The organism is Pseudomonas sp. UYIF39 (assembly GCF_029963765.1).
Classification (GTDB): Bacteria; Pseudomonadota; Gammaproteobacteria; order Pseudomonadales; family Pseudomonadaceae; genus Aquipseudomonas.
The window spans coordinates 285,255-342,925 of the sequence record NZ_JALBYU010000003.1 but is presented as its reverse complement, the minus strand read 5'-3'; the positions used below and the strand labels follow the sequence as shown (position 1 = coordinate 342,925).

The 57,671-nt window shown below is 59.4% G+C and carries 54 protein-coding genes (2 of these 54 cut by a window edge); 53 read left to right on the top strand and 1 reads right to left on the bottom strand.

Annotated features, from left to right (window positions below):
• The 50 genes from MO767_RS06455 to flhB form a co-directional block, all read left to right on the top strand.
• On the top strand, positions 1-92 hold the final stretch of the coding sequence (locus MO767_RS06455; RefSeq protein ID WP_282479851.1) for a flagellar basal body rod protein FlgF. Its footprint begins 649 nt before the window's first position; 92 of the gene's 741 nt are visible here — the last part of the coding sequence; its start codon lies off the left edge, out of view; it ends in the stop codon at positions 90-92.
• Between the two features lie 45 nt (positions 93-137).
• Complete coding sequence (gene flgG / locus MO767_RS06450; RefSeq protein ID WP_056742138.1) at positions 138-923, top strand: flagellar basal-body rod protein FlgG; 786 nt, start codon at positions 138-140, stop codon at positions 921-923.
• Positions 924-975: 52 nt separating this feature from the next.
• Positions 976-1,671 (top strand): flagellar basal body L-ring protein FlgH, encoded by a 696-nt coding sequence (gene flgH / locus MO767_RS06445; RefSeq protein ID WP_282479850.1) that lies wholly within the window; start codon positions 976-978, stop codon positions 1,669-1,671.
• A gap of 27 nt (positions 1,672-1,698) precedes the next feature.
• On the top strand, positions 1,699-2,787 hold the full coding sequence (locus tag MO767_RS06440) for a flagellar basal body P-ring protein FlgI (protein ID WP_282479868.1): 1,089 nt from the start codon (positions 1,699-1,701) through the stop codon (positions 2,785-2,787).
• An 11-nt stretch (positions 2,788-2,798) separates the two neighbouring features.
• Positions 2,799-4,100, top strand: coding sequence for a flagellar assembly peptidoglycan hydrolase FlgJ (gene flgJ / locus MO767_RS06435; protein WP_282479849.1), 1,302 nt, complete (start codon positions 2,799-2,801; stop codon positions 4,098-4,100).
• Positions 4,101-4,123: 23 nt separating this feature from the next.
• A complete protein-coding gene (flgK, locus tag MO767_RS06430; protein WP_282479848.1) occupies positions 4,124-6,190 on the top strand; it encodes a flagellar hook-associated protein FlgK in 2,067 nt (688 codons plus the stop codon).
• 13 nt (positions 6,191-6,203) lie between these two features.
• Complete coding sequence (locus MO767_RS06425) at positions 6,204-7,769, top strand: flagellar hook-associated protein 3 (RefSeq protein WP_282479847.1); 1,566 nt, start codon at positions 6,204-6,206, stop codon at positions 7,767-7,769.
• 95 nt (positions 7,770-7,864) lie between these two features.
• Complete coding sequence (locus MO767_RS06420) at positions 7,865-11,437, top strand: glycosyltransferase (RefSeq protein WP_282479846.1); 3,573 nt, start codon at positions 7,865-7,867, stop codon at positions 11,435-11,437.
• 227 nt (positions 11,438-11,664) lie between these two features.
• Positions 11,665-12,438, top strand: coding sequence for a glucose-1-phosphate cytidylyltransferase (rfbF, locus tag MO767_RS06415; RefSeq protein ID WP_282479845.1), 774 nt, complete (start codon positions 11,665-11,667; stop codon positions 12,436-12,438).
• Positions 12,420-13,502 carry a CDP-glucose 4,6-dehydratase gene (gene rfbG / locus MO767_RS06410; RefSeq protein WP_282479844.1) on the top strand — a complete coding sequence of 361 codons (1,083 nt, stop codon included), beginning with the start codon at positions 12,420-12,422 and terminating at the stop codon, positions 13,500-13,502. Before rfbF ends, rfbG begins: the two co-directional genes overlap by 19 nt.
• Complete coding sequence (gene rfbC / locus MO767_RS06405; protein ID WP_282479843.1) at positions 13,499-14,059, top strand: dTDP-4-dehydrorhamnose 3,5-epimerase; 561 nt, start codon at positions 13,499-13,501, stop codon at positions 14,057-14,059. Before rfbG ends, rfbC begins: the two co-directional genes overlap by 4 nt.
• Positions 14,056-15,282, top strand: a complete 1,227-nt coding sequence (locus MO767_RS06400; RefSeq protein ID WP_282479842.1) for a class I SAM-dependent methyltransferase — start codon at positions 14,056-14,058, stop codon at positions 15,280-15,282. The genes rfbC and MO767_RS06400 overlap by 4 nt, the downstream gene beginning before the upstream one ends.
• Positions 15,279-16,136: an NAD(P)-dependent oxidoreductase gene (locus MO767_RS06395; protein WP_282479841.1), complete on the top strand. Its 858-nt coding sequence runs from the start codon at positions 15,279-15,281 to the stop codon at positions 16,134-16,136. The genes MO767_RS06400 and MO767_RS06395 overlap by 4 nt, the downstream gene beginning before the upstream one ends.
• A complete protein-coding gene (locus MO767_RS06390; RefSeq protein WP_282479840.1) occupies positions 16,126-17,196 on the top strand; it encodes a class I SAM-dependent methyltransferase in 1,071 nt (356 codons plus the stop codon). Before MO767_RS06395 ends, MO767_RS06390 begins: the two co-directional genes overlap by 11 nt.
• A 17-nt stretch (positions 17,197-17,213) precedes the next feature.
• A complete protein-coding gene (locus MO767_RS06385; protein ID WP_282479839.1) occupies positions 17,214-17,951 on the top strand; it encodes a cephalosporin hydroxylase family protein in 738 nt (245 codons plus the stop codon).
• Positions 17,952-18,003: 52 nt separating this feature from the next.
• Entirely contained in the window at positions 18,004-20,937 is a 2,934-nt protein-coding gene (locus MO767_RS06380) for a TIGR00180 family glycosyltransferase (protein ID WP_282479838.1), read from the top strand.
• A 30-nt stretch (positions 20,938-20,967) separates the two neighbouring features.
• A complete protein-coding gene (pseB, locus tag MO767_RS06375; protein WP_282479837.1) occupies positions 20,968-21,969 on the top strand; it encodes a UDP-N-acetylglucosamine 4,6-dehydratase (inverting) in 1,002 nt (333 codons plus the stop codon).
• Positions 21,966-23,132, top strand: a complete 1,167-nt coding sequence (pseC, locus tag MO767_RS06370) for a UDP-4-amino-4,6-dideoxy-N-acetyl-beta-L-altrosamine transaminase (RefSeq protein WP_282479836.1) — start codon at positions 21,966-21,968, stop codon at positions 23,130-23,132. The genes pseB and pseC overlap by 4 nt, the downstream gene beginning before the upstream one ends.
• Before the next feature lie 3 nt (positions 23,133-23,135).
• Entirely contained in the window at positions 23,136-23,831 is a 696-nt protein-coding gene (gene pseF, locus MO767_RS06365) for a pseudaminic acid cytidylyltransferase (protein WP_282479835.1), read from the top strand.
• Positions 23,828-25,333 carry a UDP-2,4-diacetamido-2,4,6-trideoxy-beta-L-altropyranose hydrolase gene (gene pseG / locus MO767_RS06360; protein WP_282479834.1) on the top strand — a complete coding sequence of 502 codons (1,506 nt, stop codon included), beginning with the start codon at positions 23,828-23,830 and terminating at the stop codon, positions 25,331-25,333. Before pseF ends, pseG begins: the two co-directional genes overlap by 4 nt.
• Positions 25,326-26,378 carry a pseudaminic acid synthase gene (gene pseI, locus MO767_RS06355; protein WP_282479833.1) on the top strand — a complete coding sequence of 351 codons (1,053 nt, stop codon included), beginning with the start codon at positions 25,326-25,328 and terminating at the stop codon, positions 26,376-26,378. Before pseG ends, pseI begins: the two co-directional genes overlap by 8 nt.
• Positions 26,379-26,607: 229 nt before the next feature.
• Positions 26,608-27,534, top strand: a complete 927-nt coding sequence (locus MO767_RS06350) for a ketoacyl-ACP synthase III (protein WP_282479832.1) — start codon at positions 26,608-26,610, stop codon at positions 27,532-27,534.
• 97 nt (positions 27,535-27,631) lie between these two features.
• Complete coding sequence (locus tag MO767_RS06345) at positions 27,632-28,924, top strand: 6-hydroxymethylpterin diphosphokinase MptE-like protein (protein WP_282479831.1); 1,293 nt, start codon at positions 27,632-27,634, stop codon at positions 28,922-28,924.
• Entirely contained in the window at positions 28,921-29,190 is a 270-nt protein-coding gene (locus tag MO767_RS06340; RefSeq protein WP_282479830.1) for a hypothetical protein, read from the top strand. Before MO767_RS06345 ends, MO767_RS06340 begins: the two co-directional genes overlap by 4 nt.
• Positions 29,191-29,444: 254 nt before the next feature.
• Positions 29,445-30,296 (top strand): flagellin domain-containing protein, encoded by an 852-nt coding sequence (locus tag MO767_RS06335; protein WP_282479829.1) that lies wholly within the window; start codon positions 29,445-29,447, stop codon positions 30,294-30,296.
• A gap of 71 nt (positions 30,297-30,367) precedes the next feature.
• Complete coding sequence (locus tag MO767_RS06330; RefSeq protein ID WP_282479828.1) at positions 30,368-30,733, top strand: flagellar protein FlaG; 366 nt, start codon at positions 30,368-30,370, stop codon at positions 30,731-30,733.
• A gap of 82 nt (positions 30,734-30,815) precedes the next feature.
• Complete coding sequence (fliD, locus tag MO767_RS06325) at positions 30,816-32,237, top strand: flagellar filament capping protein FliD (RefSeq protein WP_282479827.1); 1,422 nt, start codon at positions 30,816-30,818, stop codon at positions 32,235-32,237.
• Between the two features lie 131 nt (positions 32,238-32,368).
• Entirely contained in the window at positions 32,369-32,764 is a 396-nt protein-coding gene (gene fliS, locus MO767_RS06320; protein ID WP_123364543.1) for a flagellar export chaperone FliS, read from the top strand.
• 10 nt (positions 32,765-32,774) lie between these two features.
• Positions 32,775-33,071 (top strand): hypothetical protein, encoded by a 297-nt coding sequence (locus MO767_RS06315; protein ID WP_008151048.1) that lies wholly within the window; start codon positions 32,775-32,777, stop codon positions 33,069-33,071.
• A 172-nt stretch (positions 33,072-33,243) separates the two neighbouring features.
• Positions 33,244-34,719 (top strand): sigma-54 dependent transcriptional regulator, encoded by a 1,476-nt coding sequence (locus MO767_RS06310; RefSeq protein WP_282479826.1) that lies wholly within the window; start codon positions 33,244-33,246, stop codon positions 34,717-34,719.
• A gap of 128 nt (positions 34,720-34,847) precedes the next feature.
• A complete protein-coding gene (locus tag MO767_RS06305) occupies positions 34,848-36,053 on the top strand; it encodes an ATP-binding protein (protein ID WP_282479825.1) in 1,206 nt (401 codons plus the stop codon).
• Positions 36,054-36,058: 5 nt separating this feature from the next.
• On the top strand, positions 36,059-37,444 hold the full coding sequence (locus MO767_RS06300) for a sigma-54 dependent transcriptional regulator (protein WP_282479824.1): 1,386 nt from the start codon (positions 36,059-36,061) through the stop codon (positions 37,442-37,444).
• Positions 37,445-37,589: 145 nt separating this feature from the next.
• A complete protein-coding gene (gene fliE / locus MO767_RS06295; RefSeq protein ID WP_046054276.1) occupies positions 37,590-37,919 on the top strand; it encodes a flagellar hook-basal body complex protein FliE in 330 nt (109 codons plus the stop codon).
• 14 nt (positions 37,920-37,933) lie between these two features.
• Complete coding sequence (gene fliF / locus MO767_RS06290; protein WP_046054277.1) at positions 37,934-39,721, top strand: flagellar basal-body MS-ring/collar protein FliF; 1,788 nt, start codon at positions 37,934-37,936, stop codon at positions 39,719-39,721.
• Complete coding sequence (fliG, locus tag MO767_RS06285) at positions 39,714-40,733, top strand: flagellar motor switch protein FliG (RefSeq protein ID WP_007894195.1); 1,020 nt, start codon at positions 39,714-39,716, stop codon at positions 40,731-40,733. The genes fliF and fliG overlap by 8 nt, the downstream gene beginning before the upstream one ends.
• Positions 40,734-40,740: 7 nt before the next feature.
• Positions 40,741-41,550 carry a flagellar assembly protein FliH gene (gene fliH, locus MO767_RS06280; RefSeq protein ID WP_282479823.1) on the top strand — a complete coding sequence of 270 codons (810 nt, stop codon included), beginning with the start codon at positions 40,741-40,743 and terminating at the stop codon, positions 41,548-41,550.
• Positions 41,540-42,898, top strand: a complete 1,359-nt coding sequence (gene fliI, locus MO767_RS06275) for a flagellar protein export ATPase FliI (RefSeq protein WP_282479822.1) — start codon at positions 41,540-41,542, stop codon at positions 42,896-42,898. Before fliH ends, fliI begins: the two co-directional genes overlap by 11 nt.
• 6 nt (positions 42,899-42,904) lie before the next feature.
• Positions 42,905-43,354: a flagellar export protein FliJ gene (gene fliJ / locus MO767_RS06270; RefSeq protein ID WP_033055981.1), complete on the top strand. Its 450-nt coding sequence runs from the start codon at positions 42,905-42,907 to the stop codon at positions 43,352-43,354.
• Between the two features lie 96 nt (positions 43,355-43,450).
• Positions 43,451-43,756 carry an STAS domain-containing protein gene (locus tag MO767_RS06265; RefSeq protein WP_282479821.1) on the top strand — a complete coding sequence of 102 codons (306 nt, stop codon included), beginning with the start codon at positions 43,451-43,453 and terminating at the stop codon, positions 43,754-43,756.
• A 5-nt stretch (positions 43,757-43,761) separates the two neighbouring features.
• On the top strand, positions 43,762-45,468 hold the full coding sequence (locus tag MO767_RS06260) for a fused response regulator/phosphatase (protein ID WP_282479820.1): 1,707 nt from the start codon (positions 43,762-43,764) through the stop codon (positions 45,466-45,468).
• Between the two features lie 30 nt (positions 45,469-45,498).
• The gene (locus MO767_RS06255; protein WP_282479819.1) at positions 45,499-45,867 is read left to right on the top strand and encodes an Hpt domain-containing protein; all 369 of its coding nucleotides are present in this window, start codon (positions 45,499-45,501) and stop codon (positions 45,865-45,867) included.
• A gap of 83 nt (positions 45,868-45,950) precedes the next feature.
• Positions 45,951-47,306: a flagellar hook-length control protein FliK gene (locus tag MO767_RS06250; RefSeq protein WP_282479818.1), complete on the top strand. Its 1,356-nt coding sequence runs from the start codon at positions 45,951-45,953 to the stop codon at positions 47,304-47,306.
• Between the two features lie 234 nt (positions 47,307-47,540).
• The gene (gene fliL / locus MO767_RS06245; protein ID WP_282479817.1) at positions 47,541-48,041 is read left to right on the top strand and encodes a flagellar basal body-associated protein FliL; all 501 of its coding nucleotides are present in this window, start codon (positions 47,541-47,543) and stop codon (positions 48,039-48,041) included.
• Positions 48,042-48,050: 9 nt separating this feature from the next.
• A complete protein-coding gene (gene fliM, locus MO767_RS06240) occupies positions 48,051-49,019 on the top strand; it encodes a flagellar motor switch protein FliM (protein ID WP_008151077.1) in 969 nt (322 codons plus the stop codon).
• Between the two features lie 72 nt (positions 49,020-49,091).
• Entirely contained in the window at positions 49,092-49,550 is a 459-nt protein-coding gene (gene fliN / locus MO767_RS06235; RefSeq protein ID WP_129442187.1) for a flagellar motor switch protein FliN, read from the top strand.
• Positions 49,551-50,009 carry a flagellar biosynthetic protein FliO gene (gene fliO, locus MO767_RS06230; RefSeq protein WP_282479816.1) on the top strand — a complete coding sequence of 153 codons (459 nt, stop codon included), beginning with the start codon at positions 49,551-49,553 and terminating at the stop codon, positions 50,007-50,009. It abuts the gene before it with no gap.
• Complete coding sequence (fliP, locus tag MO767_RS06225; RefSeq protein ID WP_282479815.1) at positions 50,009-50,767, top strand: flagellar type III secretion system pore protein FliP; 759 nt, start codon at positions 50,009-50,011, stop codon at positions 50,765-50,767. The genes fliO and fliP overlap by 1 nt, the downstream gene beginning before the upstream one ends.
• Positions 50,764-51,033, top strand: coding sequence for a flagellar biosynthesis protein FliQ (gene fliQ, locus MO767_RS06220; protein WP_007948918.1), 270 nt, complete (start codon positions 50,764-50,766; stop codon positions 51,031-51,033). Before fliP ends, fliQ begins: the two co-directional genes overlap by 4 nt.
• Positions 51,034-51,036: 3 nt before the next feature.
• Positions 51,037-51,819, top strand: coding sequence for a flagellar biosynthetic protein FliR (gene fliR, locus MO767_RS06215; RefSeq protein WP_282479814.1), 783 nt, complete (start codon positions 51,037-51,039; stop codon positions 51,817-51,819).
• Between the two features lie 3 nt (positions 51,820-51,822).
• The gene (gene flhB / locus MO767_RS06210) at positions 51,823-52,962 is read left to right on the top strand and encodes a flagellar biosynthesis protein FlhB (RefSeq protein ID WP_282479813.1); all 1,140 of its coding nucleotides are present in this window, start codon (positions 51,823-51,825) and stop codon (positions 52,960-52,962) included.
• Positions 52,963-53,009: 47 nt separating this feature from the next.
• On the opposite strand, the gene MO767_RS06205 is transcribed toward flhB, so the two are convergent.
• Positions 53,010-54,122, bottom strand: coding sequence for a hypothetical protein (locus MO767_RS06205; RefSeq protein WP_282479812.1), 1,113 nt, complete (start codon positions 54,120-54,122; stop codon positions 53,010-53,012).
• Between the two features lie 295 nt (positions 54,123-54,417).
• On the opposite strand from MO767_RS06205, the gene MO767_RS06200 reads away from it, so the two are divergent.
• The 3 genes from MO767_RS06200 to flhF all read left to right on the top strand — a co-directional run.
• A complete protein-coding gene (locus tag MO767_RS06200; RefSeq protein ID WP_282479811.1) occupies positions 54,418-55,080 on the top strand; it encodes a hypothetical protein in 663 nt (220 codons plus the stop codon).
• 265 nt (positions 55,081-55,345) lie between these two features.
• Positions 55,346-57,475: a flagellar biosynthesis protein FlhA gene (flhA, locus tag MO767_RS06195; protein WP_282479810.1), complete on the top strand. Its 2,130-nt coding sequence runs from the start codon at positions 55,346-55,348 to the stop codon at positions 57,473-57,475.
• 11 nt (positions 57,476-57,486) lie between these two features.
• Positions 57,487-57,671: the start of a flagellar biosynthesis protein FlhF gene (flhF, locus tag MO767_RS06190; RefSeq protein ID WP_282479809.1), read on the top strand. Its footprint extends 1,144 nt past the window's final position; 185 of the gene's 1,329 nt are visible here — the first part of the coding sequence; it begins with the start codon at positions 57,487-57,489; its stop codon lies off the right edge, out of view.

Genomic DNA, 57,671 nt, shown 5'->3' with positions numbered 1-57,671 from the left:
CCCTGGCCAAGCAGTTCGAACTGCACATCAAGATGATGAACACCGCCAAAGAAGACGACCAGGCCATGGCTCGGGTCTTGCAGATCAGCTAATTATCAGAACGTCGCGCCGTAAAACAGGCGCACGAGGAGAATCGAATGCTTCCGGCTCTATGGGTTGCCAAAACAGGTCTGTCCGCCCAGGACACCAACCTGACGACCATTTCCAACAACCTGGCCAACGTGTCGACCACGGGTTTCAAACGTGACCGTGCCGAGTTCCAGGACTTGCTCTATCAGATCAAACGCCAGCCAGGCGCCCAGTCGACCCAGGACAGTGAACTGCCGTCGGGTCTGCAATTGGGTACCGGTGTGCGCATTGTTGGCACCCAGAAAAACTTCACCGCCGGCAGCCTGCAAACCACCGAGCAGCCGTTGGACATGGCCATCGACGGTCGCGGTTTCTTCCAGATTCTGCAGCCGGACGGCACGACGTCCTACACCCGTGACGGTACGTTCCACCTGGACTCCAACGGTCAGATCGTGAACGCCAGCGGCTTCGCCCTGGAACCGGCCATCGTCATCCCGAACGATGCCCAGACCTTCACCGTCGGTCGCGACGGCACCGTGTCCATCACCGTTGCCGGCAACCCGGCATCCCAGGTGATCGGCAACCTGCAAACCGCCGACTTCATCAACCCTGCCGGTCTGCAGGCCGTGGGCAACAACCTGTTCCTGGAGACCGCTGCCAGCGGCGCGCCGCAAGTCGGCACCCCGGGCCTGGCCGGTTTCGGCACCACGCTGCAGAACACTCTGGAAACCTCGAACGTCAGCACCGTTGAAGAGATGGTCAACATGATCACCACTCAGCGCGCTTACGAGATGAACTCCAAGGTGATCTCCACCGCCGACCAGATGCTCTCGTTCGTAACGCAGAATCTGTAATCAAGTCTATGAGGCGGCCATCAGGTCGCCTGCAATACCGTGAGGTAGGGTCATGAATCGCTTCGTATCTGTTCTGGCACTGAGTGGGATCGCCGCGCTTTCGGGTTGCGTCGGTCCGACGCCCAAGCCCAATGACCCTTACTACGCCCCGGTGTTACCACGCACGCCGTTGCCGGCTGCGGCCAACAACGGCTCGATCTACCAGGCCGGTTTCGAACAGAACCTGTACAGCGACCGCAAGGCGTTCCGGGTCGGCGACATCATCACCATCACCCTGAACGAGCGCACCCAGGCCAGCAAGAACGCCAATTCCCAGGTGGGCAAGACCAGCAAGACCAGCATTGGCCTGTCCTCATTGTTCGGCAGTACACCCAACATAAATAACCCGCTCGGCAACGGCGACCTGACTCTGGATGCCGGCTACAGCGGCGACCGCGCGACCAAGGGCGACAGCAAGGCCGGGCAGGGCAACAGCCTGACCGGTTCGATCACCGTGACTGTCGCTGACGTGTTGCCCAACGGCATCATCGCCGTGCGCGGCGAGAAGTGGATGACGCTCAATACCGGTGACGAGCTGGTGCGGATTGCCGGGCTCGTTCGCGCTGACGATATCTCGACGGACAACACCGTTTCGTCGACCCGTATCGCCGATGCACGCATCACCTATTCGGGCACCGGTTCGTTTGCCGATGCGAGTCAGCCAGGCTGGTTCGACCGTTTCTTCCTCAGCCCGCTGTTCCCTTTCTAGGTGGCTACGTTGAACTTCAAACACCTGATGGTGGCCACCCTGTTGCTGTCCGCAGCCTTCAACGCTCAAGCCGAGCGGCTGAAGGACATCGCCAGTATTTCCGGCGTGCGTACCAACCAATTGATCGGCTACGGCCTGGTGGTCGGGCTTAACGGCACCGGTGACCAGACGACGCAAACCCCGTTCACCCTGCAGACGTTCAACAACATGCTCTCGCAGTTCGGCATCAAGGTGCCGCCGGGTTCGGGCAACGTGCAGTTGAAGAACGTCGCGGCGGTGTCGATCAGTGCTGATTTGCCGGCGTTCGCCAAGCCAGGTCAACAGGTCGACATCACCGTAGCGTCCATCGGTAACTCCAAGAGTCTGCGCGGCGGCACCTTGCTGATGACGCCGCTCAAGGGCATCGACGGCAATGTCTATGCGATCGCTCAGGGCAACCTGGTGGTCGGCGGTTTCGACGCCGAAGGTCGTGACGGTTCGAAGATCACCGTCAACGTTCCATCGGCCGGTCGCATCCCGGGCGGTGCGTCGGTCGAGCGTTCGGTGCCGAGCGGTTTCAACCAGGGCAACAGCCTGACCCTGAACCTCAATCGTTCGGACTTCACCACCGCCAAGCGCATCGTCGACAAGATCAACGACATGCTCGGCCCTGGCGTTGCCCAGGCCCTCGACGGTGGTTCGATTCGCGTCAGTGCGCCACTTGATCCGAGTCAGCGCGTCGACTATTTGTCGATCATCGAGAACCTTGAAGTCGACCCGGGTCAGGCGGTGGCGAAAGTCATCATCAACTCGCGGACCGGCACCATCGTGATCGGCCAGAACGTCAAGGTTTCACCGGCCGCCGTGACCCACGGCAGCCTGACCGTGACCATCACCGAAGACCCGATCGTCAGCCAGCCCGGCCCTCTGTCCAATGGGCAGACGGCGGTCGTGCCGCGCTCGCGGGTCAACGCGCAGCAGGAAGCCAAGCCGATGTTCAAGTTCGGCCCGGGCACCACCCTCGACGAAATCGTGCGTGCGGTGAACCAGGTCGGCGCGGCACCGGGTGACTTGATGGCGATCCTCGAAGCACTGAAACAGGCCGGCGCGTTGCAAGCCGACCTGATCGTGATCTGAGGGCGGCGACCATGGATATGCGCAAGGGTGGATTGGGGGTCAGCAGCAACGATTCGGGTTCCTATTCGGACCTCAATCGCTTGAATCAGCTCAAGGTCGGCGACAAGGACAGTGACGCGAACATGCGCAAGGTTGCGCAGGAATTCGAGTCGCTGTTCCTCGGTGAAATGCTCAAGTCCATGCGCTCGGCCACTGAAACGCTGGGCCAGGACAATCCGCTCAACACGCCGGCCGCCAAGCAATATCAGGAAATGTACGACCAGCAGTTGGCCGTTTCCATGTCCCGTGAGGGGGGTGGTATTGGTCTGGCTGACGTGCTGATGCGTCAGATGTCGAAGAACAAACCGCTGGCCCCGGGCGAGGCCGCTGCCGCGTCAGCCGCCAAGCAAGCTGCCGCGAAAGCCGCCGTGGAAACACCGATTGCCGCCGGTACGGTCGCCACCAACGGGCCGTTGTCGCGCCTCAATGGCGAGCGTCCGTTGTGGGCTTCGCGCTCGGTCAAATCGCCAGCCAGCGCGGGCGAGGGCTCTCATCGCAATGACATGGCGCTGATCAATCAGCGGCGTCTGGCGCTACCGCCGAAACTGGCCGACCGCTTGCTCGCAGGGTTGGTGCCGTCGGCATCGACCACTGCTGCGACCGCCACGACGGCGCAGAACAACATCCAAATGCCGCAGAGCACCAAGACCGGTGCCGGTCCCCTGTACAACGGCGATTGGCTGGCTTCGCAAACGGATCCGACATCCAGCGGGCGCCTGCAGGTTTATGGCCGTGCCATGGCTCAAATACCCCTGGCACCGGCGAAGAAAGCGTTCAGTTCCGCCGACGAATTCGTCAACACCATGCTGCCGATGGCCAAAGAGGCCGCCGAACGCATTGGCGTCGATCCGCGTTACCTGGTGGCACAGGCCGCCCTGGAAACCGGTTGGGGCAAATCGGTCATGCGTGCTCAGGATGGCAGCAGCAGCCATAACCTGTTCGGCATCAAGGCCGGCAGCAATTGGAAAGGCGATTCGGCGCGGGCGATCACCAGCGAATTCAGGAACGGCGAGATGGTCAAGGAGACGGCTCAGTTCCGTTCCTATGACTCTTACAAGGACAGCTTCCATGACCTTGTGACGCTGCTGCAAACCAACAATCGCTATCAAGATGTTGTGAAGTCGGCCGATAACCCAGAACAGTTTGTGCGCGAGTTGCAAAAGGCCGGTTACGCAACCGACCCGGACTACGCAAGCAAGATTTCGCAGATAGCCAAGCAGATGACGAGTTACCAGAACTACGCTGCGGCGGGCGCTACCACCACGCCTCTATAGGCATTAGCTATAAGGTCTGAACCATGAGTTTGCTCAACATCGGGATGTCGGGGCTGTCAGCCAGCCAATCGTCGTTGATGACGACGGGTAACAACATCGCCAACGTCGATACCGCGGGCTACTCGCGTCAGCAGACCGTGCAGGGCACCAAAGCCTCGCAGCAGTTCGGCAATGTCTACATCGGTACCGGCACGACCCTGGCTGATGTACGTCGGGTGTACAACAGCTACCTTGATGCCCAACTGCAGACCACCACGTCGCTCAACAGCGATTCGGCCGCGTACCTGGGTCAGGTCACGCCGCTGGACAAACTGCTGTCGGACAGTGGCACTGGCCTGAACGGCGCACTGACCAAGTTCTTCGCCTCGGTGCAGAACGTCAACGCCAAGCCGGGTGACGACGCTTCACGCCAGCTGCTGCTCAGCGATGCCCAGGCCTTGAGCAACCGTTTCAATTCAGTGTCCAGCCAATTGAACGCGCAGAACGCAAACATCAATGGCAACCTGACGAACATGGCCGATCAGGTCAACAAACTGGCTGCCACCGTGGCGCAGTTGAACCAGAAGATTACCGAGATTTCCAGCTCTGGCGGCATGCCGAACGAGCTGCTCGACGCCCGTAACGAGACCGTACGCCAGCTTTCGACCTTTACCGGCGCGCAGATCGTCGAGCGTGAAGGTAACGTCGATATCTATCTGGGCAGCGGCCAGCCGCTGGTCATGGGCAACACCGTCAACAAACTCGAAGTCGTGCCGGGCAAAGACGACCCGAACCGCTTGGCGCTGCAACTCAATCGTGGTTCGAGCACCATCGATATCACGTCGATCATGACCGGTGGCGAAATCGGCGGTTTGCTGCGCTATCGCAGCACCGTGCTCGACCCGGCCATGAACGAACTCGGTCGCGTCGCTCTGGTCGTCGCCGATCAGATGAACAGCATCCAGGCTCAGGGCATCGACAAGAACGGCGACTTCGGTTCGAACCTGTTCAACAGCATCAACAGTGCCGCGCAGATGGCTCAGCGCAGCATCGCTTCCACCGGCAACAGTGTCGGTTCGGGCAACTTCGATGTGAGCATCGAAGACACCGGCAAGCTGACCATCAACGATTACAAGGTCACGTTTACCAGCGCCACCGACTACACCGTGCAGCGCCTGCCAGACAATTCGTCTATGGGCAGCTTCAGCACGCTGACCACGCCACCGCCGGTGATCGACGGTTTCTCGATGACGCTCGGCGGTGGCACTGCCGCCGCTGGCGATACCTTCAAGATCACCCCGACCCGTAACGCGGCCACCAACATCAAGACCGAGATGACCGACTCCAAACGTCTGGCCATCGCGGCACCGTTGGGTGCGGCTATTGCAGCGAGCGGCAGTGGCAGCGGCACCCTGACGATCCCGGCGAGCGGTCAACCAACCCTGACCACCCAGTTCGATATCTACGACGCGGCGACCACCACCGCGATGCAGAACGGCCTGAAAAACTCCACGCCGACCAAGGTGGTATTTGGTGCGGTGTCCGCCGACGGCACCAGCCAGACCTACCAGTTCCTGGATGCCAAGGGCGGGTTGATCAGCAGCGGCACCATCAAGCCAGGTGAGAGCAACACCCTGAACCTGAGCATTCCGCTCAAGGATGCCACGGGGGCGCCGATCCCGCCTGCGCCTGCCACTCAGTACACCGCGACCTTCAGCATGACCTTCGCCGGTGCCCCGAGCAACGGCGCGGCAATTAACGTCTCGCTCAGCCAACCGGGCAGCCTGGACAACCGTAACGGTACAACGCTGGCCGGTTTGCAGACCGCACAGACCGTGGACACCGCCTCCGCCAGCAAAGGCATTTCCCTGAGCGACGCCTACGGCAAACTGGTCGAAGGTGTTGGCTCCAAGGCCGCCCAGGGCAAGCTCGACAGCGCCGCGACCGAAGCCATCCTGGCGAACGCCAAAGGTGCGCGTGACTCGCTTTCGGGTGTCGACCTCGATGAGGAAACCGGCAACCTGGTCAAGTATCAGCAGTACTACACCGCCTCTTCGCAGATCATCAAGGCTGCGCAGGAAATCTTCAGCACACTGATCAACAGCATTTAAGGAGTCGTAGCTCATGCGCATTTCTACCGCCCAGTTTTACGAGTCCTCGGCTGCGAACTATCAGAAGAACTTTGCGAATGTGGTCAAGAGCAGCGAAGAGGCCAGCAGCCTGGTTCGCGTGAACACGGCCGCCGATGATCCGGTCGGCGCTTCGCGCTTGCTGCAGTTGGGGCAGCAGGCTTCGATGCTTGATCAGTATGCGACCAACACCAACACCCTCAAGGCGACCCTGGGTACGACCGAGGCGGTGATGACCAGCATCAACAACGTGCTGACCCGCGCCAAGGAATTGGCTGTCAGTGCCGGCAATGCCGGGTACACCGACGCCGATCGCCAGGCCACGGCTTCGGAGTTGGGTCAGATTGAAGAGCAACTGCTGAGTCTGATGAATACCAAGGATGAGAACGGCAAGTACATTTTCGCCGGCTCGAAGGGCGATACCGCGCCGTTCTCGCGCAACAACGACGGCACTTACAGCTACAACGGCGACCAGGTCACACTGGACCTGGCAATCGGCGACACCATGTCGATGGCGACCAACAGCACTGGATGGGATGCGTTCCAGCAGGCGATTAACACGAGCCGTAGCCAGGTCACCATGACGGCGCCAGCGGTGAACGACAATCGCGTAGTGTTGAGCGACGGCCAGGTTTCGTCGGACGTCTCCTACAACAGCAAATTCCGCAGCGGCGAGCCGTATACCGTGGATTTTGTCAGCGGCACCCAGTTGAAGATCACCGACTCGGCCGGCAACGATGTGACCTCTGAAGCCAGCCAGGGCGGCGCATTCGATCCAGCCAGCAAAATCGGGCAGGCCGTGAGTTTTCGCGGTGTAGAGCTGACACTGAACCTCAATCTGCAAACCGGTGATGTGCCGGGTACCGTGCTGCCAGGTCACACCTTCACACTGGCGGCCAAGCCTGATACGTTCACCGCGACCCGCAGTCCTGGCAACCCGTCGGCGGCGCAGGTGACCGGCAGCAGCATCACCAACGCGGCCGATTATCACGCCAGTTTCCCGAGTGGTTCGGCCATCGTGAAGTTCACCAGCGCTACCGCTTTTGACCTGTACGCAGCGCCTTTGACGGCTGACAGCAAGCCAGTGTCCAGCGGCACCATGGTTGGCAGCGTCGCCACTGCATCGGGTGTGAGTTTCACCCTGAGCGGTACGCCGGGTGCTGACGATCAGTTCAGTGTGGCGGTCAACACGCACGGAACCCAGAACATTCTGGATACCGTGAACCAGTTGAAAACGGCGTTGAATACACCCACCAACGGTAACCCGGTGGCAGTCCAGCAGCTGCAAGCATCCCTGGCAGCGGGCCTCGGTAACCTGGCCAGCGGCACTGACCAATTGTCCAGCGCGTTGAGTTCGGTGGGTGGTCGTGGCCAAGCCCTGGCCACCCAGAGCGATACCAACCAGAGCCTGACCCTGGCCAATGCCCAGACTCAATCGTCGATTCGTGATTCCGATCCGGCTGAAGTGATGACCCGTCTGACCTTGCAACAAACCATGTTGCAGGCTTCACAACTGGCCTTCAGCAAGATTGCTCAGTTGGGCTTGTTCAACAAGGTCTGAGTCAGTGCCTGTCGAGCTGCCAACCGTCTTTTCCTAAGCGGTTCCGTGGCCTCTGCCTGAAAGGGGGGAGGCCCGCCGCTCGAGAGTTTCCCGTCGTGAATCAACGCCCCCTCGTCAGTATCGTTATCCCTGCCTTCAACCCGCGCTTTTTCAGCCAGGCGCTGGAAAGTGCGCTCGCCCAGACCTACGAGCAGATCGAGATCGTCATCTGCGACGACTCCTCCAGCGACGAGATTCGCGACATCGTTGACAGCTTTGCCGAGCCGGCGCACCCGATTCGCTACCTGCGTAATCCACACCGTTTGGGCTTGCAAAAAAACGTGCTGCGTTGCGTAGAAGAAGCCCAGGGCGAGTTCATCAAAGTGCTGTGCGACGACGACCGTCTGTTTGCGCCGAGTATTGCCTTGCAGGCTCAGGTGTTGATCGACCATGCCAATGTCAATCTGGTGGTTGCCCTGCGCATGTTTAATGACGCCGGCAATTTTCTGCTGCCGCCACGGGTAGGCAACTGCCGCTTCGCGCCTAACGATGCGTTGCTCAAGGGCGACGATATGTTGGCGATCTTCGAGGGCACGCCCAAGAATTTCCTCGGTAACTTCAGTTCGACCCTGATGCGCCGCGCCGATGTGTTGGAGTTGTTGCCGACGCTGATTCAGGAAGGCGCCGGTTTCGTCGCCATGCTCGATTTCGCCCTGTTCGTGTGCCTGATGCGTCGCGGTAATCTGGTGTCGCTCAGCACGGTACTGAGTACCGAGCGACTGTATCCGGAACGCCTGAGCAAGACCCCGGAGATGGTCGCGGCAGCGGCAGTCGAGTGGAGCTGGCTGGCACAGATGCTGGCGGCGCGCAGCGGTGAATCGGCGCCGGCGTCGGGCTGGGTACGCTATATCGAACTGGCCAGAATCACTGACCAGCCCCATGCCTGGGAAGAGTTGTGCGTCGTGCGAATTCTGGGTAACCGCAATACCGTGATTGACGGTCGGGTGGGCGGGGAAAGCGAAAGTTACGCCGACTTCTATCGCGAGTGGCTGGCGATCCGCCGGTTCTCGGATGTCGAGAAGCAGCATATGCCGAAGCGTATCGACAGCTGGGCCTTGCGCCCGCAGATCGTGCCGATCGTGATCGACAGCGACGCTGACAGTGCTGCGCTGAATACGACGCTGCAGAGCATCAGTGCTCAGCTCTACGCCCCCCAGGCGGTGGTGGTGCTGTCCGATGCGTTCTGCGCAGCCGACGATCGCGTCGTGCAGTTGCCTTTCCAGGCAGATTGGGTGCAACAGCTCAACGCTGTGGTGCCGCAACTGGAGGGGGCCCACTGGTTTTATCTGTTGCGGGCCGGCGACACCTTGCGTGAGTCCGCTCTGCTGGTTCTGGCAGAACGCATAGCAGGTGTTGCGGGCATCCTCTGTGCCTACAGCGACGAGGGTGCACTGCTCGATGGAGAGTCGATCGACCCGGTGTTCAAACCCGATTTCAACCTCGACCTGATGCGCGCTTATCCCTACGTCGGGCGAACCCTGGCCTTTGAGCGTCAGCGCTTCATGGCGTTGGGCGGTTTTGATTCGGCTCACGGTGAGTTGGCGCCCCATGATCTGTTGTGGCAACTGGTGGAAGAGGCCGGGCCGCAGACCATTGAACACATTGCCGAAATCCAGGTGGAGTCCGGCCAGACCTTCGCCGAATGGTTGTCGTTACCCGAAGTGATCGAGCGCAACGCCGTGATGGTCGGCGCGCACTTGGATCGTATCGGTGTGGCACACGCTATCCGGCACGAAGAGCTGCCGCTGATCAACCGCATCGACTATCGGCATGGCGCGCGTCCGCTGGTGTCGATCATCATCCAGACAGGTGATTCGCTGTTCGCATTGCAGCGTTGCATCGAAGGTTTGATCGAGCGCACCGCTTACACCCAGTACGAAATCCTGATCGTTGATAGCGGCACTGACGATGCGGCGATGCTCGATTGGCTGGCCGCGATGGCGCAACTGGGCGTTGCCATGTTGCGGGTGCTGCGTTACGCGGGTGACGCCAACGACGCGGCGATCCGCAACTTCGCCGCGAGCCTGGCGCGCGGCGAGTACTTGCTGCTGCTCAGTCCTCAGGCGGTGATTTGCGATAGCGACTGGCTGGACGAATTGCTCAACCATGCCCAGCGTCCCGAAGTGGGGGTGGTGGGTGCCCGACTTCTCACTCCTCAGGGCTCGATCGTCAGCGCCGGGTTGATTCTCGGATTGGCCGGGCCGGTCGGTTCGCCATTTGCCGGTGAGGTCTCCAACTGTCGCGGTTACATGCAGCGTTTGCATGTGACCCAGAACTGGAGTGCGGTTCGCGACGATTGCCTGATGGTGCGCAAGGAGGTTTTCGATAGTCTGGGCGAACTCGATGAGGTGACGTTTACTCAGGGCCTCAGCGATGTCGACTTGTGCCTGCGAGCGAACAAGGACGGTTACCTGGTGGTCTGGACGCCGTATTCCAGTGTGGTGCTGGCCCCGGAAGACGAGTCGCCGGTGCAGCCTTCGACGTTGGCTGTGCGCGAGCTTGAACAAGAAACCTTTTATCGCAAATGGCTGCCGAAGATCGCCAAGGATCCGGCCTACAGCCCGGCGCTGAGCCTTGGGGTTTCCAGTTTCAGCCTGGAACCTTCGCTGCGCAATAACTGGAATCCGTTCTGCAGCCGCGCATTGCCATTGATCCTCGGTCTGCCGGTCAACAGCAGTGCGGTCGGCCACTACCGGGTGACCGCGCCGCTGGCGGAGCTCGAAGCGGCCGGGCGAGTGATCGCGCGAGTGGCTTACGAGTCGCCGTCGACCGTGGAGATCGAGCGTTTGTCGCCGGACACCATTGTTCTGCAGGGGCGTTACAGCGAAGGCGCCGCCGGCGACATTCTGCGGATAAAAAAATATTCCAGCGCCCTGCGGATCTTCGAACTCGACGACTACATCGTCAGCGCACCGAAGAAAAATACCCACGCCCGCAACAAGCCGCTCAACACCGAACAGATGCTGCGCGACGGCATTGCCCTGTGTGATCGGGTGGTGGTGACGACTCAGCCATTGGCCGATGCCTTGTCGAGCATGCACAGCGAAATTCGCGTGGTGCCGAACATGCTATCGCCGCACCCTTGGGCGACGCTGACCAGCCGCCGTCGAACCTCCAGCAAACCGCGCGTTGGCTGGGGTGGTGGCACCAGCCACTCCGGTGATCTGGAGATCATTGCTGAGGTAGTGCGAGAGTTGGCGAACGAAGTCGAGTGGGTATTCTTCGGCATGTGTCCGGAAGGGTTGCGGCCGTACGTCCACGAGTTCCACTCCACCATTGGCTTGCAGAGCTATCCGTTCAAACTGGCGAGCCTGAACCTCGACCTGGCGCTGGCGCCGCTGGAGTTCCACATCTTCAACGATTGCAAAAGCAATCTGCGGTTGCTGGAGTACGGTGCTTGCGGTTATCCAGTGATCTGCACCGACACCGAGGCCTATCGCGGCCACTTGCCGTGCACCAAGGTCTACAGCAACAGCACGGACGAATGGCTGCAAGCGATCCGCATGCACTTGGCCGATCCGGATGCGAGCTACCGCATGGGCGATGAACTACGAGAAGCGGTACATCGTGATTTCATGCTGCGTGGCGATAACCTCAACCACTGGTTGTGGGGCTGGCTGCCGGACTGACTCCGTCGCTGGCCATCAACCTTCAAGAAAACGTCCGAACGCAGCCCGCGTCCGGACGTTTTTTATGTCCTGTGCAATTGGCTCACTTCCTGCAAGTCACCTGTATATCGCCATAAAACCTTCACCCCAAGAGCGTGAACGGCCACTGGTTGCGGGCAAATGATGTGCATCTGACGGTTCGCCTACCCCTGTGGGGTAAGGGCCGCGCGAAGAGCAAGAGGACAGTGATGAAGGCAGTAATTCTGGCAGGTGGTCTCGGTACGCGGATCAGCGAAGAGTCGCACCTCAAGCCCAAGCCGATGATCGAGATCGGCGGCAAGCCAATTCTTTGGCACATCATGAAACAGTACTCGGCCCACGGGATTCATGACTTCGTGATCTGCCTTGGCTACAAGGGCTACGCGATCAAGGACTTCTTCGCCAACTACTTCCTGCACACTTCCGACGTCACCTTCGACATGCGCAACAACCGCATGGACGTGCACCAGAACTACAGCGAGCCGTGGAGCGTCACCCTCATCGACACCGGCGAGGAAACCATGACCGGTGGCCGCTTGCTGCGCGCCGGCCGTTACCTCAAGGATGAAGAGGCCTTCTGCTTTACCTACGGCGACGGCGTCTCCGATATCAATATCCGTCAACTGGTGGACTACCACACCGCCCACGGTCGTCTGGCGACCGTCACCGCGGTACAACCGCCGGGCCGTTACGGCGCCCTGGAGCGTCACGGCGATCAGGTGCTCGGTTTCACCGAGAAGCCTCGTGGTGATGGTGGCTGGATCAATGGCGGTTTCTTTGTGCTTTCACCGAAAGTGCTCTCGTACATCGGCGGTGATGACACCACCTGGGAAGCCGAGCCATTGGCCCGTCTGGCCCAGGACGAACAATTGAAGGCCTTCGAGCACGAAGGCTTCTGGCACCCGATGGACACTCTGCGCGACAAGAACTACCTCGAAGCGCTGTGGCAGAGCGGGGAGGCCCCATGGAAGCAATGGGGCTGAGTACCGAATTCTGGCGCGGCAAACGCGTTCTGCTGACCGGCCATACCGGTTTCAAAGGCAGTTGGCTGACCCTGTGGCTGCAAAGCCTCGGTGCCGAGGTCAGCGGATTTTCGCTTGATCCATCGACCGAACCGAGCCTCTTCGAGCTGGCCCGGGTGCACGAGGGCATCAACGATCAGCGCGGCGACCTGCGTGACCTCGGCGCCTTGCTGGAACTGATCACCGAAGCGCAGCCGGAAATCGTCCTGCACCTGGCGGCCCAGCCGCTGGTGCGCGAAGGCTATCGCGATCCGCTCGGCACCTACTCCAGCAACGTCATGGGCACGCTCAATCTGCTCGAAGCGATCCGTCAGGTCGGTGGCGTGCGCGCCTGCGTGTTGGTGACCACCGACAAGGTCTACGCCAACAAGGAATGGCTGTGGCCGTACCGCGAAGACGAAGCCCTCGGCGGACATGATCCTTACAGCAGCAGCAAGGCCTGCTGCGAGTTGCTGGCCCAGTCCTACGCCGCTTCGTTCTTCCCGGCCGAGCGCTATGCCGAACACGGTCTGGCGCTGGCCACTGCCCGGGCCGGCAACGTGCTGGGCGGTGGTGACTTCGCGCCGGAACGCTTGATCCCTGATGTGCTCAAGGCCTGGTCGGCGGATGAGCCGGTGACCCTGCGTTACCCGCAAGCCGTACGCCCGTGGCAGCACGCCCTGGAGCCATTGGCCGGTTATCTGCAATTGGCCGCCGGCCTCTATGAAAAAGGTCCCGAGTTTGCCGGCGCCTGGAACTTCGGCCCGAGCGAAGCCGACATGTGCAGCGTCGGCGAAGTGGTCGAACTGCTCGCCAACCGCTGGCCACAAGCACGCGGCTTGCGCATCGAACCGAGTGATCTGCACGAAGCCGGTCTGCTGCGTCTGGACAGCAGCCGCGCCCGTCAACGGTTGGCCTGGCAACCGCGCTGGTCGTTGCAGCAATGCCTGACCCATACCCTCGATTGGCACCTGGCGTGGCAAAACGGCGACGACATGCGCGCCATTACATTGGGCCAGTTGAACCTGTACCGAGGCGCGCTGTGAGCGAGTTTCTGTTGAAGTCATTGCCGCTGGCCGGACTGTTCAGCGTGCAGCACAAACGCTTCGAAGATGAGCGCGGGCACTTCGCACGGCTGTTCTGCGAAGGCAGCCTCAGCGCCTTCGGCCAGCCGTTTCATGTCCGCCAGATCAACCATTCCTGCACCCGTGAACGGGGCAGTGTGCGCGGTCTGCATTATCAGAACGCCAGCGCCCCGGAAGCCAAGCTGATCACCTGCTTGCGCGGTGAAGTCTGGGATGTGGCGGTGGATTTGCGCCCTGACTCCGAGACCTTCCTGCACTGGCACGCCGAACACCTGCGCGCCGGTGATGGCTGCAGCCTGTTGATCCCGGCCGGTTTTGCCCATGGTTTCCAGACCCTCACCGATGACGCCGAATTGCTTTACCTGCACAGCGCTGATTACACGCCTGCGCATGAGGGCGGTTTGTCGGTGAACGATCCACGGCTGGCGATTGCCTGGCCGTTGCCTGTCAATAATCTGTCGGCCAGGGATTCCAGCCATCCCGCGCTCGATGAACACTTCGCTGGAGTGCGTGTATGAACTGCCGTGGTTGCGGAACTCCGCTGGCTTTGCCGCTGATTGATCTGGGTACTTCGCCGCCGTCCAATGCCTACGTGCGCGCCGATCAGCTGGAACAATCCGAGCAATGGGTGCCGCTGAAGGTTGCGGTGTGTCAGCAGTGCTGGCTGGTGCAGACCGAGGATTACACCAGCGCCGACAGCCTGTTCGACGCCGAGTACGCCTACTTCAGTTCGTTTTCCAGCACCTGGCTGGCCCATGCCGAGCGTTATGTGGGCGAGATGGTCGAGCGTTTCGATCTGACGGCTGACAGCCGTGTGGTGGAAATCGCCGCCAACGACGGTTACCTGTTGCAGTACGTGGCCGGGCGCAGCATCCCTTGCCTGGGTGTCGAGCCGACCCGCAGCACCGCGCAAGCGGCACGGGAAAAAGGCCTGGAGATCCGCGAGCTGTTCTTCGGCCGCGACACCGCGTTGCAGCTGACAAATGAAGGCTGGGCAGCCGACCTGATGGCGGCCAACAACGTGCTGGCCCACGTGCCGGACATCAATGATTTCCTTGGTGGTTTCGCGACCTTGCTCAAGCCGACGGGCGTGGCGACGTTCGAGTTTCCGCAATTGCTGACGCTGATGGCCGGACAGCAATTCGACACGCTGTATCACGAGCACTATTCCTACCTGTCCCTGACTGCCGTGCAGACGCTGTGCGAGCGCAACGGTCTGGAAGTGTTCGATGTCAGTCAGCTATCGACCCACGGTGGTTCGCTGCGCGTGTTCGTTCAGCGCGTCGACGGTGTGCGCCGCGAAGTCCAGGCAGCGGTTCAACAGCAACTGCAAGCCGAGCTCGATGCCGGTGTGAAAACCCCCGAGTACTACGCAACCCTGGCGCCCGCCGCCGAACGCATCAAGCACGAACTGCTGCGCTTCCTGTTGCGGGCGAAAGCCGACGGCAAGCGTGTGGTCGGGTACGGCGCTGCCGCCAAGGGCAATACCTTGCTCAATTACGCCGGAGTCAAACCGGACCTGCTGGCCTGGGTCGCCGATGCCAACCCGCACAAGCAGGGCAAGTACCTGCCGGGCAGTCGCATCCCGATCGTTTCGCCGACGCAGATCGACATTGAGAAACCGGATTACGTGCTGGTACTGCCGTGGAACCTGCTGCACGAAGTCAGCCAGCAACTGGCCCAGGTGCGTCAGTGGGATGGCCGATTCGTGATCGCCGTGCCCGAGTTGACCGTCCTGTGAAAGTACTCGTGACCGGCGCCACCGGGTTTGTCGGCCGGCATCTGGTCGCTACCTTGCTCGCCCGAGGCTGTGAGGTCCGGGCGGTGGCGCGCAACGCCGAGACCGCTGCGCAACTACCGTGGATCAACGCCGTGGAGTTCGTGGCTGCGGATATTCATGCTGCCGATCTTGACTTCGCCGCGCTGACCGATGGCGTCGATGGCTTGGCACATCTCGCTTGGCCAGGGTTACCGAATTATCAGGCGCTGTTCCACTTCGAGCACAACCTGATGGCTGACTACCGGTTCATCAGGGGCGCGGTAGAGGCGGGCGTGGCGCAGGTGCTGGTCACCGGGACGTGTTTCGAATACGGCATGCAGAGTGGACCGCTCAGCGAGCAGACCGCGCCGCAGCCGAGCAATCCTTATGGATTGGCCAAAAACACCCTCCGTCTGTTCCTCGAAAACTTGCAGCGCGTGCAGCCATTCACTTTGCAATGGACGCGGCTGTTTTACCTGTACGGCGAGGGGCAAAACCCGAACAGTTTACTGGCGGCGCTGGACCGGGCGATCAATGCCGGCGACGAACGTTTCAACATGTCGGCCGGTGAGCAATTGCGCGATTACCTGGCCATCGAGACTGCCGCCGGTTATCTCGCGGCGATCCTGCAACAGCGGGACTTCAATGGCGTGATCAATTGTTCCAGTGGCCAGCCGATATCGGTCAGAGCACTGGTCGAGCAGCGGCTGCGTGAACGTGGCGCATCGATCAGTTTGAACCTAGGCCACTATCCATACCCGACCCATGAACCGATGGCGTTCTGGGGCGTGGCGGACCGCTTGCAACAGCTACTGGGAGCAGAGCATGAGGCATGAGTTGTATCGGGTCGCCGACCTGCCGGTGTTGCAGAATCGCACATTCGCCGACCCACAATCGGCCAGGGCTTCGGCCTCTGCCGACCTGGTGTTGGTACAGGATGAGCAGAGCGGGTTGATCTTCAACCAGGCCTTCGATGCCGACATGCTCAGCTACGACGCCGATTACCAGAACGAGCAGGCGCATTCGGGCCAGTTCCAGAAGCACCTGAGCGATGTCGAAGGGATCATTGCCCGGCACTTCAAGGGTCAGGAACTGATCGAAGTCGGTTGCGGCAAAGGCTACTTTCTCGAACTCCTGAAAGGTCAGGGTTATGCCATCACCGGCATCGACCCGGCCTACGAAGGCGACAACGCCGACGTGATCAAGGCCCCGTTCACGCGCGGGCTGGGTCTGGCGGCGGATGCCATCGTGCTGCGTCATGTGCTCGAACACATTCAGGATCCGGTGAGCTTTCTTGCCGAGATGGCCGAGGCCAATCAGGGCGGGCAGATCTACATCGAAGTGCCGTGCTTCGACTGGATTCTCGAGCACCGCGCCTGGTTCGACCTGTTCTACGAGCACGTCAATTACTTCCGCCTCGATGACCTGCGCCGGATGTTCGGCACCGTGCATGAGGCCGGTCACCTGTTCGGTGGCCAGTACCTGTACATCGTTGCGGACCTTTCGACCTTGCGTCTGACCCCGGAGCAACCGGTACCGCGCCTGGACCTGCCCGAAGGTTTCACCGCCAGCCTCGACCGCGCCGTTCAGATCATTCAGGCCGCACCCGAACAAGGTTCGGCGATCTGGGGCGCGTCGTCCAAAGGCGTGATCTATTCGCTGTTTCTGCAACGGGCCGGTGTGGCGGTGGATCGTGTGGTGGATATCAATCCGGCCAAGCAGGGCCGTTATCTGCCGCTGAGCGGCGTGCAGGTGTCCTCTCCACAAGAGGCCATGGATGCCCTGCCCGAAGGCGCCCATCTGTTTGTGATGAACTCCAACTACCTCGAAGAAATCAAGCGGATGACCGGTGGACGCTACGTCTATCACGCCGTCGACAGCGCTTCGTTCCACTGACCATTGAGAATTTTCAAATGACCGACAACAGCATCAACAAAGCCTTCGAAACCGAATGCCGGGAACAGATCGCCCAGCAAGGTGACGACCAGAAACTCACCGGCCTGGCCCGGGATTTCTTCAACGAATCGGCCAAGCACAAATACAGCTACCACTTCTCGTGGATGGGCCGTCCGATCATTCAGTTGCCGCAAGACATGATGGCGATGCAGGAAATCATCTGGCAGGTTAAACCGGACCTGGTGATCGAATGCGGTATTGCCCATGGCGGTTCGATCATCTACTACGCATCGCTGCTGGAGCTGCAAGGCCACGGCGAAGTGCTGGGCATCGACCTCGACATTCGCTCGCACAACCGCGAGGCCATCGAGAGCCACCCGATGAGCAAGCGTATCTCGATGATCGAGGGCTCGAGCATCGATCCTGCGATCGCCGCGCAAGTGCGTGCCGCTGCCGAAGACAAGAAAGTCATTCTGGTGCTGGATTCCAACCACACTCACGACCACGTGCTTGAAGAACTGCGCCTGTACGCGCCACTGGTATCGGTGGATAGCTACTGCGTGGTGATGGACACCGTGGTCGAAGACATGCCGGCCGACTTCTTTCCGGATCGTCCATGGGGCCCGGGTGACAACCCGAAGACTGCCGTATGGAAGTACCTGGAAGAAAACAAGGACTTTGAAATTGACCAGCAGATGCAAAACAAGCTGCTGATCACCGTGGCGCCGGACGGTTATCTGCGTCGCGTTCGTTAATCAAAAAACAGTTTCAGGTTCCAGGCGATTAGCCGGTTGTGGGGATAGAAAGATGCAGGTTCAAAACAGTGCTCAAAACGACGTTGTACCGCTGAACGAGCGGTTCACCGTGGTGGTAATTTCCCACAACCGGAACGCGTTCCTGCGGCGCACCTTGCAGTATTACAGCAGCTATCCCTGCACGATTCTGGTTCTGGATTCGTCCGTAGAGGGTGATGAAAACATGGCCCGGGACTTCCCGTCGGTCGACTATCGTCACTTGCCGCAATACACCTACAAGGGGTTGCAGGAAAAGCTCACCTACGGCGTCAATCAGGTCACCACGCCGTACATGGTGTTCGCCGCCGATGACGACTTCCTGCTGCACCGCGCACTCACCGAATCAGTAGAGTTTCTTGAAGCCAACCCTGACTATGGCCTGTGCCATGGCTACGGGATCATGTACCTGTCCCGGGCTACCGAGGTGAACTACTATCGCCGCGACCGCAAGGTCCACGAGGATTTCAACTCGGATCTGGCCGAAGATCGGGTCGTGCGCTTCATGGACAACTTCCTGCCGCCGTTTTATGCGGTGACCCGTACCGATCTGCTGCAGCAGTGGTACAGCCTGCTGCTACCGGACACCGGTTTCGAATGGCAGGAAATCGGCCATACCTTCTATCTGTTGGCCTGCGCCAAGGCGCGGATTCTGCCAATTCCGTTCGCCGTACGGGAAATAAACTACGGTGCCTCGGACCACAACACTAACGTGTTGACGGTGCTGACATTCAAGGATGCGAAAAGCGTGGCCGAGCGCGAGCACTTTGCCGAGTTCCTGGCCTCTATTCCGACACCACTCAGCGCCAAGGGCCCGGCCCAGGCCAAACAGATTGCCCTCGACAGCTTTACGGCCATGGCCGATTGCCTGCTTGAAGGTCGCTCGCTCAAGGGCACGATGATCATCCGCTCGGCCTGGCTTGAGGCGGGGGAAGAGCCGATTCGTAGCTTCGGCCCACAGCAGTTCGTTGAAATGCCGTTCTACAACAAACCGGTGTTCGACCTGCTGACCGAATTCGAATTCCTGCTGCACGCCATGCCCGCCGGCCGCCTGCAACTTAAGGAACTGGAAGGCATCCTGCTCAAGCAGCATGAGTTGATGCGCATTCACCCCAATGACACCGATCGCACAGTGCGTAGCCGCTTGTGGGAAGCCCTGAGCCTGAACGTATTCAACCGTGCCGTGGTCAAGCGCCTGGCGGAGTCGTTGAAGGACAGCGAAGAGCCGGAAGAGGGCCTCAAGCTGCAAGCCTGGGCCGAACGACTGAACACCCTGCCGGGTCAGCAAGACCGTCGGCTGTTCGAGAACATGCCGTCCGGCCGGTTGCTGAACTGGCTCGAGGCGCGCAACCCGGATACCGCGCAACTTAAGACGATCGCTGCGCATTTGGCCAAACACAACGGTGGTCCGCAGTTCGGCATTCTGTTGCTGGATCTGGATGCAGACATGTTCAAGTTGCAGGCGACCTTCGACAGCCTTGTCGGTGGCCACTGCAAGGCGTTCAACGTGGTGGTGTTCACCACCGGCGATTTACCGGCGACCACCACCGTGCGCGACACCGTGCACTTCGTCAAAGTCACCGCAACCAATTACGTCGAGCGCATCAACCAGATCGTCGCCCAGTCCACTGCCGACTGGCTGTTGCTGGCCGAGGCCGGTGATCAGTTCACTGCCAGCGGTCTGCTGCGTGCCAGCCTCGAGTTACAAGGTGCCGAGGGCTGTCGCGCGGTGGCCATGGATGAACTTCAGCGCAAGGCCGATGGCGCCCTGAGCGATGTATTCCGGCCGGGGGTCAACCTCGATCTGCTGCAAAGCGTGCCATCGCTGATGGCGCGTCACTGGTTGATCCGCCGTGACGTGCTGGCCCAGGCTCGCGGTTTCTCGGCCCAGTACACCCAGGCGCTGGAATTCGATCTGTTGCTGCGTCTGATCGAAGAAGGTGGCCTGGCGGGTCTGGCGCATCTGGCCGAGCCTTTGCTGATTTGCAATGCCCCGGTGGAGGAAGCCAACGCAGAGGAACAACAGGCGTTGACCCGATCTCTGGCGGCGCGGGGTTATCGCGCTCAGGTCAGTTCGGCACTGCCGCTGACCTACCAGATCGACTATCAGCACGCCGAGCGGCCGCTGGTGTCGATCATTCTCCAGAGTCAGGACAACCTTGAGGCACTGCAACGTGCGCTGGTCAGTGTGCTGCAACGCACTCGCTATCAGCGTCACGAAGTGCTGATCGCCGACAACCATAGCCAGTCCCAGGAATTGGCAACCTGGTTGAGCAGCCTGGAAGGCAAGGGTGATCGCATTCGCGTACTGCGCAGCGCCGAGCGCTTGAGCGCATCGGCACTGAACAACTTCGCGTGCGCCGAGGCCAAGGGTGACTACCTGGTACTGCTGTCGACCGAATCCGAGGTGGTCAACGCCAACTGGCTTGAAAGTCTGGTCAATCAGGCCCAGCGTCCGGAAGTCGGAATCGTCGGGGCCAAGCTGATGGACATCCGTGGTGTCACGACTCAAGCCGGATTGATCCTTGGTTTGAATGGCGCTCTTGGCTCGGCGTTTATCGGTGAGCGTAAAGACGCCAGGGGTTACATGAATGGCCACCAGGTGGAGCAGAACTATTCGGCGGTGTCCGGTGCGTGCCTGATGATTCGCAAGGACGTGTATGAAGCGGTCGGTGGCCTGGATGAGGAGCATTTCGATGACGCCTTTGGCGATGTCGACCTGTGTCTGAAAGTCGCCGATGCCGGCTATCTCATTGTCTGGACGCCTCAGGCACAGCTATTGCACCCGGGTGTGTTGTCTGAGTCACCCCAGGCCCGCGCGGCTCTGCAGGACAAGTGGAAGGCGCGATTCGCGCAGGATTCGTCCTACAACCAGAACCTGGCCCTGACCGGCAAGGGCTTTACTCTTGGCGACGCTTCCAGTGTCAACTGGGCGCAGTTGCTCGCATAAGCCTGGCTGACAGGTAAAAGGACTCACGGCATGTTTAACGGTAAATCGATTTTCATCTCTGGCGGCACCGGCTCGTTCGGGCGCAATTTCATCCGCCGGCTGCTGGAGCAATATCAGCCCAAGCGTGTGGTGGTGTTCTCGCGCGATGAGCTCAAACAGTACGAGATGCAGCAGACGTTCAACGCACCGTGCATGCGTTACTTCCTCGGCGATGTGCGTGATGCCGAGCGTTTGCGTCAGGCCATGCGTGGTATCGATTACGTGGTGCATGCTGCGGCACTGAAACAAGTGCCGGCGGCGGAGTACAACCCGACCGAATGCATCCGCACCAACGTCAACGGCGCGGAAAACATCATCGCCGCGGCCATCGACAACGGTGTGAAAAAAGTCGTCGCGCTGTCCACCGACAAGGCCGCCAGCCCGATCAACCTGTACGGCGCGACCAAGCTGCTGTCGGACAAATTGTTCGTCGCAGCGAACAACATTGCCGGGGATCAGAACACGCGTTTTTCGGTGGTTCGCTACGGCAACGTGGCTGGCTCTCGGGGGTCGGTGGTGCCTTTTTTCAGCAAGCTGATTGCCGAGGGTGCGCCAGAGTTACCGATCACCGATGAGCGCATGACCCGTTTCTGGATCACCCTCGATCACGGCGTGCAGTTTGTGCTCGACAGCTTTGCGCGCATGCACGGGGGTGAAGTGTTTGTGCCGAAGATCCCGTCGATTCGTATTGTCGATCTGGCGTTGGGCATGGCTGAACATTTGCCGCACAAGAACGTCGGCATTCGTCCGGGAGAAAAACTCCATGAGCTGATGGTGCCGCTGGACGACGCGCGCATGACCCTGGAGTTCGATGATCACTACACGATTCAGCCATCGATCCGCTTCACCAGCGTCGACGTGGATTTTGCCGTCGACAACCTGGGCGAACAGGGCCGGCCGGTCAGTGAAGACTTCGAGTACCGTTCCGACACCAATCCGCACTACCTGTCGGTCGGCCAGATTGCTGATCTGCACGCGAAGCTGTCGGCATGATTCCCTACGGTCGGCAGAGCCTCGATCAGGCAGACATTGATGCGGTGGTCGCCGTGTTGCAGTCCGACTGGCTGACACAAGGGCCGACCATTGAACGCTTCGAACAGGCCATGGCCGAGCGTTGTCAGGCCGACTTCGCGGTGGCGGTGTGCAATGCCACGGCGGCGCTGCACATTGCCTGTCTGGCGGCAGGGCTCGGTCCGGGTGATCGCTTGTGGACGACGCCGAACACTTTTCTGGCCTCGGCCAACTGCGGCCGTTACTGCGGCGCTGACGTCGACTTTGTGGATATCGATCCGCTGACCTGGAACCTCGACGCCTGCACCCTGGCGGCGAAGCTCGAAGCTGCCGAGCGCGACGGCACGCTGCCGAAGGTTCTGGTGGCCGTGGCGTTTTCGGGTCAAAGCTGCGACATGCGCATGATCGCCGGGTTGGCCGAACGCTATGGCTTTACGGTGATCGAGGATGCGTCCCACGCCGTCGGCGCATCCTATGCCGGGCGTCCGGTGGGCTGCGGCGAATTTGCGGCGATGACGGTGTTCAGTTTTCACCCGGTGAAGATCATCACCAGCGCCGAGGGCGGCATGGTCCTGACTAACCGCCCGGAACTGGCCGAGCGCTTGCAGCGCTTGCGCAGCCACGGCATGACCCGCGATCCGCAGCAGATGACCGAACCCAGTCACGGTCCCTGGTACTACCAGCAAGTGGAATTGGGCTTCAACTACCGGATCACTGATATGCAAGCGGCCCTCGGACTGTCACAGCTGAATAAGCTCGATGACTTCATCGCGCGCCGTCGTGAGCTGGCGGTGCGTTATGACCGATTGTTGGCGTACCTGCCGTTGACCTTGCCCAGCGCGCAACCAGACGCCGAGTCGGCGTGGCATCTGTACGTGGTGCGGTTGCAGACGGATCGGATCAATCTCAGCCATCGGCAGGTGTTCGAAGGGTTGCGGGCAGCCGGGATCGGGGTGAACCTGCACTATATTCCGCTGCATTTGCAGCCGTACTATCGTGATCTGGGGTTTGCCGAGGGAGACTTCCCGCAGGCCGAGCGTTATTACGCCGAGGCCATCAGCCTGCCGATGTTTCCTTTGCTGAGCGATGAACAGCAGGACTTCGTGGTCGAGCAACTGCGTCGGTTGGTTCTTGAGGAGGAGTGACACTTGAGCTGCGTTGCAATCATTCCGGCCCGCGGTGGCAGCAAGCGAATCCCGCGCAAGAACCTCAAACCGTTCGACGGTGTACCGATAATCGTCCGTTCGATCCGAACGGCGTTTGATTGCGGGTTGTTCGATCAAGTTGTCGTCAGCACGGATGACGAAGAAATTGCCGACATCGCCCGGGCTCATGGCGCTCAAGTGCCGTTCATGCGACCCACGGCGCTTGCCGACGATTTCACCGGGACCGCAGCGGTCATCGTGCATGCCTTGAAGCAATTGCCGCCGTTCGACTATGCCTGCTGCGTCTACGCGACGGCGCCGCTGTTGCAGGCGCGCTATCTGCGTCAGGGGCATGAATTACTGGTGCAGCATCCGGACAAGTCCTTCGCTTTTTCCGTGGCCGGTTTCGGCTTCCCGGTGCAACGTGCCTTGACCCTCGACGAGCAGGGAGCCTTGACGTCGCTCTATCCGGAGTTTCGCAACACCCGCTCCCAGGATTTGCCTGAAGCCTATCAAGATGCCGGCCAGTTCTATTGGGGGCGCACAGAGGCCTGGTTGCGCGGCGATGTGCTGTTTTCTCCGGCGAGTCTGCCGGTGATTCTGCCGCGGCATCTGGTGCAGGACATCGACACCCTTGAAGACTGGAAGCGCGCCGAATACCTCTATGCTGCATTGAAAGCTGGCGGAGAGCTGCAATGAGAGTGCTGATCCGCGCCGATGCGTCGCCGACCATTGGCAGCGGTCACATTGCTCGCTGTTTGACCCTGGCCAAAGTCTTGCGCAAGCAAGGCGCGCAGGTGGCCTTCGCTTGCCGCCTGTTGCCGGGCCATCGACTGGATGCACTGCAAGCCGAGGGCTTTGAAGTCTTCGCCCTGGCGGCTCGTTACCCTGAAGAAGACCCGCAGCAGGCGATCGAATCCTTGCTGCCGTGGCAGGCGGACATCGCCGCGCTTGGGCAGGCGCTGAGTAATCATCCGGGGTTCGATTGGGTCATCGTCGACCACTACGGCCTCGACCATTACTGGCAGACCGCAGCCCGCCGCTGGGCGCCAAGGATTGCCGCTGTGGACGACCTCGCCACGCGCACCTACAGCGTTGATTTGCTGCTCAACCAGAATTTGTCGGGCACGCCACAAGCCTATGCTTCGCTGCTGGCGCCCGGTTGCCAGACCTTGCTCGGCCCACGTTTTGCCTTGCTGCGCGATGAATTCTGCTGCCCGGCGATTCCGGTCAAGCCCCAGGCCAGGCGAGTGCTGGTGAATTTCGGTGGCTTCGATGCGGCGATGCAAACCCATCACGCGATGCTGGCAATGGCGGATTTGCATGAGCTTGAAGTCGATTTCGTCGCCGGTGCCAACAACCCGGCCTGGGCACAGATGCAGGCGCTTGCAGCCAATCGTCCGAATTGGCGCTTGCACAGTTTTGTCAGCGACTTCTATCGTTTGATGGCCGAGGCTGACCTGTTTGTCGGTGCCGGTGGCGGTACCAGTTGGGAGCGGGCGGCTATGGGGTTGCCGACGATCTGCATTGCGGTCTCGAACAATCAGCAAGCCAACGGCGAAATCATGGCGACTTCGGGATCCCATGTGTATCTGGGCACCCGTGAACACGTCAGCGTCGAGCAGTTGCGTCAAGCTATCGGTTTTGTCGCGGGCAATCAGGGATTACGCCAAAGCCTGGCCGAACGTTCGCGGCAGTTGGTCGATGGGCGGGGGGCACAGCGGGTTGCGGCAGCGCTCGCCGGTGCGGTTTTGCAGGTTCGGCAAGCGACCGTAGACGATGCGCAGTTGCTGTTCGAGGGGCGCAATGCCGAGTCGGTGCGGCGCTGGTCGCTGGATACGCAAGTCATCGATTGGCAACGGCATCAAGATTGGCTGACCGCGAGCCTGAGCAATCCCGGGCGATTACTGTTGATCGCCGAGGCGGACGCTGGCCCGGTCGGGGTACTGCGTTATGACCTGGACGGACTTGAAGCCGAAGTCTCGATTTACCTGCTTGATGGCCGCCTCGGTCTGGGGTGGGGCAGGGCGCTGCTGGCGCGGGGCGAAGCCTTCGTGACCACCCACTGGCCGCAACTGCAGGCCATCACCGCTCAAGTGTTGCCGGCGAATCAGTCGTCGCTGAAGCTGTTTCGCGAGGCAGGATTCACCCAGCGTGCTTGCGCGTTCACGCGCATATTGAAGGATCACCGCAATGACTAGCTTCAAGATTGGCAATCGCTCCATCGGTACCGATGCGCCGCCGTTCATCATTGCCGAGATGAGTGGCAACCATAACCAGTCGCTGGAGGTGGCGCTGCAGATCGTCGACGCCGCGGCCAAGGCCGGTGCCCATGCCTTGAAGCTGCAGACCTACACCGCCGAGACCATGACCCTGGACCTGTCCGAAGGTGAGTTCTTCATCAAGGACCCGAGTAGCCTCTGGGCCGGTTCTTCGCTGTACGCGTTGTACGAGAAGGCCCACACACCGTGGGAATGGCACGCGCCGATTTTCGCCAGGGCCAAAGAGCTGGGCATGCTCGCGTTCTCCACTCCGTTCGATGACACCGCAGTGGACTTCCTCGAAAGCCTCGACGTACCGGCCTACAAAATCGCCAGTTTCGAAAACACCGACCTGCCACTGATTCGGCGGGTTGCCGCCACAGGCAAGCCGCTGATCATTTCGACCGGCATGGCCAGCATCGCTGAACTTGACGAAACCGTGCGTGCCGCCCGAGAGGCTGGTTGCAAGGATCTGGTGTTGCTCAAATGCACCAGCACTTACCCTGCGACGCCCGCCAACAGCAACGTGCGGACGATTCCTCACTTGCGCGAATTGTTTGGCTGTGAAGTTGGCCTGTCCGATCACTCCATGGGTGTCGGAGTGTCCGTCGCCGCGGTGGCACTGGGGGCGACGGTGGTGGAAAAACATTTCACCCTCGACCGTTCCGCGGGTGGCGTGGATGCCAGTTTCTCTCTGGAGCCTGCCGAGCTGGCCAGTCTGGTGATCGAAACCGAGCGCGCCTGGCAGGCCATGGGCCATGTGCATTACGGCGTGACTGAAGCCGAGCGCAAGTCCTTGGTGTATCGCCGTTCGCTCTATGTGACTCAGGACATTGCTGCGGGCGAGTCCTTCAGCGCCGCCAATCTGCGGGCCATCCGTCCTGGCCTGGGGCTGGCGCCCAAACACGCTGAAACCCTTCTGGGCCGCCGTGCCCGCCAGGCCATCAAGCGTGGAACGCCGCTGGATTGGTCATTGGTCGAATAACGCCTTATCGGCCAGATTCGGCAAAATAGCGTGACCTGCGAGTCATAACGCGCATCTTCACTGTATTGTATTAATCGGGTAGGTGGCGCCTGGTGTCTTTTTGACCCAGTGATAGCCTTTTATTCTTCCCGTCTGTCGCTCCCTCGGGGCGACATTTTTCTCTGTTTGTCGGCGCCCCTCGAATCATTACGAGCGGTGGTATTGGGCTGTTTATTATTGGGAAGCCGTAATGATTGGCATAAAGAGCATTGCGAGCTACGTTCCTGTAGCCGGCGTGGACAATTACGCACAAGGTGCAAAGTTCGAAAAGGATGAAGAATTCATCCTGGGCAAAATCGGTTCGGCCTTCCTGCCGCGCAAAGACGCCGAGCAGGAAACTTCGGACCTGTGTGTCGAAGCAGTCAATGCGCTGTTCGCCAACAATCCCGATTTGAACCGTGAATCCATCGACGTGCTGATCGTCGTCACTCAGAACGGCGACGAAGAAGGCCTGCCGCACACGGCAGCCATCGTTCAGGACAAACTCGGACTGCCGACCACCGTCGCCGCGTTCGATATTTCCCTGGGCTGCTCCGGCTATGTCTACGGCATCTATGCGATCAAGGGGTTCATGGAAGCCACGGGCCTCAAGAATGGCCTGTTGGTGACTGCCGATCCGTACTCGAAAATCGTCGATCCGGAAGACCGCAACACCACCATGCTCTTTGGTGATGCCGCTACCGCCACCTGGATGGGCGAAGACGCGCCATGGCAGTTGGGCAAGGCCAAGTTCGGCACCGACGGTTCCGGAGCGCCGCACTTGAAGGTCTCCGACGGCGTGTTCTTCATGAACGGCCGTCAGGTGTTCAACTTCGCGCTGCTCAAAGTCCCGGCGCATTTGCACGAGCTGCTGGCTGATTCGCAACTGACCGCTGACGATATCGATGCCTTTTGCATCCATCAGGGCAGTGCAGCGATTGTCGATGCCGTGGCGCGACGCTTTGAAGGCGAGCCTGAGAAGTTCATCAAGGACATGGTCGAGACCGGCAACACGGTGTCATCAAGCATCCCGCTGCTGCTGGAAAAACATGTGCTGAATTCCACCTGGAAGCGCGTGGCGTTGAGCGGTTTCGGCGTTGGTCTGTCGTGGGGTTCGGCGATCATTTATCGCCCTTGAACCTCGGCTCTTTGGTCAAAGAATGCCAGGCACAAAAAAAGCGTTCAAGGTGTAACCTTGAGCGCTATTTTTTTGCCCGAATGAAAAGCGAGGCTCCATGAGCGAGTTCTTTGAGCGCAACGTCGACGTCATACAGCGCCGCTGGCCGATGCTTTCTGCGCGCTTGCTGGTTGAGAACGCAAGCTTGTTGCAGGCTGAGCTGGTGGAAGGCCTGGGCTCGACTCTGAGTATCAACGGCATTCAGCTGACCAGTCGCCATGACCGCACCCACGAGGCCAGGCTTCAAGCTGACAGCCTCCCGATCGACAGCCCCGTGGTGCATGTCTACGGCACCGGGCTTGGCGATCTGCAAGTGGAGCTGCTGGCGCGCGCCGGGCTTGAACGCTTGTATGTGCACATCCTCAACGGAACGGTGTTTGCGCTGGTGCTGCAACTGCTGGATCAGCAGCAGTGGCTTGGCGATCCGCGAGTTGAGTTGCTGTATGCCGGCGATCTGGCGGAAATCCGGCTGCCGTTTTTCGCCTTGCCGTCCGAGTTGGTGCTGGCCGATGACTTCAATGCCAAGATCCGCGATCGCCTGATCAGCGAAACCCACCTGACATTTAATAACCGTGAGTTTGATCCTCAGGCTCCAAACATCGTCGAGCGCTTGCAGGCGAGCCTGGCGCTGGTGCAGGCCGATGGCGATGTGGCCGAGTTGTTCGGTTCCTGTGCCGGGCAGGAAGTGTTCGTCATTGCCACGGGCCCGAGTCTTGAGCTGCACTTCGATCGCTTGCGGGCGATTCGTGAGCAAGCGGTGCGACCATTTTTTATTTGTGTCGATACCGCCTACCGGCCGCTGCTCAATCACGGCATTCTCCCCGACGTGGTGGTTAGCATCGATCAGCGCATCTCGGCTCGGCATCTGCCATCTGAAGGCACATCCTCGATAACACTGGTGTACATGCCTATGGTCGATCCTCTGGTACTTGGGGCCTGGCAGGGGCAGCGTTACGCCGGTTATTCCGCCAGCCCGATCTATCAACAGCTGCGTCAGCAATGGCCCAAGGGCGAGTTGTATGTGGGTGGTAGCGTGATTCACCCGGCGGTGGACCTTGCGGTGAAGATGGGCGCAGCGCAGATCACCCTGTTCGGCGCCGACTTCGCCTTTCCCGGCGACAAGACCCATGCCGGCTGGAACGATGGCGACCTTGGCCCGCAACTGGGGGCGGCCAAACACTGGGTGCTCGACGGGCATGGACTGCGGATCAAGACGCAGCTCAACTTCCGCAGTTATCTGTGTGAGCTGGAGCGTTTTATCGCGGGGCACCCACAGGTGCGTTTCTATAACAGCAGCCGGGCAGGGGCGATGATCGCCGGTACGGTGTTTCACCCGGAGTTGACGGTATGAGCGAGCTGCAGTCTTTTATTGTCGGTTCGCAGCAGTGTGCGGCGTTGTTTCGGCTGGGGCGTGATGTGGAAGCGGGGCTGACGATGATCGAACTGATCTCGCCGTTGCAGGTGTCCTTCGATCAGGCGTCAAAGGATGCTCAGCAGCAATGGGTATTCTTGCTGGGCCTGATGCTCGATTGCCAGGAAGCGCAAAACTGGCTCGCTCTGGCAGATTACCTCGAATACGAACTGGTCCAACTGATGACTGACACGCTGTCCTTTTAAACAATTTCTCTTCTGCCGGTGCCGGCAAGTCTTCGCCAACCTGTCACCGGCATTTTCCTGACGTCATTTTCTCGCTGCTTGAGTGTGGCTAAGTCCTTTGTTTGCGGGGGGGTGGCAACGTGATGGCAAATATTTTTGAAAATCCCCTAAAGCAAGTTGCAAACCCGACGATAACTATTACGAAGGTTCTCTAGGCCATACCCGGCGGTTGCCAGGGCCGGAAGCCGCAGTACCCAACCAACGAGGAATTCGTCATGGCTTTAACAGTAAACACTAACGTTACATCGTTGAACGTACAGAAAAACCTGAACAAGGCTTCTGATGCTCTGTCGACTTCGATGACTCGTCTGTCTTCCGGCCTGAAAATCAACAGCTCAAAAGATGACGCCGCCGGCCTGCAAATCGCTACCCGTATGACCTCGCAGATCCGTGGTCAGACCATGGCGATCAAAAACGCCAACGACGGTATTTCGATTGCTCAGACCGCTGAAGGCGCGATGCAAGAATCGACCAACATTCTGCAGCGTATGCGTGAACTGGCTGTTCAAGCACGAAACGACTCCAACGGTACCGACGACCGTGCTGCTCTGAACAAAGAGTTCGCAACCATGTCGGACGAACTGACCCGTATTGCCAAGTCGACCAACCTGAACGGTAAAAACCTGATCGACGGCACCGCTGGCACCATGACCTTCCAGGTTGGTTCCAACACCGGCGCTACCAACCAGATCACCATCACTCTGGACAGCGGCTTCGATGCTGCCACCCTGAGCGTTGACTCTGCCGCCATCGCCATCACTGGTAACGACAGCGCCACTGCAGAAGCCAGCACTGCTGCTGCAATCGACGCAATCGACGCGGCACTGAAAACCATCAACACCAGCCGTGCTGACCTCGGTGCTGCACAAAACCGTCTGACCAGCACCATCTCCAACCTGCAGAACATCAACGAAAACGCCAGCGCTGCACTGGGTCGCGTACAAGATACCGACTTCGCTTCTGAAACTGCACAGCTGACCAAGCAACAAACTCTGCAACAAGCTTCCACCGCAGTTCTGGCTCAGGCCAACCAACTGCCATCCGCTGTACTGAAACTGCTTCAGTAATAGCTGATGAGTTTTGGCGGGGGGGTGCGCTTGCGTGCTCTCTCGCTTTTTTACTTTAAGAGGTGATGGACATGGATATGAGCGTGAAGCTGAACTTGTCTTATCCTGCGGCCAAGCAGGCGACGACTGTTGCCGATAAGCCGGCCCAGAAGCCTCTAGCGGAAGCTACGCCAGTGGTTGTCGTCAAGGAAGAAAGTAAAGGTACCCAATCCGAGCAGGAACAACTGAAGATGGCCGTTCAGGAAATCGAAAAGTTTGTTCAAACGGTCAAGCGCAATCTTGAGTTTTCGATTGACGAGCCTTCAGGCAAAGTAGTGGTAAAAGTGATTGCCAGTGACTCTGGTGAGGTGATCCGTCAGATCCCCAACGAAGAAGTCCTTAAACTGGCCAATAGCTTGAATGATGCAAGCAGCCTGTTGTTCAGCGCAAAAGTCTGACAGCTGGCATGAATTTTGTTGCTATGTTCTTTTGGGCGTTGTAGTGGTCAAAAGGCCGGCGACACACTGAAGGGAGTTTCACATGGCAAGTCCAATTCTACCGGGCACGGGTTTAGGCTCCGGCCTTGATACTGGTGCTATCGTCAAAGCTCTGGTAAACGCTGATAAAGCGGCCAAGCAAGGCCAGATCGACCGTGGGACTGCGACCAACACCGCAAGCATCTCCGGTATCGGGACCTTGAAGTCCTTGATGGCTGCGTTTACCAAATCCATGACTGATTTGGGCAGTAAAACCAACCCGCAGTTTCCCGGGTTTGCTGCGACTTCCTCTGATGTGAAAATTGTTACGGCCACCGCTAGCAACTCAGCCGTGGGCGGCAACTACGTCATCAACGTCGGTAACCTGGCCACGTCGTCCAAAGTGGCCAGTGCTGCGTTTGCCGGTGGTACGAGCAGCGCTATTCCCACGGGCACGCTCACCATCAGCCAGAGTGGCAAGAATTTCAACGTCAATGTGGCCGCCGGAGCGACATTGCAGTCGGTTCGCGACTCGATCAACGCCGACAGCTCGCTCAAGTTGGCTGGTGTCAGTGCCAACATCGTCACTGACTCCTTTGGTTCGCGCCTTGTGCTGGGCTCCAGTAACACCGGCGCGGGCTCTGATATTTCCGTCAGTGGTATTGCCGGGCTTGAAATCGATGGAACTAACGTCGTCGGCACCTCAGGCTCTCCAATGACCGCCACGTCCGCTGGGGCTATAGGTGCAGTGGCTCTCGATGCCAATTTCACCGTCGATGGCATGGCGTTGACCAGCAAGACCAACGCGGTCGACAAAGCTGTTTCCGGCCTGACGTTTAGCCTCGTGGCTGTAGGAACCTCGACTGTTACCGTGGCGACGAACACCGATGGCCTGAAGGCGTCGATCCAAAAGTTTGTCGATGCCTACAACGCTATCGCCAAGAGCGTCACCGCGCTGACCAAGCCTTCGCTCGATGATGATGGCAAGCTGACCGTCCCGGCAGCATTGACCGGTGATGCGCTGCCGCGTTCGATCCTGGCGGCTATTCGCTCGCCTCTGTCGGAAACTGGTTCAGGTGACAAGCTCACCGTGCTCGCGCAGTTGGGTATTACCACCAATCAGAAGACCGGTGCGCTCGATTTTGACAGCACCAAGTTCACTGCTGCGATGAATGACAAAAAACTGGGCGGGGAAGTTCAGGAGTTGTTCACGGGTGATAACGGCCTGCTGGAGCGGATGACAAAGGCTGTCGCACCGTTTGCAGATACTGGCGGTATTCTGGATCAGCGTACGACCAGTCTGAATAAAGCCAAGACCAAGTTGACCAATGACCAGGAAGCCCTGGATCGTCGTATCGAGACTCTGACCGCGGTACTGACCAAAAAATACAACGACATGGATACCTTGGTTGGCAAGCTGAAAGCCACCGCCAGCAACATCACCTCGATGTTCGAAGCAATGACCGCTCAGCAGAAGAACAGCTGATAGTCTAACAGCGCCAAAAGCCCGGCAGCGTCGTTAAACGCTCCGGGCTTTTGTGTTTTGAGGCTAAAGTTTTTTGACGCGTCGTCGATACACTGGTTATACGAACCACAGATTTTTTGATGAGGTACAACATGAATCCAATGTTAGCCCTTCGCCAATACCAGAAGATTGGCGCTCAGGCGCAGACGTCCGAGGCCAGTCCTCATCGCCTGGTGCAGATGCTGATGGAAGGTGGACTGGATCGTATTGCGCAGGCCAAAGGCGCGATGGAGCGTAAGGACATCCCCAATAAAGGCGTTCTGATCGGCAAGGCTATCGGCATTGTCGGTGGTCTGCGTGAAGGCCTGGACCTGGAAAATCAGGCCGAGTCGGTGGGTGAACTGGATAACCTCTACACCTACATGATGAAGCGTCTGGCCGAAGCCAACATCAAGACAGATCCAAAGATTCTCGACGAGGTCGCTGATTTGCTTCGCACCGTCAAAGACGGCTGGGATGCTATCGCCGCGCCGGGTCCGCAGTTTTAAGGAGATCACCATGAGTCTTGTATTGCAGCGAATCGAACAAACCCGTGAAGGCCTGGTCGGTGCTTTGGCCGAACGTAACTGGGAGGCCATTGGTGAGTTGGACCTGGCTTGCCGTTCCTGCATGGAAGACGTCTTGAGTGAAGCTTCGGTGGACGAGGCCGCGTTGCGCGATAACCTTGAGGAGTTGCTTGGGGTGTATAAACAGCTTCTTGAGGCGGCGACAGGGGAGCGCCAAGCGATAGTCGATGAGATGTCGCAGATCCACCAAGCACAGAGCGCGGCAAAGGTTTACCATCTGTTCGGTTAATTAATCCCCGGTTAATCCAAACATAGTGCGCCATAAATTTGACTGTGCACGGTTTTTTGACTTAACTAGTGGCTGATTCCAGATTTCAGGCGTCTACAGGCATAACGTGTCTGCAAGCGTCTAGCTTGCCCCAGCATTTGGGCATTGAGTTGACTAGGGAAGTTGCTATTGCATGTGGCGTGAAACCAAAATTCTGCTGATTGATGACGATAGCGTCCGTCGCCGCGACTTGGCGGTGATTTTAAATTTTCTTGGCGAAGAAAATTTACCCTGCGGTAGCCATGACTGGCAGCAGGCTGTCGGCTCATTGTCATCAAGTCGTGAAGTGATCTGCGTCCTCATCGGGACGGTCAATGCTCCTGGTGCACTCGTGGGTTTGTTAAAGACACTCTCAGCCTGGGATGAGTTCCTTCCGGTTTTGTTAATGGGCGATAATTCTTCCGTTGACTTGCCAGAAGACCAGCGTCGCCGAGTGCTTTCGACCCTCGAGATGCCGCCCAGCTACAGCAAATTGCTCGACTCCCTGCACCGGGCCCAGGTCTATCGCGAGATGTACGACCAGGCCCGCGAGCGCGGCCGTCACCGTGAACCCAATCTTTTCCGCAGTCTTGTCGGCACCAGCCGGGCGATTCAACACGTCCGTCAGATGATGCAGCAAGTCGCCGACACCGACGCCAGTGTGCTGATCCTCGGTGAGTCCGGGACCGGCAAGGAAGTGGTCGCGCGCAACCTGCACTATCACTCCAAGCGTCGTGACGCGCCGTTCGTACCGGTCAACTGCGGGGCGATCCCGGCCGAGTTGCTGGAAAGCGAACTGTTTGGCCACGAGAAGGGCGCCTTCACCGGGGCAATCACCAGCCGCGCCGGGCGTTTCGAACTGGCCAATGGCGGCACGCTGTTCCTCGATGAAATTGGCGACATGCCGCTGCCGATGCAGGTCAAGCTGCTGCGCGTGCTGCAGGAACGCACCTTCGAGCGCGTGGGCAGCAACAAGACCCAGAGCGTCGATGTGCGGATCATCGCGGCGACCCACAAGAATCTCGAAAGCATGATCGAGGTCGGTACCTTCCGCGAAGACTTGTACTACCGCCTGAACGTATTTCCGATCGAGATGGCGCCGCTGCGCGAACGTGTCGAAGACATCCCGTTGCTGATGAACGAGTTGATCTCGCGCATGGAGCACGAGAAGCGTGGTTCGATCCGTTTCAACTCGGCGGCGATCATGTCGCTGTGCCGCCACGGCTGGCCGGGCAACGTCCGCGAACTCGCCAACCTGGTGGAACGCATGGCGATCATGCATCCGTACGGGGTGATCGGCGTGGTCGAATTGCCGAAAAAATTCCGTTACGTCGATGACGAAGATGAGCAGCTGGTTGACAGTCTGCGCAGCGATCTTGAAGAGCGCGTGGCCATCAACGGTCATACTCCGGACTTCTCGGCTGGCGCCATGCTGCCGCCGGAAGGTCTGGACCTGAAGGACTACCTCGGTGGTCTGGAACAAGGGCTGATTCAGCAGGCGCTGGATGATGCCAATGGCATCGTTGCGCGCGCCGCCGAACGCCTGCGCATTCGTCGCACCACACTGGTGGAAAAGATGCGCAAGTACGGTATGAGTCGTCGTGACGGTGATGAACAGGCAGATGATTGACGCCTGTTTTTCAAGTCCTTCATTTGTAGGCGGTTTTTTTTAGGCACGGGTATTGCTACATCCCTCGCAACGTTCCGTTTAACTGACGGTCAGCCAAGCGAGAGAGCACGATGCCCCAAGCCGCCCAGATGTCTCCTGTCCCTGACGCTTCGGGGCAACCGTCGTCCGTAGAGCAGGTGAGCCGGCTTGGCCTTGAGCAGGCGTTTGCACTGTTCAGCCAGATGTCGAGCCAATTGACCGATTCCTACAGCATGCTTGAAGCCCGGGTCACCGAGCTCAAGGGTGAGCTGGCGGTGGTCAGTGCTCAGCGCATGCAGGAGCTGGCGGAAAAAGAACGCCTGGCCAACCGGCTGCAAAACCTCCTCGATCTATTGCCCGGCGGTGTCATCGTCATCGACGCCCAAGGCTTCGTGCGCGAAGCCAACCCCGCTGCTTGTGAGCTGCTCGGTCTGCCCCTTGAAGGCGAGCTGTGGCGTCATGTCATTGCCCGCTGCTTTGCGCCCCGTGAAGACGACGGTCACGAAATCTCGCTCAAGGACGGTCGGCGTTTGTCGATCTCCACTCGCTCGCTGGATGCCGAGCCCGGTCAGTTGGTGTTGCTCAACGACCTGACTGAAACCCGTCATCTGCAAGATCAGTTGGCCCGCCACGAACGTCTGTCGTCCCTCGGCCGAATGGTTGCTTCGCTGGCCCATCAGATTCGTACACCTTTATCCGCCGCCTTGCTCTACGCCAGTCATTTGACTGAGCAGGCGTTGCCGGTTGAGACCCAGCAACGTTTTGCCGGGCGCTTGAAAGAGCGTCTGCATGAGCTGGAGCATCAGGTGCGCGACATGCTGGTGTTTGCTCGCGGCGAGCTGCCGCTGACCGATCGCGTCACGCCCAAAGTGCTGATGCAGTCGTTGCAGGCGGCAGCGCTGACCCATGTGCAGGACCTGCCGATTCGCTGGCAGTGCGACAGTCATTCGGGCGAATTGTTGTGCAATCGCGACACGCTGGTCGGGGCGATCCTGAACCTGATCGAGAACGCCATCCAGGCCAGTGGCGGTGACGTCCACTTGAAGGTCCACCTCTATACCCGTGACAACAACCTGCGCGTATCTGTCAGTGACAGCGGCAGTGGCATCGACACGAAAGTGCTGGCACGACTCGGCGAGCCGTTTTTTACCACTAAAGCCACCGGAACCGGCCTTGGCCTGACCGTGGTCAAGGCAGTGGCGCGTGCCCATCAGGGAGAATTGCAACTGCGCTCGCGGCTGGGGCGCGGCACTTGCGCGCAGGTCATCCTGCCGCTTTTTTTCGGTGAAAAGCCCAGCGCTCAGGGAGCGGAGTGAAGGACATGGCAATCAAGGTTTTACTGGTCGAGGACGACCGCGCGCTACGCGAAGCACTGGCGGATACGCTGCTGCTCGCGGGGCACGACTACACGGCAGTAGGTTCGGCAGAAGAAGCGCTGGCGGCGGTCGGTAATGAGGCGTTCAACCTGGTGCTGAGTGACGTCAACATGCCGGGTATGGACGGTCATCAGCTGTTGGGATTGTTGCGCACTCGTCAGCCGCAGCTGCCGGTGTTGCTGATGACCGCTCACGGCGCCGTAGAGCGGGCAGTCGATGCGATGCGTCAGGGTGCAGCGGATTATCTGGTCAAGCCATTCGAGCCCAAAGCCTTGCTCGATCTGGTGGCGCGTCATGCGCTGGGCAGTCTCGGTGCGGCCGAGGGCGAGGGGCCTATAGCGTTCGAGCCGGCCAGTGCGCAATTGCTGGAATTGGCCGCCCGGGTGGCGCGCAGTGATTCCACGGTGTTGATCTCCGGTGAGTCCGGGACCGGCAAGGAAGTGCTGGCGCGTTACATCCATCAGCACTCTCACCGCGCCAGTCAGCCGTTCATTGCGATCAACTGTGCAGCGATCCCGGACAATATGCTCGAAGCCACCTTGTTTGGTCACGAAAAGGGTTCGTTCACTGGCGCCATCGCAGCGCAGGCTGGCAAGTTCGAGCAAGCTGATGGCGGCACGATCCTGCTCGATGAAATCTCCGAAATGCCTCTGGGGCTCCAGGCCAAGTTGCTGCGAGTTTTACAGGAGCGTGAAGTCGAACGAGTGGGCGCACGCAAGCCGATCACGCTGGACATTCGAGTGGTCGCCACCACCAACCGTGACCTGGCCGGTGAAGTGGCGGCGGGGCGTTTTCGCGAAGACCTTTACTATCGCCTGTCGGTGTTTCCGCTGGCCTGGCGTCCGTTGCGCGAACGTACCGCCGACATCTTGCCATTGGCCGAGCGTCTTCTGGCCAAGTACGTCAATAAAATGAAGCATGCCGCGGCAAGGCTGTCGCCCGAGGCTCAGGCGTGCCTGATCGGTTATCCATGGCCGGGTAATGTGCGTGAGCTGGATAACGCGATCCAGCGTGCCTTGATTCTGCAGCAGGGCGGTTTGATCCAGCCGCAGGATTTCTGCCTGGCCGGGCCTGTGGCGTGTGCGCCGTTGCCGGCATTGGCGCCGACGACTGCGCGCGCAGTAGACGTCGATGCTGAATCGGCGGGCGCCCTCGGCGATGACCTGCGTCGCCGTGAATTCCAGATGATCATCGACACCTTGCGCTCCGAACGCGGCCGTCGCAAAGAGGCCGCCGAGCGCTTGGGCATCAGTCCGCGCACCCTGCGTTACAAGCTGGCGCAGATGCGTGATGCCGGAATGGACGTGGAAGCTTATTTGTTCGCCACCTGATTCATTAGCCATGCAAAGCCCCGGACGGCTTTTGTTTAGAGCGACCACGGAGCTGGCACCCTTGTTGCTAACACCTCACTACCCGCCGAGTGAGTGTCAAAAAATTGCGGGTCGCCAAAGACGTAGCTCGTCAAAGAGAGAAGCCATGAGCCAAGGTATTGAATTCAATCGATTGATGCTGGACATGCGCTCCATGCAAATGGATGCCATGTCTGCGTCGAAATCGACTGCCGCCGTTCCTGAACTGGGTGGCAGCAGCTTTTCCGACATGCTCGGTCAGGCCGTCAATAAAGTGAACGACACCCAGCAGGCGTCCAGTCAGTTGGCCAGTGCCTTCGAGATCGGCAAGAGCGGCGTCGACCTGACGGACGTGATGATTTCCTCGCAGAAGGCCAGCGTGTCTTTTCAAGCGTTGACCCAAGTACGCAACAAGCTGGTTCAGGCATACCAAGACATCATGCAGATGCCGGTTTAAGGACGAATTGAGTCATGGCAGAAGCAGTCGCTGATAATGTTCCGGCCAAGGCCACTCCAATAGACGGCAAGCCGCCGCTGTTCGGGTTGTCCTTCCTGGAAAACCTCTCCGAGATGACCATGTTGCGTCAGGTAGGCCTGTTGGTCGGCCTGGCTGCGAGCGTGGCGATTGGCTTTGCCGTGGTGTTGTGGTCCCAGCAGCCGGACTACCGGCCTCTGTACGGTAGTCTTGCCGGTATGGACGCCAAACAGGTCATGGATACTCTGGCCGCAGCCGACATTCCCTACACCGTTGAACCGAACTCCGGTGCCTTGCTGGTCAAGGCCGATGACCTGTCCCGTGCGCGAATCAAACTCGCGGGCGCTGGTGTCACTCCCAGCGACGGCAACATCGGTTTTGAAATTCTCGACAAGGACCAGGGCCTGGGCACCAGCCAGTTCATGGAAGCGACCCGTTATCGTCGTGGTCTCGAAGGCGAACTGGCCCGCACCATTTCCAGCCTGAACAACGTCAAGGGTGCTCGCGTGCACCTGGCGATTCCAAAAAGTTCGGTCTTCGTGCGCGATGAGCGCAAGCCGAGCGCTTCGATTCTGGTGGAACTGTACTCCGGCCGCTCGCTGGAGCCTGGCCAGGTGCTGGCGATCATCAACCTGGTGGCCACCAGTGTTCCCGAACTCAGCAAATCCCAGATCACTGTCGTCGACCAGAAGGGCAACCTGCTGTCGGATCAGGCGGAAAATTCCGAACTGACCATGGCCGGCAAGCAATTCGATTACAGCCGTCGCATGGAAAGCATGCTGACTCAGCGCGTGCACAACATTCTGCAACCGGTGCTGGGCAACGATCGCTATAAAGCCGAAGTCTCGGCCGATGTGGATTTCAGTGCTGTCGAGTCGACCTCCGAGCAATTCAACCCGGACCAGCCGGCGTTGCGCAGCGAGCAGTCGGTCAACGAACAACGTACCGCCAGCAATGGTCCGCAAGGTGTGCCGGGTGCCCTGAGCAACCAGCCGCCGTCGCCTGCCTCCGCACCGCAAACCACCGGTGGCGCTACCGCGTCGGCCGGCATGGTGCAGCCAGGCCAGCCACTGCTGGATGCCAACGGTCAGCAAATCATGGACCCGGCCACCGGCCAGCCTATGCTTGCACCGTACCCGGCGGACAAGCGTCAACAATCCACCAAGAACTTCGAACTCGACCGCTCCATCAGCCACACCAAACAACAGCAGGGCCGTTTGAATCGCCTGTCGGTGTCGGTGGTGGTGGATGACCAGGTCAAGATCAACGCGGCCAACGGCGAAACCACCCGTGCGCCGTGGACCGCCGATGAATTGGCGCGCTTCACTCGCCTGGTGCAGGATGCTGTAGGCTTCGACGCCAGCCGTGGCGACAGTGTCAGCGTGATCAACATGCCGTTCTCCGCCGAGCGCGGTGAAGTGATTGCCGATATTCCGTTCTACTCCCAGCCTTGGTTCTGGGACATCGTCAAGCAAGTGCTGGGTGTCCTGTTCATCCTGGTGCTGGTGTTCGGTGTGTTGCGTCCGGTGCTCAACAACATCACCGGTGGCGGCAAAGGCAAGCAGTTTGCAGGCTTGGGTAGCGACGTCGAGTTGGGTGGCATGGGCGGCCTGGACGGCGAACTGGCCAACGACCGCGTCAGTCTCGGCGGCCCGACCAGCATTCTGCTGCCGAGCCCGAGCGAAGGCTATGACGCACAGTTGAATGCAATCAAGAGTCTGGTGGCAGAAGATCCGGGTCGCGTGGCCCAGGTCGTGAAAGAGTGGATTAACGCAGATGAGTGATAACCGAGCCGTTGCCGCCAAACTGACCAAGGTCGACAAAGCCGCGATTCTGCTGCTGTCCCTGGGGTCTACCGACGCCGCCCAAGTGCTGCGCCACATGGGGCCCAAAGAGGTCCAGCGTGTGGGTGTGGCCATGGCCCAAATGGGTAACGTGCACCGCGAGCAGGTCGAGCAGGTGATGAGCGAGTTCGTCGACATCGTCGGCGACCAGACCAGCCTCGGCGTCGGCTCTGACGACTACGTGCGCAAAATGCTCACGCAGGCCCTGGGCGAAGACAAGGCCAACGGCTTGATCGACCGGATCCTGCTGGGCGGCAACACCAGTGGCCTCGACAGCCTGAAGTGGATGGAACCGCGCGCCGTCGCTGACGTGATCCGTTACGAGCACCCGCAGATCCAGGCGATCGTGGTGGCGTACCTCGATCCGGACCAGGCCGGCGAAGTGCTCGGCAACTTCGACCACAAGGTGCGTCTGGACATCATTCTGCGGGTCTCCTCGCTGAACACCGTGCAGCCGGCCGCCCTGAAAGAACTCAACCAGATTCTCGAGAAGCAGTTCTCCGGCAACTCGAATGCCTCGCGCACCACCCTGGGTGGCATCAAGCGTGCGGCGGATATCATGAACTTCCTCGACAGCTCGATCGAAGGTCAGCTGATGGACTCGATCCGCGAAGTCGACGAAGACCTGTCCGGTCAGATCGAAGACCTCATGTTCGTGTTCAACAACCTGTCCGATGTCGACGATCGCGGTATTCAGGCGCTGCTGCGCGAAGTGTCTTCCGACGTGCTGGTGCTGGCCCTCAAGGGGTCGGACGAAGGCGTCAAAGAGAAGATCTTCAAGAACATGTCCAAACGGGCGGCCGAACTGTTGCGCGACGACCTCGAGGCCAAAGGCCCGGTGCGCGTCAGCGACGTGGAAACGGCGCAGAAAGAAATCCTCACCATTGCCCGCCGTATGGCCGAAGCCGGAGAAATCGTTCTCGGCGGGAAGGGCGGCGAAGAGATGATCTAAGGTCACTATGTCGTCCAAACATGATGAGTCCAACACCGACCTGATCCGTGGCAAGGGCGTCGGTGGTTTCGATGTCTGGTCGCTGCCCAGTTTCGATCCGTTCGTGCCGGAACCCGAGCCGGAACCTGAGCCCGAGCCGCCGGAAATGGAAGAAGTGCCGCTGGATGAAGTCCAGCCACTGACCCTCGAAGAACTCGAAAGCATTCGCCAGGAGGCCTACAACGAAGGCTTCGCCACGGGCGAAAAAGAAGGTTTTCACAGCACCACGCTCAAGGTCCGTCAGGAATCTGAAGTGGCGCTGGCCGCCAAGGTTGGCGCTCTGGAGCAATTGATGGGGCATCTGTTCGAGCCCATCGCCGAGCAGGACACTTTGATCGAAAAGTCCCTGGTTGACCTCGTGCAGCACATAACCAAACAGGTGATTCAGCGCGAACTGGCCATTGACTCGACGCAGATCGAACACGTCATGCGCGAGGCCCTCAAGCTCTTGCCGCTGGGCGTGGGCAATGTGCGTCTGCACATCAATCCGCAAGATTTCGAACAGGTCAAAGCCCTGCGCGAGCGCCATGAAGAAACCTGGCGCATCGTCGAGGACGAGGCATTGTTGCCCGGCGGTTGCCGGGTAGAGACTGAACACAGCCGTATCGACGCCACGGTCGAAACCCGTGTTGGGCGGGTGATGGACAAGCTCTTCGATCAGTTGCACGAACAGGCCTTGCACCCGGCCGAACCGGATCTGAGCCTGGAACTGCCGATCAGCGACAAGCCAGCGGTCTCGCCGGTCGAACCTGAACTGGACGTTCCCGATGCGCCTTGATCGCACCAGCTTCGCCAAGCGCCTCGGCAGCTACGCCGAGGCCACGGAGCTGGAAGGCGCGCCGATCCTTGAAGGCCGCTTGCTGCGCATGGTCGGCCTGACCCTCGAAGCCGAGGGCTTGCGCGCCGCCATGGGCAGCCGCTGCATGGTGATCAACGACGACAGTTATCACCCGGTGCAGGTCGAAGCCGAAGTCATGGGCTTCTCCGGCAGCAAGGTGTTTCTGATGCCGGTCGGCAGCGTTGCCGGCATCGCTCCCGGTGCCCGTGTGGTTCCTCTGGCTGATACCGGCCGTCTGCCAATGGGCATGAGCATGCTCGGGCGGGTGCTCGATGGCGCCGGTCGTGCGCTGGACGGCAAGGGCGGGATGAAGGCCGAAGACTGGGTGCCGATGGACGGCCCGACCATCAACCCGCTCAAGCGCGAACCGATCAGGGAGCCGCTGGACGTGGGCATTCGCAGCATCAACGGTTTGTTGACGGTCGGTCGCGGTCAGCGTCTGGGCCTGTTCGCCGGTACTGGCGTGGGCAAGAGTGTGCTACTGGGCATGATGACCCGCTTCACTGAGGCCGACATCATCGTCGTCGGGCTGATCGGTGAGCGGGGTCGTGAAGTTAAAGAGTTCATCGAGCACATCCTCGGTGAAGAAGGGCTCAAGCGTTCGGTCGTGGTGGCGTCCCCGGCGGACGATGCGCCGCTAATGCGTCTGCGCGCTGCGATGTACTGCACGCGAATCGCCGAGTATTTCCGCGACAAGGGCAAGAACGTCCTGTTGCTTATGGACTCCCTGACCCGTTTCGCCCAGGCCCAGCGGGAAATCGCCCTGGCCATCGGCGAGCCGCCGGCGACCAAGGGTTATCCGCCATCGGTGTTCGCCAAACTGCCGAAACTGGTGGAGCGGGCCGGTAATGCCGAGAAGGGCGGCGGTTCGATCACCGCCTTCTACACCGTACTGTCCGAAGGCGATGACCAACAGGACCCGATAGCCGATGCTGCGCGAGGCGTGCTCGACGGGCACATCGTGCTGTCCCGGCGTCTGGTCGAGGAAGGTCATTACCCGGCCATCGATATCGAAGCGTCCATCAGCCGGGTCATGCCGTCGGTGGTTACGCCGGAACACATGATGCGCGCCCAGTATTTCAAGCAACTGTGGTCGCGGTATCAGCAGAGTCGCGACTTGATCAGCGTCGGCGCTTATGTCGCGGGTGGTGACCGGGAAACCGACCTGGCGATCTCCCTGCAACCGCAGCTGGTGAAATACCTGCGTCAGGGCCTGAACGACAGCATCAGCCTGGGCGAAAGCGAAGCCTATCTCGGCACGATTTTCGCTCCTGCGGCCGGCGGTTAACCGGCCATGGCCCAGAGCCGCGCCTCGCGCCTGGCCCCCGTGGTCGAAATGGCCGAAAAGGCCGAGAAAACCGCGGTCCTGCGTCTGGGGCACTTTCAGGGGCAAGTCCGTCTGGCCGAAAGCAAACTTGCCGACCTCGAAGCCTTTCGTCTCGACTATCAGGAGCAGTGGATCGTGCGCGGCAGCAGTGGCGTGTCGGGCCAATGGCTGCTGGGTTATCAAGGCTTCCTGGCGCAACTGGGTACCGCCATCGACCAGCAGCGACAAAGCCTCGTATGGCATCAAAACAACCTGAACAAGGCGCGGGAATCCTGGCAGCAGGCGTTTGCCCGGGTCGAAGGCTTGCGCAAACTGGTGTTGCGCTACATGGATGAGGCGCGGCGGCTGGAAGACCGGCGCGAGCAAAAGTTGCTGGATGAGTTGTCCCAGCGGTTGCCGCGTCAGGATCCCTATTGATCAGGCAGGGTTCAACCGATTTCCCGCCTTGCTCCTGCCCTCGCCAGGTGCTAAACCTTGTACACGTACGTTCACCAATGACAAGGAAGCCGTTAAATGCCAGTTGTTACTGAAGTCTCCCAAGATGGGCAAAAGCTGACGATATCGGTCAAGGGACGATTCGATTTCGCAAAGCATCAGGAATTTCGTGAGTCCTACGAAAATCTTCAGCCAAAACCCGAATCCTTCGAAGTAAATCTGAAAGACGCCACCTACCTCGACAGTTCAGCGCTCGGCATGCTGTTGCTATTGCGTGATCACGCTGGCGGCGAGAATGCCGAGATCACGTTGACCAACGCTAACGCAGATGTGCGCAAGATCCTCGCCATCTCCAACTTCGAACAAATCTTCGACGTGGCGTGACCGCCATGCAGTCCTTGTTCGAACCGCTGACGATCCTGATCGCCGAAGACAGCGCGGCCGATCGCATGCTGCTGTCGACCATCGTTCGTCGCCAGGGGCATGAGGTGCTGACGGCCGCCAACGGTGCCGAAGCCGTTGCAGCGTTTCGCCAGCAGAAACCGCAACTGGTGCTCATGGACGCGATGATGCCGGTGATGGACGGTTTTGAGGCGGCGCGGCAGATCAAGGTATTGGCAGGGGAAACCCTGGTGCCGATCATCTTCCTCACCTCGCTGACCGAAAGCGAAGCGCTGGTCCGCTGTCTGGAGGCCGGGGGCGACGACTTTCTGGCAAAGCCCTACAACCAGGTGATCCTCGCCGCCAAGATAAAGGCGATGGACCGCTTGCGGCGGTTGCAAGCCACGGTGGTGCAGCAGCGCGACCAGATCGCCAGGCACCACGACTACCTGCTCAACGAGCAGCGGGTGGCCAAGGCCGTGTTCGACAAGGTGGCCCACTCCGGCTGCTTGAGCGCACCGAATATTCGCTACCTGCAATCGCCTTATGCGTTGTTCAACGGCGATTTGCTGCTGGCCGCGTTTACCCCGGCCGGCGACATGCACGTGCTGCTCGGCGATTTTACCGGTCATGGTTTGCCGGCTGCGGTCGGAGCCATGCCCCTGGCCGAAGTTTTCTATGGCATGACCGCCAAGGGTTACGGCCTGTCCGAAACCCTGCGCGAGATGAATGCCAAGCTCAAGCGCATCCTGCCGGTGGACATGTTCTGTTGTGCAACGCTGCTGTGCCTGAGTTTTCAGCGACGTTCGGTGGAGGTCTGGAACGGCGGAATGCCGGACGGTTACCTGCACAGCATCGCCAGCGGTGAGCGAACGCCGCTGACGGCTCGGCATTTGCCGCTCGGCGTGCTGAGCCCGCAATCCTTTGTTGACCGCACCGAGGTGTTTCCGATGGCAGTCGGGGATCGGGTCTTCCTGTTGTCCGACGGGGTGATCGATACCTGCGATGCCAACGAACAGTTGTTTGGTGTGGAGCGATTGCAGCAGGTGTTTGCGGCCAATCGTCAGCCTGATGAGTTGTTCGAAGAGATCGAACAGGCGTTGCGGGACTTTCGCGGTGAGGCCCGTGATGACGTGAGCATGGTCGAGGTCAGTCTGCTGGAGGCCGCGCAACTGAGCCCGCCGGCGCTGGTGTATTCCGACAGTGGTCAGTCCTGCCCGCTGGACTGGTCAGTGAGTTTCGAATTTCGCGCCGCCACGCTCAAACGCTTCAACCCGCTGCCGTATCTTCTGCAATTGCTGCTTGAGGTCCACGGTCTGCGGGCTCAGAGCGGGGCGCTCTACAGTGTGTTGGCCGAACTGTATTCCAATGCCCTGGAGCATGGAGTGCTTGGGCTGGATTCGGCGCTCAAGCGCGATGCCTCGGGTTTTACCCACTATTATCAGCAACGCAATACACGCCTGGACGCGTTGCAGGACGGCTTCGTGCGGGTGCATTTGCAGGTGACACCCAAGGGCGAGGGCGGGTGCCTGACTGTCCGGGTTGAAGACAGTGGCAAGGGGTTCGATGTCGCGCGGGTGATGGAGCGGCCCATCGACGGTGTCCGTCTGTCGGGACGTGGCGTCAGTCTGATTCGTCAGCTGGGCCGCAATGCGAGTTGGTCCGACGATGGGCGAACTGCCCGTGTGGAGTTTTTCTGGGAGGCTCTGGCATAATCCACGCATTCTTGATCAAGGAGTGAGCAAGTGGCTGACACACACCTGGACCGCGACGTGCTGAACGCGTTGCAAGAGGTCATGGAGGATGAGTATCCGATGTTGCTGGATACCTTTCTCGCCGATTCCGAAGAGCGTTTACGCATCTTGCGAAAGGCTGAAGATGCCGCGCAACTCATGAATGCTGCCCATAGCTTCAAGGGCAGCAGCAGCAACATGGGCGCCATTCGCCTGGCTGAGTTGTGCCATGAGCTGGAGCAGCGCGCCAAGCAAAAAAGCCTCGCCGGCATTGAAAAACTGGTGGGCGAAATTGATGACGAATTTGCGTTTATCCGGCCGCTCTATGAGGCCGAGCGTCAGCGTTCCCTCTCTGCCAATGAGACCGTCCGGCGCTTTTAGCGCCTGTCACTCAAACCTGGCGCGACCTTTGCAATAATCTCCGTCAACTGTACCTATGATCCCAGTGCAGCGGAGACCGTTCCATGCCCGTTACCCCCAATATGCTTCTTCAGGCCGCCGCGCAGGCCAAGACTCAAGTCGCTTGCGCCAATACACCGGCGCTGGCCGCTGAGCCTGGGGACAAGGCATCCAGCTTCGCTCAGGTCTACGCCAATCAAGCCCGGAACAAACCCTCTGCGGTGGGTGATGGCTCGGCCAAGCCGATACGCGATAAAGCGCCGGACAGCTCCGATAAAAAGGACGTCAGCGACGACAAGTCTGCCGCCCCTGAACCTGCGGTTGCCGATAGCGGCAAATCCTTGCCCGCCGATAAACCGGCGCAGGCTGACGACAAGGCCGCCAGCGATGACGGGTCGGATACTGCGCAGACGCCGGTTGCCGATGCCGCGCCCGTTGACCCGACGCTGGATCCTGCGTTGATGCAGGCAGTACAACCTGCGGTGCCAGCGCCGGTACCGGCAGCTCCGCCCGTTGTAGTCACCCCACAATCGCAGGTCGAGGTGGCTGTGACGGCGGCAACGACTCCGGTTGTTGCAAGCACTGGCACCGATTTCGATCCCGAAGACGATCCCCTCGATGCATTGCCGGCCGTGCGTATGGCCATGGAGCAGGGCGGCCATATTTCGGCTGCGAGTCAGGCTCAGCCCAAAGCGGCACCGACCTCGGCCAAGGCCCAGGCTGACGGCGAGCCTACCTCGGCGCAGAACTTCGCCGCTGGCATGGCGAGCATGTTCGATGTGCAAGCCGACAAGGACAGCACCGACCAGGGCGGCGACAAGGCCTTCAGTGGCCTTATCGATGACGGCCTCAAGGACCTGAAGTCCGCGAGCAGCGATACTCGGGTCGACGATTTCGCCACCCGTCTGGCGGCACTGACCCAGGCGGCCACGCCGAAAACCGCCAATGCATTGCCGGTGAATCAACCGATCGCGATGCATCAGAGCGGCTGGACCGAAGAAGTAGTGAACCGGGTCATGTACCTGTCCAGTGCCAATCTCAAGGCGGCCGACATCCAGTTGCAACCGGCCGAACTGGGGCGCCTGGACATTCGGGTGAACATGGTTCCGGATCAGCAGACCCAAGTGACGTTCATGAGCGCCCATCCTAGTGTTCGCGAAGCGCTGGACGGGCAGATGCATCGCTTGCGTGACATGTTTGCCCAGCAGGGCATGGGCCAGGTCGACGTCAATGTGTCCGACCAGTCCCGTGGCTGGCAGGGCCAGGAACAGGCTCAACAGGGTCAAAGCCAGAGTGGACGCACCAATGCCAGCGGTGGTCGCGTCGATTCGATGGACGAAGAGCTTCCGGTCGGCATTGCCGAAGTAGCGGCCAGCACGACCAGCGTGATTGGCTCCAGCGCAGTCGACTACTACGCCTGATCAAACGCCAACCCCCCCCTGTGGGAGCGAGCTTGCTCGCGATGAGGCTATAACATTCAACATCGTCGTTGACTGTTACATCGCCATCGCGAGCAAGCTCGCTCCCACAAGGGATTTGCAGTGTTCTTCAAATTGCTGTCAGTCCCACCCATCCCCTTCAGACACTTCTGGCATAACACTTGCTCTTGCCTTGCCGTGCGACTGTGAAAACCCGAATAGTGACGGATTATTGGCATGGCGAAGAGCGAAGCAGCAGTAAAAGACCCCGCAACCAAAGGCAAACTCAAGCTGATCATCGCGGTCGTGGTGGCCCTGCTGCTGGCGATCGGTTTGTCCGTGGGAGCGACCTGGTTCTTCATGCACAGCGCCCAGAGCAAGCCTGCCGCCGCGGCTGAAACCGCCCCGGTCGGCAAGCAGCCAGCGATTTTCGAGCCCATGGCTCCAGCCTTCGTGGCCAATTACAACCAGAACGGTCGTCAGCGCTACATGCAGGTGAGCATCACCATGCAGGGTCGCAATCAGGCCGATCTGGAAGCGCTCAAAGTCCACATGCCCGTCATCCGCAATAACCTGGTCATGCTTTTCTCCGGGCAGGACTTCGCCACCCTGGCGTCGCCGGTCGGCCAGGAAATGTTGCGTCAGAAAGCCACGGCCAGCGTCCAGGAAGTGGCGCAGAAAGAACTCGGCAAAGTGGTCATCGAACAGTTGCTTTTCACTAATTTCGTACTGCAGTAGGAACACGACATGGCCGTGCAGGACCTGCTGTCCCAGGATGAGATCGATGCGCTGTTGCATGGCGTCGACGATGGTCTGGTACAGACCGATACCGCTGCTGAACCCGGCAGTGTCAAAAGCTACGACCTGACCAGCCAGGATCGCATCGTCCGTGGACGCATGCCGACCCTGGAAATGATCAACGAGCGTTTTGCCCGTTACACCCGCATTAGCATGTTCAACATGCTGCGCCGCTCGGCGGACGTTGCCGTCGGTGGCGTGCAGGTGATGAAGTTCGGCGAATACGTACACTCGCTGTACGTGCCGACCAGTCTCAACCTGGTCAAGATCAAACCGTTGCGCGGCACCGCACTGTTCATCCTCGACGCCAAACTGGTGTTCAAACTGGTGGACAACTTCTTCGGCGGCGACGGTCGTCACGCGAAGATCGAGGGGCGTGAATTCACTCCCACTGAACTGCGTGTAGTGCGCATGGTGCTGGAACAGGCCTTCGTCGATTTGAAAGAAGCCTGGCAGGCGATCATGGAAGTGAACTTCGAGTACATCAACTCGGAAGTGAACCCGGCCATGGCCAACATCGTCGGCCCGAGCGAGGCGATTGTGGTGTCGACTTTCCACATCGAACTCGATGGCGGTGGCGGCGACCTGCACGTGACCATGCCGTACTCGATGATTGAGCCGGTGCGCGAAATGCTCGATGCCGGCTTCCAGTCGGACCTAGACGATCAGGACGAACGCTGGGTCAACGCCTTGCGTCAGGATGTGCTGGACGTTGACGTGCCGATCGGTGCCACGGTTGCCCGTCGCCAGTTGCGCCTGCGGGACATCCTGCACATGCAGCCGGGGGACATTATTCCGGTCGAGATGCCGGATGAGATGATCATGCGCGCCAACGGCGTGCCTGCGTTCAAGGTCAAGATGGGGTCGCACAAAGGCAACCTCGCGTTGCAAGTGATCGAGCCGATCGAGCGCCGCTGACCGGCACTCCAAACCCCCTGTGCTTTTAACTGACGGCTCCTGATTGAATGGATGCCCGCCGAGGACAAATTGATGGCTAACGATATGAACACCCAGGACGACCAGGCGCTGGCCGATGAATGGGCTGCTGCCCTGGAAGAAACCGGTGATGCCGGCCAGGACGACATCGACGCCTTGCTGGCCGCCGATGCCGCCAGTTCGCCGTCCAACCGTCTGCCGATGGAAGAGTTCGGCAGCGTGCCGAAAAACAACGAACCGGTCACCCTCGACGGTCCGAACCTGGACGTGATTCTCGATATCCCGGTGTCGATTTCCATGGAAGTCGGCAGCACCGACATCAACATCCGCAACCTGCTGCAACTCAACCAGGGGTCGGTGATCGAGCTCGATCGTCTGGCCGGTGAACCGCTGGACGTGCTGGTCAACGGTACGCTCATCGCTCACGGTGAAGTAGTGGTGGTCAACGAGAAGTTCGGCATCCGCCTGACTGACGTGATCAGCCCAAGCGAACGCATCAAGAAGCTGCGCTGAGTGAAAAAGGTTCTGGGTTCTTTGCTGGGGTTAGCGCTGGCCTTGCCGTTCAGCGTTCTGGCTGCCGAGCCGGTAGCGACCGCTACTGCGGCCGCTGCACCCGCGGTCAGCAGTGGTGTGGCCGGGCAATTGACGCAGTTGGTGTTCGGATTGCTACTGGTGCTGGGGTTGATCTTCTTCCTCGCCTGGTTGCTGCGTCGGGTCCAACAGGCCGGACCAGCCGGCAAAGCGCAGGTGATCGAGCTGATTGGCTCCCGCGCACTGGGCCCTCGCGACCGATTGATGCTGGTGCAGGTCGGCAACGAGCAGATTCTGCTTGGCTTGAGCCCCGGCACCATCACCGCGTTGCACGTGCTCAAGGAACCGGTGCAAGTGCCCAGCGGTACTGAAAAAGCGACCCCCGAGTTTGCCCAGCGCCTGATGGAGCTAATGGGCAAGGATCATAAGGATAAGAAGTAATGGGCGCGCTACGCATCATTTTGACGCTGGCCCTGATGCTGGCCGCGCCGTTGGCGTTCGCCGCTGATCCGTTGTCGATCCCGGCGATTACCCTGGGTACCAATGCCAACGGCGCTCAGGAATACTCGGTCAGCCTGCAAATCCTGCTGATCATGACGGCGCTGAGTTTTATCCCGGCGTTCGTCATGTTGATGACCAGTTTTACCCGGATCATCATCGTCTTCTCGATCCTGCGTCAGGCCCTGGGCCTGCAACAAACGCCGTCGAACCAGATCCTCACGGGCATGGCGCTGTTCCTGACCCTGTTCATCATGGCGCCGGTATTCGACCGGGTTAATCAGGATGCCTTGCAGCCGTATCTGGCGGAGAAACTCACCGCTCAAGACGCCGTGGCCAAGGCGCAGGTGCCGATCAAGGATTTCATGCTCGCCCAGACTCGCAGCAGCGATCTGGAGTTGTTCATGCGCTTGTCCAAACGCACTGATATCGCGTCGCCGGATCAAGCGCCGCTGACGATTCTGGTCCCGGCGTTCGTCACGTCTGAGCTGAAAACCGCGTTCCAGATTGGTTTCATGATCTTCATTCCGTTCCTGATCATCGACCTGGTCGTGGCCAGTGTGCTGATGGCCATGGGTATGATGATGCTCTCGCCGCTGATCATTTCCCTGCCATTCAAGATCATGCTGTTCGTGCTGGTGGATGGCTGGGCGTTGATCATCGGTACGCTGGCGAGCAGCTTCGGCGGTGTATCGCCATGACGCCAGAAGTTGCGGTAGACATCTTCCGGGAAGCACTGTGGTTGACCACCATGATGGTTGCCGTGCTGGTGATTCCGAGTTTGCTCGTGGGTCTGTTGGTGGCGATGTTCCAGGCCGCGACCCAGATCAACGAACAGACACTGAGCTTCCTGCCGCGCCTGCTGGTGATGCTGGTGACGTTGATCGTCGCCGGTCCGTGGCTGGTGCAGACCTTTATGGAATACATTCTGCAGTTGTACGGCAGTATTCCTCAGGTCATCGGCTAAACCATGTCGCTGCTCCAGCTGACCGATACCCAGATCAGTACCTGGGTGGCGGCGTTCATGCTGCCGTTGTTTCGCGTCGGTTCAATGCTGATGGTCATGCCGGTTTTCGGTACCACCCTGGTGCCCAGGCGGGTTCGTCTATTTTTCGCAGTGGCCATTACCGTGGTCATCGCTCCCGGCCTGCCTCCCATGCCGCCGGTCAATGCGCTGGATCTGAGCGGGTTGCTGCTGATTGCCGAGCAAATCATCATCGGTGCGGTGCTGGGATTCTCCTTGCAGCTGTTCTTCCAGGCCTTCGTGGTTGCCGGGCAGATCGTCTCCATTCAGATGGGCATGGGCTTCGCTTCCATGGTTGATCCTACCAACGGCGTGTCGGTGGCGGTGATCGGGCAGTTTTTCACCATGCTGGTGACGCTGCTGTTCCTGTCGATGAATGGCCATCTGGTGGTGTTCGAAATTCTCACGGAAAGCTTCACTACGCTGCCGGTCGGTAGCGGGTTCATGGTCAATCATTTCTGGGAGCTGGCCGGCAAGCTCGGCTGGGTCCTCGGTGCGGCATTGATGCTGGTTCTGCCGGCGATCACCGCGTTGCTGGTGGTCAACATCGCGTTCGGCGTGATGACCCGGGCGGCACCGCAACTCAACATCTTTTCCATCGGCTTCCCGCTGACGCTGGTGCTCGGGCTGTTCATCGTTTGGGTTGGGCTGGCGGACATTATTAATCAGTATCAACCGCTGGCCACCGAGGCCTTGCAGTTGTTACGCGAACTGGCACGGGCGCGCTGAGTCATGGCTGAGAGCGAAAGCGGTCAGGACAAAACAGAAGACCCCACGGAGAAGCGCAAGAAGGACTCTCGCGAGAAAGGCGAGATCGCGCGTTCAAAAGAGCTCAACACACTGGCGATCATGTTGGCTGGTTCCGGTGCGCTGCTGATTTTCGGCGGGGCGCTGGCGCAAGACTTGATGGAATTGATGCGGCAGAATTTCTCCTTGTCCCGTGAAGTCATTCTCGATCAGCGCTCCATGAGCATTTACCTATTGAATTCAGGGCTGACAGCCTTGCTGGCGATTCAGCCGATCATGATCACCCTGGTGCTGGCCGCGTTGATCGGGCCGATCTCCCTGGGTGGATGGCTATTCGCAGCGGGTTCCCTGGCACCGAAATTCAGTCGGATGAACCCTGCCGCGGGCCTCAAGCGAATGTTTTCGTTCAAGGCAGTCGTGGAGTTGCTTAAGGCGTTTGCGAAGTTTTTGATCATCCTGACCGTGGCCCTGCTGGTGTTATCGTCGGACATCGATGACCTGATACGCATCGCCCACGAGCCGTTGGAGCTGGCCGTCATTCACTGCCTGCAGGTAGTGGGCTGGAGTGCGTTATGGATGTCCTGTGGGCTGATCATCATCGCTGCGGTGGACGTGCCGGTGCAGCTTTGGGAGAGCCACAAAAAACTGCTGATGACCAAGCAGGAAGTGCGCGACGAGCACAAGGACCAGGAAGGGCGCCCGGAGGTCAAGCAACGGATCCGACAGCTGCAGCGCGACATGTCCCAGCGCCGGATGATGGCGGCGATCCCCGACGCCGATGTGGTCATCACCAACCCGACTCACTACGCCGTAGCGCTCAAGTACGATCCGGACAAGGGCGGGGCGCCAATGCTGATCGCCAAGGGCAGCGACTTCCTGGCCTTGAAGATCCGTGAAATCGCTGTGGCCAACGAAGTGCTGCTGCTTGAGTCGCCGGCACTGGCGCGTTCGATCTACTACTCCACCGAACTTGATCAGGAAATCCCTGGCGGGCTCTACCTTGCCGTCGCCCAGGTGCTCGCTTACGTCTACCAGATCCGCCAGCACCGCGCCGGCAAGGGCAAACGCCCGGATCCGCTCAAGGACGATTTGCCGATTCCGCCGGATTTGCGGCGCGATTCCTGAGGGATGCGGCGGCAGTACTTACCTCCTCGTGGTTGCCAGGGTCTGTTTTAGACCCAGAACTGAAAGTAATCGAGGTAGGACCAATCTCTCGACACGATCTGAATCGTGGTGATTTTTCTTCCTGTTGGTGCCGAATAGTCGATCCATTTATGACCATTGCTGGCGTCGGCGGGTAGGTTCCTTTGACCAACATTTCCGGCAGTATCGGAAAAATAGATTTCGGCTGCCCTAAGTTGATAGGTGTAGGCAAATCTCACCCGTGAATAGGGCGATTTGAGGTTTAGGGTTATCTGCTGTTGTCCTGTCGGGGATTCGTTGCCGGAGTTTGTGACAATGGCTGGGCCTGCCAGCATGCCTGCTATGGGGCCCCCATACGTTTGAATGCCCGATGTATTTGGACCCGACGTGAGCGTAATGGTCATGCTTGCGATATGGAGGCTCTGACCCGCGACAATACTGCTATGTGGCTGACCATCAAAATTCTCGAACAGTATTGGCTCTGGAATTGCTTCACCCACTCGAACCCTCAACACCTTCGAAAACATAAACCGCTGCCCACTTCCAGATTTGTAAACGCTGTAATTGATCCGGGTGTCGATGCCTCGATTTTCTGCAATCCAGTTCGAAGGGAGTGTGAAGGTCGGCGTAACGCCAGTCTGCACTTCGCGCTCGTCGCTCTCCCATGTGGTTTTGCCTGTTGCGCGTATGCGAACGGTGTAGCCGCGCACCATGCCCACATACCTGACGCTCAGGGTTATCTGATCTGTCGACAGGGTCGGTGCCAGCAAATCGAACTCGTAGGGGTCGATATGCAACAGGAGAGTTCTGGATGGAATCGGAGCGGTGCCGGGTGCGGTACGCACGGTGTAGTAGACCTTGACTGTATGGCCGATGGCATCGATTACTTCAATGCGTGGGATCGGAATATCAATCGCCCCGGGCGTACCGACGGTCACCACCTCTGAATGATAGATGTGCCGAGGATTCTCCCAAGTCATGCGAACCGTCTGTCCACGGGCCATGCCGGTGTAATGAGGGACTTGAGCTGTAATGTGATTGGCGTGGTAAACGCTGTCGAATTTGAGTTGATCCCCTGCGGAACCATAGGCTTCGAGAATTTTTGGATTCGCTGGGTCTGTAACGGCAGTGATCGAGTTCATGAGATTTTTCCTGTAAGTATATTGCTCCATCGAGCTGCTCTATCTGGCCTCCAAGGCACTATTCATGGCTACTGTCAGATCTGACAGTTGCGACGAACGGTTTTGTGCCCATCTCGTGCCGCCTGTCGGAACACCTGCTCCACCTGTTATTTCTGACAGTAGACAATCGCTTCCTCGAGCGGTGTCATGACGTATGGGAATCCTCCCAAATCAATGTCCTGCAGTGGCGGCCCTGATCATTTGATTAAGAGCGTCAGGATTGGTGTTTGCGTCAGTACTCTGAGGGGATAGTGTGATGACAAGGCGTATTTATAGAAAACTGCAAGGCATGGAACTGAAGTTTGTCTCCGGGGTGTTGGAAGACAATCCAAAAGAATCAGCGATCGGTTACATCGTTACTTTTAGAATGAGCCTGGATTTCACGCACTTTGTGCAAATGGCCAACCAGTACATTCCGGGATATCTGGAGCAGCCGATCAACGCCGTCCGGCCTGAGCTCGACGGACTGGCCTATCACTATGCCTACAACTACTTCTTCGACGCTGCGGGCAAGATCGGCCACAACAAGGCATTGTTCGATGTTTTTACTCCTGCCTTTTATTACATGGACCAATGGTCCTCGGGTGCGCTCGAAAAGCGTTATGGAAAACCCGTGTTCGATATTGTCGATGGGCAATTGCAGGTCACCGCGCGGACGGACTTTCGCTGGGAGGATAAGCGTCAAATTCAAATAAGTGATCTGCCAGTCATTAGCTTTCAATGGGCGCTCCACCTTTACGAGGGGGAACCGGATACTCGCGAAATAACGGCACCTGTATCAAAAGTGGTAGTCGGGTATGCACAGGAAGATCTTGTAGAGGTGGAAGGTCATCCGATGCTTCGAGGGGCGCTCTACATGGTCGGGAAGAAGCTTGAGTTTGGGGAGATCCGCGAAGACCGGATCCTGACAGCGGGTTAATCCCTATTTTTGGTCCGCTGCACGTGTAGCAGCTGCCGAGTCCGCGAGGCTGCGTTCGGCTGTGCAGCAGTCGTAAACCTTTGCGAGAATTTCGGTCGAGCGCGACCCCGGCTCGGACGCAGCCTCGCAGGCTTGGCAGCTGCTACAAAGGCTCAATCAAACTCTCTGTTTCGCGCCCCGGCAAAAGTTGGAAGGCTTCTTGCAGTAGCCGCTCTGCGTCTGCTTCAGGCGTCAAAAGTTTGCTTTAAAGGAACGGGGAAAACCGGTGGATCGCTCTCAGTTATTCAACAGTGCTCGCACAAACGTTGCCGACTTAAGTCGAGGCAATCTGGGTGTGCCGTTGTTGCTGCTGGTCATGCTGGCGATGATGATGTTGCCGGTGCCGCCGTTCCTGCTGGACGTGTTCTTCACGTTCAACATTGCCTTGTCCATCGTCGTGCTGCTGGTCTGCGTCTACGCCTTGCGGCCGCTGGATTTCGCGGTGTTCCCGACCATTCTGTTGGTGGCGACGTTGCTGCGACTGGCACTGAACGTGGCCTCCACGCGCGTGGTGATGCTCCACGGTCAGGACGGTCATGCCGCCGCCGGTAAGGTGATCCAGGCCTTTGGTGAGGTGGTGATCGGCGGTAACTACGTGGTCGGTATCGTGGTTTTCGCGATTTTGATGATCATCAACTTCGTTGTGGTGACCAAGGGTGCCGGGCGGATTTCCGAGGTGAGCGCGCGTTTCACCCTCGATGCGATGCCCGGTAAACAAATGGCCATCGACGCCGACTTGAACGCCGGCCTGATCGACCAGAACCAGGCCAAACTGCGCCGGATGGAAGTGGCACAGGAAGCCGAGTTCTACGGTTCCATGGACGGTGCCAGCAAGTTCGTGCGCGGTGACGCCATCGCCGGCCTGTTGATTCTGTTTATCAACCTGATTGGTGGCGTGGCGGTCGGTATCTTCCAGCACGGCATGAGCTTCGGCGACGCCGGCAAGGTTTACGCGCTGTTGACCATCGGTGACGGTTTGGTGGCGCAATTGCCATCACTGCTTTTATCTACAGCTGCAGCGATCATGGTGACCCGTGCTTCCGGTTCGGAAGACATGGGCAAACAGATCGGTCGTCAGATGTTCGCCTCGCCCAAAGCGTTGGCCGTGGCGGCGGGTTTGATGGCGGTGATGGGCCTCGTGCCGGGCATGCCGCACTTTTCCTTTCTCAGCATGGCAGCCCTTGCGGCTGGTGGTGCGTACCTGTTCTGGAAGAAGCAGAACGTGGTCAAGGTTCAGGCACTGCAAGAGGTCAAGCGTCAACAGGAACTGCTGCCATCGCCGGCTCGCGCTCAGGAAACCAAAGAGCTTGGCTGGGACGACGTCACTCCGATCGACATGATTGGCCTGGAAGTCGGCTACCGGCTGATTCCGCTGGTGGATCGAAATCAGGGCGGTCAGTTGCTCGCGCGGATCAAGGGCGTACGTAAGAAGCTCTCCCAAGACCTGGGCTTCCTGATGCCGACTGTGCACATTCGTGACAACCTCGACCTGGCGCCAAGTGCCTATCGCCTGACCCTGATGGGGGTGATCCTGGCCGAAGCGGAGATTTACCCGGACCGCGAACTGGCGATCAACCCGGGCCAGGTCTACGGCACGCTCAACGGCATTACCGCCAAAGATCCGGCTTTCGGTCTGGAGGCGGTCTGGATCGAAATCAGCCAGCGTGCCCAGGCGCAATCCCTCGGTTACACCGTGGTCGATGCCAGTACGGTAGTGGCAACCCACTTGAACCAGATTTTGTACAAGCACTCGAGCGAGTTGATCGGTCACGAAGAAGTGCAGCAACTCATGCAATTGTTGGCCAAAAGCTCGCCAAAACTGGCCGAAGAGCTGGTGCCTGGCGTGGTGTCTTTGTCGCAGCTGCTCAAAGTATTGCAGGCGTTGCTGGCCGAACAGGTGCCAGTACGGGACATCCGCAGCATTGCCGAAGCCATCGCCAACAATGCCAGCAAGAGTCAAGATACTGCCGCGCTGGTGGCCGCGGTGCGCGTCGGCGTATCTCGCGCAATCGTCCAAAGCATTGTAGGCACTGACTCCGAGCTACCAGTGATCACCCTGGAGCCAAGGTTGGAACAAATATTGCTCAATAGTCTTCAAAAGGCAGGACAGGGCTCGGAAGAGGGCATTCTGCTGGAGCCAAGCATGGCTGAGAAACTGCAACGCTCGTTGATCGATGCGGCGCAGCGTCAGGAAATGCAAGGTCAACCGGTGATTCTGCTGGTAGCCGGTCCGGTTCGCGCGATGCTGTCGCGATTCGGCCGATTGGCAGTCCCGGGTTTGCATGTGTTGGCTTACCAGGAAATTCCTGACAACAAGCAAGTGACCATCGTTGCGACAGTAGGGCCCAACGGCTGAGGTAGTGGTTTATGCAAGTTAAGCGTTTTTTCGCCGCCGATATGCGTCAGGCCATGAAACTGGTTCGTGATGAGCTGGGCGCTGATGCCGCCATCATTGGCAACCGCCGGATCGCCGGTGGTGTCGAGCTGACGGCTGCCCTGGATTACAAGTTGTCGGCGCTGGCCCCGCGCGTTCCGAACATGGAACTCGAAGA

Bases quoted from the DNA above. Each gene is read 5' to 3' on its own strand.
- pseC (WP_282479836.1), top strand. From the start codon at position 21,966: ATGATTCCCTACGGTCGGCAGAGCCTCGATCAGGCAGACATTGATGCG.
- MO767_RS06300 (WP_282479824.1), top strand. From the start codon at position 36,059: ATGGCAATCAAGGTTTTACTGGTCGAGGACGACCGCGCGCTACGCGAA.
- MO767_RS06330 (WP_282479828.1), top strand. From the start codon at position 30,368: ATGGATATGAGCGTGAAGCTGAACTTGTCTTATCCTGCGGCCAAGCAG.
- MO767_RS06310 (WP_282479826.1), top strand. From the start codon at position 33,244: ATGTGGCGTGAAACCAAAATTCTGCTGATTGATGACGATAGCGTCCGT.
- flgG (WP_056742138.1), top strand. From the start codon at position 138: ATGCTTCCGGCTCTATGGGTTGCCAAAACAGGTCTGTCCGCCCAGGAC.
- fliR (WP_282479814.1), top strand. From the start codon at position 51,037: ATGTCGCTGCTCCAGCTGACCGATACCCAGATCAGTACCTGGGTGGCG.
- fliM (WP_008151077.1), top strand. From the start codon at position 48,051: ATGGCCGTGCAGGACCTGCTGTCCCAGGATGAGATCGATGCGCTGTTG.
- fliP (WP_282479815.1), top strand. From the start codon at position 50,009: ATGGGCGCGCTACGCATCATTTTGACGCTGGCCCTGATGCTGGCCGCG.
- MO767_RS06265 (WP_282479821.1), top strand. From the start codon at position 43,451: ATGCCAGTTGTTACTGAAGTCTCCCAAGATGGGCAAAAGCTGACGATA.
- rfbF (WP_282479845.1), top strand. From the start codon at position 11,665: ATGAAGGCAGTAATTCTGGCAGGTGGTCTCGGTACGCGGATCAGCGAA.
- fliD (WP_282479827.1), top strand. From the start codon at position 30,816: ATGGCAAGTCCAATTCTACCGGGCACGGGTTTAGGCTCCGGCCTTGAT.
- fliG (WP_007894195.1), top strand. From the start codon at position 39,714: ATGAGTGATAACCGAGCCGTTGCCGCCAAACTGACCAAGGTCGACAAA.
- MO767_RS06335 (WP_282479829.1), top strand. From the start codon at position 29,445: ATGGCTTTAACAGTAAACACTAACGTTACATCGTTGAACGTACAGAAA.
- fliL (WP_282479817.1), top strand. From the start codon at position 47,541: ATGGCGAAGAGCGAAGCAGCAGTAAAAGACCCCGCAACCAAAGGCAAA.
- flgJ (WP_282479849.1), top strand. From the start codon at position 2,799: ATGGATATGCGCAAGGGTGGATTGGGGGTCAGCAGCAACGATTCGGGT.
- flhB (WP_282479813.1), top strand. From the start codon at position 51,823: ATGGCTGAGAGCGAAAGCGGTCAGGACAAAACAGAAGACCCCACGGAG.
- flgK (WP_282479848.1), top strand. From the start codon at position 4,124: ATGAGTTTGCTCAACATCGGGATGTCGGGGCTGTCAGCCAGCCAATCG.
- flgH (WP_282479850.1), top strand. From the start codon at position 976: ATGAATCGCTTCGTATCTGTTCTGGCACTGAGTGGGATCGCCGCGCTT.
- MO767_RS06200 (WP_282479811.1), top strand. From the start codon at position 54,418: ATGACAAGGCGTATTTATAGAAAACTGCAAGGCATGGAACTGAAGTTT.
- MO767_RS06250 (WP_282479818.1), top strand. From the start codon at position 45,951: ATGCCCGTTACCCCCAATATGCTTCTTCAGGCCGCCGCGCAGGCCAAG.
- pseG (WP_282479834.1), top strand. From the start codon at position 23,828: ATGAGAGTGCTGATCCGCGCCGATGCGTCGCCGACCATTGGCAGCGGT.
- fliJ (WP_033055981.1), top strand. From the start codon at position 42,905: ATGGCCCAGAGCCGCGCCTCGCGCCTGGCCCCCGTGGTCGAAATGGCC.
- fliF (WP_046054277.1), top strand. From the start codon at position 37,934: ATGGCAGAAGCAGTCGCTGATAATGTTCCGGCCAAGGCCACTCCAATA.
- fliS (WP_123364543.1), top strand. From the start codon at position 32,369: ATGAATCCAATGTTAGCCCTTCGCCAATACCAGAAGATTGGCGCTCAG.
- fliE (WP_046054276.1), top strand. From the start codon at position 37,590: ATGAGCCAAGGTATTGAATTCAATCGATTGATGCTGGACATGCGCTCC.
- pseI (WP_282479833.1), top strand. From the start codon at position 25,326: ATGACTAGCTTCAAGATTGGCAATCGCTCCATCGGTACCGATGCGCCG.
- pseB (WP_282479837.1), top strand. From the start codon at position 20,968: ATGTTTAACGGTAAATCGATTTTCATCTCTGGCGGCACCGGCTCGTTC.
- MO767_RS06345 (WP_282479831.1), top strand. From the start codon at position 27,632: ATGAGCGAGTTCTTTGAGCGCAACGTCGACGTCATACAGCGCCGCTGG.
- MO767_RS06315 (WP_008151048.1), top strand. From the start codon at position 32,775: ATGAGTCTTGTATTGCAGCGAATCGAACAAACCCGTGAAGGCCTGGTC.
- MO767_RS06260 (WP_282479820.1), top strand. From the start codon at position 43,762: ATGCAGTCCTTGTTCGAACCGCTGACGATCCTGATCGCCGAAGACAGC.
- MO767_RS06440 (WP_282479868.1), top strand. From the start codon at position 1,699: ATGGTGGCCACCCTGTTGCTGTCCGCAGCCTTCAACGCTCAAGCCGAG.
- rfbG (WP_282479844.1), top strand. From the start codon at position 12,420: ATGGAAGCAATGGGGCTGAGTACCGAATTCTGGCGCGGCAAACGCGTT.
- MO767_RS06400 (WP_282479842.1), top strand. From the start codon at position 14,056: ATGAACTGCCGTGGTTGCGGAACTCCGCTGGCTTTGCCGCTGATTGAT.
- MO767_RS06350 (WP_282479832.1), top strand. From the start codon at position 26,608: ATGATTGGCATAAAGAGCATTGCGAGCTACGTTCCTGTAGCCGGCGTG.
- fliI (WP_282479822.1), top strand. From the start codon at position 41,540: ATGCGCCTTGATCGCACCAGCTTCGCCAAGCGCCTCGGCAGCTACGCC.
- MO767_RS06425 (WP_282479847.1), top strand. From the start codon at position 6,204: ATGCGCATTTCTACCGCCCAGTTTTACGAGTCCTCGGCTGCGAACTAT.
- MO767_RS06340 (WP_282479830.1), top strand. From the start codon at position 28,921: ATGAGCGAGCTGCAGTCTTTTATTGTCGGTTCGCAGCAGTGTGCGGCG.
- fliQ (WP_007948918.1), top strand. From the start codon at position 50,764: ATGACGCCAGAAGTTGCGGTAGACATCTTCCGGGAAGCACTGTGGTTG.
- MO767_RS06385 (WP_282479839.1), top strand. From the start codon at position 17,214: ATGACCGACAACAGCATCAACAAAGCCTTCGAAACCGAATGCCGGGAA.
- fliH (WP_282479823.1), top strand. From the start codon at position 40,741: ATGTCGTCCAAACATGATGAGTCCAACACCGACCTGATCCGTGGCAAG.
- fliN (WP_129442187.1), top strand. From the start codon at position 49,092: ATGGCTAACGATATGAACACCCAGGACGACCAGGCGCTGGCCGATGAA.
- MO767_RS06205 (WP_282479812.1), bottom strand. From the start codon at position 54,122: ATGAACTCGATCACTGCCGTTACAGACCCAGCGAATCCAAAAATTCTC.
- MO767_RS06390 (WP_282479840.1), top strand. From the start codon at position 16,126: ATGAGGCATGAGTTGTATCGGGTCGCCGACCTGCCGGTGTTGCAGAAT.
- MO767_RS06380 (WP_282479838.1), top strand. From the start codon at position 18,004: ATGCAGGTTCAAAACAGTGCTCAAAACGACGTTGTACCGCTGAACGAG.
- MO767_RS06305 (WP_282479825.1), top strand. From the start codon at position 34,848: ATGTCTCCTGTCCCTGACGCTTCGGGGCAACCGTCGTCCGTAGAGCAG.